Origin of the sequence: Mycobacterium zoologicum (assembly GCF_020181635.2) — a bacterium.
GTDB lineage: Bacteria > Actinomycetota > Actinomycetes > Mycobacteriales > Mycobacteriaceae > Mycobacterium > Mycobacterium zoologicum.
On sequence record NZ_JAYJJS010000021.1, the window covers coordinates 1 to 56,207 of the forward strand.

Annotated in this window: 57 protein-coding genes and 1 tRNA gene (1 of these 58 running past the window's edge); 25 read left to right on the forward strand and 33 right to left on the reverse strand. The window is 67.4% G+C overall.

From position 1 onward, the window contains the following. Positions 1–759 precede the first annotated feature (759 nt). Entirely contained in the window at positions 760–1,521 is a 762-nt protein-coding gene (locus K6T84_RS16490) for a crotonase/enoyl-CoA hydratase family protein (RefSeq protein WP_225401468.1), read from the reverse strand. A gap of 700 nt (positions 1,522–2,221) precedes the next feature. Here K6T84_RS16490 and K6T84_RS16495 point away from each other — a divergent pair. Beyond that, positions 2,222–2,422 carry an NAD(P)H-binding protein gene (locus K6T84_RS16495; protein WP_408066129.1) on the forward strand — a complete coding sequence of 67 codons (201 nt, stop codon included), beginning with the start codon at positions 2,222–2,224 and terminating at the stop codon, positions 2,420–2,422. A 137-nt stretch (positions 2,423–2,559) separates the two neighbouring features. Beyond that, on the forward strand, positions 2,560–3,072 hold the full coding sequence (locus K6T84_RS16500; RefSeq protein ID WP_225401467.1) for a DinB family protein: 513 nt from the start codon (positions 2,560–2,562) through the stop codon (positions 3,070–3,072). A 96-nt stretch (positions 3,073–3,168) separates the two neighbouring features. Here K6T84_RS16500 and K6T84_RS16505 read toward each other — a convergent pair whose 3' ends face one another. Then, the gene (locus K6T84_RS16505) at positions 3,169–3,432 is read right to left on the reverse strand and encodes a hypothetical protein (protein WP_225401466.1); all 264 of its coding nucleotides are present in this window, start codon (positions 3,430–3,432) and stop codon (positions 3,169–3,171) included. A 105-nt stretch (positions 3,433–3,537) separates the two neighbouring features. Between K6T84_RS16505 and K6T84_RS16510 the strand changes: the two genes are divergently transcribed. Then, positions 3,538–4,587, forward strand: a complete 1,050-nt coding sequence (locus tag K6T84_RS16510; protein ID WP_225401465.1) for a hypothetical protein — start codon at positions 3,538–3,540, stop codon at positions 4,585–4,587. 45 nt (positions 4,588–4,632) lie between these two features. On the opposite strand, the gene K6T84_RS16515 is transcribed toward K6T84_RS16510, so the two are convergent. The 4 genes from K6T84_RS16515 to K6T84_RS16530 all read right to left on the reverse strand — a co-directional run bounded on the left by K6T84_RS16515 (position 4,633) and on the right by K6T84_RS16530 (position 7,268). Beyond that, complete coding sequence (locus tag K6T84_RS16515) at positions 4,633–5,619, reverse strand: hypothetical protein (protein ID WP_225401464.1); 987 nt, start codon at positions 5,617–5,619, stop codon at positions 4,633–4,635. After that, entirely contained in the window at positions 5,606–6,151 is a 546-nt protein-coding gene (locus K6T84_RS16520) for a DUF6932 family protein (RefSeq protein ID WP_225401463.1), read from the reverse strand. Before K6T84_RS16520 ends, K6T84_RS16515 begins: the two co-directional genes overlap by 14 nt. Positions 6,152–6,203: 52 nt before the next feature. Beyond that, positions 6,204–6,797: a hypothetical protein gene (locus tag K6T84_RS16525; RefSeq protein WP_225401462.1), complete on the reverse strand. Its 594-nt coding sequence runs from the start codon at positions 6,795–6,797 to the stop codon at positions 6,204–6,206. 138 nt (positions 6,798–6,935) lie between these two features. Then, positions 6,936–7,268: a helix-turn-helix domain-containing protein gene (locus K6T84_RS16530; RefSeq protein ID WP_225401461.1), complete on the reverse strand. Its 333-nt coding sequence runs from the start codon at positions 7,266–7,268 to the stop codon at positions 6,936–6,938. A gap of 191 nt (positions 7,269–7,459) precedes the next feature. On the opposite strand from K6T84_RS16530, the gene K6T84_RS16535 reads away from it, so the two are divergent. The 5 genes from K6T84_RS16535 (at position 7,460) to K6T84_RS16555 (ending at position 10,919) form a co-directional block, all read left to right on the forward strand. Further along, entirely contained in the window at positions 7,460–8,329 is an 870-nt protein-coding gene (locus K6T84_RS16535; protein ID WP_225401460.1) for a site-specific integrase, read from the forward strand. Positions 8,330–8,336: 7 nt separating this feature from the next. Continuing rightward, positions 8,337–9,770 (forward strand): hypothetical protein, encoded by a 1,434-nt coding sequence (locus K6T84_RS16540; protein ID WP_225401459.1) that lies wholly within the window; start codon positions 8,337–8,339, stop codon positions 9,768–9,770. A 178-nt stretch (positions 9,771–9,948) separates the two neighbouring features. Continuing rightward, a tRNA-Arg gene (locus tag K6T84_RS16545) sits at positions 9,949–10,021 on the forward strand. A 77-nt stretch (positions 10,022–10,098) separates the two neighbouring features. Next, a complete protein-coding gene (relB, locus tag K6T84_RS16550) occupies positions 10,099–10,419 on the forward strand; it encodes a type II toxin-antitoxin system RelB family anti-toxin (RefSeq protein WP_225401458.1) in 321 nt (106 codons plus the stop codon). A gap of 29 nt (positions 10,420–10,448) precedes the next feature. Beyond that, positions 10,449–10,919 (forward strand): hypothetical protein, encoded by a 471-nt coding sequence (locus tag K6T84_RS16555; protein WP_225401457.1) that lies wholly within the window; start codon positions 10,449–10,451, stop codon positions 10,917–10,919. Between the two features lie 26 nt (positions 10,920–10,945). On the opposite strand, the gene K6T84_RS16560 is transcribed toward K6T84_RS16555, so the two are convergent. Next, positions 10,946–12,697: an alkaline phosphatase family protein gene (locus K6T84_RS16560; RefSeq protein WP_225401456.1), complete on the reverse strand. Its 1,752-nt coding sequence runs from the start codon at positions 12,695–12,697 to the stop codon at positions 10,946–10,948. A 123-nt stretch (positions 12,698–12,820) separates the two neighbouring features. Further along, positions 12,821–14,758 carry a hypothetical protein gene (locus K6T84_RS16565; RefSeq protein WP_225401455.1) on the reverse strand — a complete coding sequence of 646 codons (1,938 nt, stop codon included), beginning with the start codon at positions 14,756–14,758 and terminating at the stop codon, positions 12,821–12,823. 271 nt (positions 14,759–15,029) lie between these two features. Between K6T84_RS16565 and K6T84_RS16570 the strand changes: the two genes are divergently transcribed. From K6T84_RS16570 to K6T84_RS16580, 3 genes are read left to right on the forward strand one after another with little or no spacing between them, the layout of a single operon-like run. Further along, positions 15,030–16,118, forward strand: coding sequence for a DUF1214 domain-containing protein (locus K6T84_RS16570; protein ID WP_225399701.1), 1,089 nt, complete (start codon positions 15,030–15,032; stop codon positions 16,116–16,118). Then, the gene (locus tag K6T84_RS16575) at positions 16,119–17,183 is read left to right on the forward strand and encodes a poly-gamma-glutamate hydrolase family protein (protein WP_225398606.1); all 1,065 of its coding nucleotides are present in this window, start codon (positions 16,119–16,121) and stop codon (positions 17,181–17,183) included. Between the two features lie 10 nt (positions 17,184–17,193). Continuing rightward, positions 17,194–18,021, forward strand: a complete 828-nt coding sequence (locus tag K6T84_RS16580; protein ID WP_225401454.1) for a TIGR03621 family F420-dependent LLM class oxidoreductase — start codon at positions 17,194–17,196, stop codon at positions 18,019–18,021. Here K6T84_RS16580 and K6T84_RS16585 read toward each other — a convergent pair. The 5 genes from K6T84_RS16585 to K6T84_RS16605 are packed head-to-tail and all read right to left on the reverse strand — an operon-like array spanning position 18,002 to position 23,172. After that, positions 18,002–18,418, reverse strand: coding sequence for a hypothetical protein (locus K6T84_RS16585; RefSeq protein WP_224864589.1), 417 nt, complete (start codon positions 18,416–18,418; stop codon positions 18,002–18,004). The two genes, K6T84_RS16580 and K6T84_RS16585, sit on opposite strands and share 20 nt — an antisense overlap. An 18-nt stretch (positions 18,419–18,436) precedes the next feature. After that, positions 18,437–18,874, reverse strand: a complete 438-nt coding sequence (locus tag K6T84_RS16590) for a type II toxin-antitoxin system Rv0910 family toxin (protein WP_224864588.1) — start codon at positions 18,872–18,874, stop codon at positions 18,437–18,439. Positions 18,875–18,900: 26 nt separating this feature from the next. Further along, on the reverse strand, positions 18,901–21,330 hold the full coding sequence (locus K6T84_RS16595; RefSeq protein ID WP_225401453.1) for an HAD-IC family P-type ATPase: 2,430 nt from the start codon (positions 21,328–21,330) through the stop codon (positions 18,901–18,903). Next, the gene (locus tag K6T84_RS16600) at positions 21,315–22,427 is read right to left on the reverse strand and encodes an MBL fold metallo-hydrolase (RefSeq protein WP_224864586.1); all 1,113 of its coding nucleotides are present in this window, start codon (positions 22,425–22,427) and stop codon (positions 21,315–21,317) included. The genes K6T84_RS16595 and K6T84_RS16600 overlap by 16 nt, the downstream gene beginning before the upstream one ends. Positions 22,428–22,440: 13 nt before the next feature. After that, on the reverse strand, positions 22,441–23,172 hold the full coding sequence (locus K6T84_RS16605; RefSeq protein WP_224864585.1) for an enoyl-CoA hydratase: 732 nt from the start codon (positions 23,170–23,172) through the stop codon (positions 22,441–22,443). 28 nt (positions 23,173–23,200) lie between these two features. Between K6T84_RS16605 and K6T84_RS16610 the strand changes: the two genes are divergently transcribed. Next, entirely contained in the window at positions 23,201–24,730 is a 1,530-nt protein-coding gene (locus K6T84_RS16610; RefSeq protein ID WP_225401452.1) for an acetyl-coenzyme A carboxylase carboxyl transferase subunits beta/alpha, read from the forward strand. Positions 24,731–24,768: 38 nt separating this feature from the next. Here the strand turns inward: K6T84_RS16610 and K6T84_RS16615 are convergent, their stop codons facing one another. Beyond that, complete coding sequence (locus K6T84_RS16615) at positions 24,769–26,529, reverse strand: ABC transporter ATP-binding protein (protein ID WP_225401451.1); 1,761 nt, start codon at positions 26,527–26,529, stop codon at positions 24,769–24,771. Next, on the reverse strand, positions 26,526–28,220 hold the full coding sequence (locus K6T84_RS16620; RefSeq protein ID WP_225401965.1) for an ABC transporter ATP-binding protein: 1,695 nt from the start codon (positions 28,218–28,220) through the stop codon (positions 26,526–26,528). The genes K6T84_RS16615 and K6T84_RS16620 overlap by 4 nt, the downstream gene beginning before the upstream one ends. A gap of 155 nt (positions 28,221–28,375) precedes the next feature. On the opposite strand from K6T84_RS16620, the gene K6T84_RS16625 reads away from it, so the two are divergent. Both K6T84_RS16625 and K6T84_RS16630 read left to right on the forward strand, forming a co-directional pair. Next, entirely contained in the window at positions 28,376–29,074 is a 699-nt protein-coding gene (locus tag K6T84_RS16625; RefSeq protein ID WP_224864582.1) for a response regulator transcription factor, read from the forward strand. A gap of 17 nt (positions 29,075–29,091) precedes the next feature. Further along, the gene (locus K6T84_RS16630; protein WP_225401450.1) at positions 29,092–30,426 is read left to right on the forward strand and encodes a sensor histidine kinase; all 1,335 of its coding nucleotides are present in this window, start codon (positions 29,092–29,094) and stop codon (positions 30,424–30,426) included. A gap of 21 nt (positions 30,427–30,447) precedes the next feature. Here the strand turns inward: K6T84_RS16630 and arfC are convergent, their stop codons facing one another. From arfC to pdxH, 9 genes are all read right to left on the reverse strand, one after another. Beyond that, positions 30,448–30,831 (reverse strand): channel accessory protein ArfC, sunset domain variant, encoded by a 384-nt coding sequence (gene arfC / locus K6T84_RS23905; RefSeq protein ID WP_225401449.1) that lies wholly within the window; start codon positions 30,829–30,831, stop codon positions 30,448–30,450. After that, positions 30,831–30,983 (reverse strand): channel accessory protein ArfB, encoded by a 153-nt coding sequence (gene arfB, locus K6T84_RS16640; protein WP_224864579.1) that lies wholly within the window; start codon positions 30,981–30,983, stop codon positions 30,831–30,833. Before arfB ends, arfC begins: the two co-directional genes overlap by 1 nt. A 12-nt stretch (positions 30,984–30,995) precedes the next feature. After that, entirely contained in the window at positions 30,996–31,994 is a 999-nt protein-coding gene (arfA, locus tag K6T84_RS16645) for a channel-forming protein ArfA/OmpATb (RefSeq protein ID WP_225398601.1), read from the reverse strand. Positions 31,995–32,097: 103 nt separating this feature from the next. Beyond that, a complete protein-coding gene (arfA, locus tag K6T84_RS16650) occupies positions 32,098–32,556 on the reverse strand; it encodes a channel-forming protein ArfA/OmpATb (RefSeq protein WP_329786708.1) in 459 nt (152 codons plus the stop codon). Between the two features lies 1 nt (position 32,557). Further along, on the reverse strand, positions 32,558–32,926 hold the full coding sequence (locus tag K6T84_RS16655) for an FKBP-type peptidyl-prolyl cis-trans isomerase (protein ID WP_224864576.1): 369 nt from the start codon (positions 32,924–32,926) through the stop codon (positions 32,558–32,560). Between the two features lie 5 nt (positions 32,927–32,931). Next, complete coding sequence (locus tag K6T84_RS16660; RefSeq protein WP_224864575.1) at positions 32,932–34,227, reverse strand: citrate synthase; 1,296 nt, start codon at positions 34,225–34,227, stop codon at positions 32,932–32,934. Positions 34,228–34,328: 101 nt separating this feature from the next. After that, positions 34,329–35,696 (reverse strand): MFS transporter, encoded by a 1,368-nt coding sequence (locus K6T84_RS16665; protein ID WP_225401447.1) that lies wholly within the window; start codon positions 35,694–35,696, stop codon positions 34,329–34,331. A gap of 37 nt (positions 35,697–35,733) precedes the next feature. After that, a complete protein-coding gene (locus K6T84_RS16670; protein ID WP_304621322.1) occupies positions 35,734–37,857 on the reverse strand; it encodes a cellulase family glycosylhydrolase in 2,124 nt (707 codons plus the stop codon). Between the two features lie 205 nt (positions 37,858–38,062). Continuing rightward, positions 38,063–38,722, reverse strand: coding sequence for a pyridoxamine 5'-phosphate oxidase (gene pdxH, locus K6T84_RS16675; RefSeq protein ID WP_255613077.1), 660 nt, complete (start codon positions 38,720–38,722; stop codon positions 38,063–38,065). Between the two features lie 85 nt (positions 38,723–38,807). Here pdxH and K6T84_RS16680 point away from each other — a divergent pair, with 85 nt between their 5' ends. Then, positions 38,808–39,929 carry a citrate synthase 2 gene (locus K6T84_RS16680; protein ID WP_225398596.1) on the forward strand — a complete coding sequence of 374 codons (1,122 nt, stop codon included), beginning with the start codon at positions 38,808–38,810 and terminating at the stop codon, positions 39,927–39,929. Positions 39,930–40,044: 115 nt separating this feature from the next. Here K6T84_RS16680 and K6T84_RS16685 read toward each other — a convergent pair whose 3' ends face one another. Genes K6T84_RS16685 through K6T84_RS16695 form a run of 3 tightly spaced genes read right to left on the reverse strand, consistent with a single transcriptional unit; the run spans position 40,045 to position 43,746 of the window. After that, positions 40,045–40,947, reverse strand: a complete 903-nt coding sequence (locus K6T84_RS16685) for a class I SAM-dependent methyltransferase (RefSeq protein ID WP_225401446.1) — start codon at positions 40,945–40,947, stop codon at positions 40,045–40,047. 44 nt (positions 40,948–40,991) lie between these two features. Beyond that, on the reverse strand, positions 40,992–42,683 hold the full coding sequence (locus K6T84_RS16690; protein WP_225401445.1) for an FAD-dependent oxidoreductase: 1,692 nt from the start codon (positions 42,681–42,683) through the stop codon (positions 40,992–40,994). Positions 42,684–42,705: 22 nt separating this feature from the next. Beyond that, positions 42,706–43,746, reverse strand: coding sequence for an AurF N-oxygenase family protein (locus K6T84_RS16695; protein ID WP_224864571.1), 1,041 nt, complete (start codon positions 43,744–43,746; stop codon positions 42,706–42,708). A gap of 187 nt (positions 43,747–43,933) precedes the next feature. On the opposite strand from K6T84_RS16695, the gene serC reads away from it, so the two are divergent. Beyond that, positions 43,934–45,061, forward strand: coding sequence for a phosphoserine transaminase (gene serC, locus K6T84_RS16700; protein ID WP_225401444.1), 1,128 nt, complete (start codon positions 43,934–43,936; stop codon positions 45,059–45,061). A gap of 106 nt (positions 45,062–45,167) precedes the next feature. Further along, positions 45,168–45,953, forward strand: coding sequence for a septation protein SepH (sepH, locus tag K6T84_RS16705; protein ID WP_225398591.1), 786 nt, complete (start codon positions 45,168–45,170; stop codon positions 45,951–45,953). Positions 45,954–45,955: 2 nt separating this feature from the next. Here sepH and K6T84_RS16710 read toward each other — a convergent pair whose 3' ends face one another. Both K6T84_RS16710 and K6T84_RS16715 read right to left on the reverse strand, forming a co-directional pair. Next, complete coding sequence (locus K6T84_RS16710; RefSeq protein WP_225398590.1) at positions 45,956–46,222, reverse strand: DUF2537 domain-containing protein; 267 nt, start codon at positions 46,220–46,222, stop codon at positions 45,956–45,958. Next, entirely contained in the window at positions 46,222–47,046 is an 825-nt protein-coding gene (locus K6T84_RS16715; RefSeq protein WP_225401443.1) for a TrmH family RNA methyltransferase, read from the reverse strand. Before K6T84_RS16715 ends, K6T84_RS16710 begins: the two co-directional genes overlap by 1 nt. A 39-nt stretch (positions 47,047–47,085) precedes the next feature. Here K6T84_RS16715 and K6T84_RS16720 point away from each other — a divergent pair, with 39 nt between their 5' ends. Genes K6T84_RS16720 through K6T84_RS16730 form a run of 3 tightly spaced genes read left to right on the forward strand, consistent with a single transcriptional unit; the run spans position 47,086 to position 48,387 of the window. Then, positions 47,086–47,346 carry a DUF2530 domain-containing protein gene (locus tag K6T84_RS16720; RefSeq protein ID WP_224864566.1) on the forward strand — a complete coding sequence of 87 codons (261 nt, stop codon included), beginning with the start codon at positions 47,086–47,088 and terminating at the stop codon, positions 47,344–47,346. Between the two features lie 34 nt (positions 47,347–47,380). Further along, on the forward strand, positions 47,381–47,839 hold the full coding sequence (locus K6T84_RS16725; protein WP_225398588.1) for an SRPBCC family protein: 459 nt from the start codon (positions 47,381–47,383) through the stop codon (positions 47,837–47,839). A 56-nt stretch (positions 47,840–47,895) separates the two neighbouring features. Continuing rightward, positions 47,896–48,387, forward strand: coding sequence for a hypothetical protein (locus K6T84_RS16730; RefSeq protein WP_225398587.1), 492 nt, complete (start codon positions 47,896–47,898; stop codon positions 48,385–48,387). Between the two features lie 17 nt (positions 48,388–48,404). On the opposite strand, the gene K6T84_RS16735 is transcribed toward K6T84_RS16730, so the two are convergent. Beyond that, entirely contained in the window at positions 48,405–49,055 is a 651-nt protein-coding gene (locus K6T84_RS16735; RefSeq protein WP_225398586.1) for a TetR/AcrR family transcriptional regulator, read from the reverse strand. 120 nt (positions 49,056–49,175) lie between these two features. Here K6T84_RS16735 and K6T84_RS16740 point away from each other — a divergent pair, with 120 nt between their 5' ends. After that, on the forward strand, positions 49,176–50,378 hold the full coding sequence (locus tag K6T84_RS16740; RefSeq protein ID WP_225401442.1) for a hemerythrin domain-containing protein: 1,203 nt from the start codon (positions 49,176–49,178) through the stop codon (positions 50,376–50,378). Then, the gene (locus tag K6T84_RS16745) at positions 50,368–50,814 is read left to right on the forward strand and encodes a hypothetical protein (protein ID WP_225401441.1); all 447 of its coding nucleotides are present in this window, start codon (positions 50,368–50,370) and stop codon (positions 50,812–50,814) included. The genes K6T84_RS16740 and K6T84_RS16745 overlap by 11 nt, the downstream gene beginning before the upstream one ends. An 8-nt stretch (positions 50,815–50,822) precedes the next feature. Here the strand turns inward: K6T84_RS16745 and K6T84_RS16750 are convergent, their stop codons facing one another. Continuing rightward, positions 50,823–51,746, reverse strand: a complete 924-nt coding sequence (locus K6T84_RS16750; RefSeq protein WP_225401440.1) for a DUF3027 domain-containing protein — start codon at positions 51,744–51,746, stop codon at positions 50,823–50,825. A 158-nt stretch (positions 51,747–51,904) separates the two neighbouring features. Between K6T84_RS16750 and K6T84_RS16755 the strand changes: the two genes are divergently transcribed. Further along, positions 51,905–53,491, forward strand: a complete 1,587-nt coding sequence (locus tag K6T84_RS16755) for an MFS transporter (protein WP_225401963.1) — start codon at positions 51,905–51,907, stop codon at positions 53,489–53,491. Continuing rightward, positions 53,488–54,000, forward strand: coding sequence for a DUF2771 domain-containing protein (locus K6T84_RS16760; RefSeq protein ID WP_225398583.1), 513 nt, complete (start codon positions 53,488–53,490; stop codon positions 53,998–54,000). Before K6T84_RS16755 ends, K6T84_RS16760 begins: the two co-directional genes overlap by 4 nt. Here the strand turns inward: K6T84_RS16760 and K6T84_RS16765 are convergent. After that, complete coding sequence (locus K6T84_RS16765) at positions 53,982–54,998, reverse strand: glutathione S-transferase family protein (RefSeq protein WP_225401439.1); 1,017 nt, start codon at positions 54,996–54,998, stop codon at positions 53,982–53,984. The two genes, K6T84_RS16760 and K6T84_RS16765, sit on opposite strands and share 19 nt — an antisense overlap. Before the next feature lie 33 nt (positions 54,999–55,031). Then, positions 55,032–55,442, reverse strand: a complete 411-nt coding sequence (locus K6T84_RS16770; RefSeq protein ID WP_224864562.1) for a cold-shock protein — start codon at positions 55,440–55,442, stop codon at positions 55,032–55,034. Positions 55,443–55,632: 190 nt separating this feature from the next. Between K6T84_RS16770 and moaA the strand changes: the two genes are divergently transcribed. Continuing rightward, a protein-coding gene (gene moaA / locus K6T84_RS16775; protein WP_225401438.1) for a GTP 3',8-cyclase MoaA crosses the window boundary here: on the forward strand, positions 55,633–56,207 show its 5' portion. The gene runs 505 nt beyond the window's last position; the window shows 575 of its 1,080 coding nt (coding positions 1–575); the start codon lies at positions 55,633–55,635; its stop codon lies off the right edge, out of view.

Sequence of the window (56,207 nt, forward strand, 5' to 3'; positions counted from 1 at the left end):
GGAACAGTGGCTCACCGAACAGCGGAACAGTGGCTCTCACCCAGCGCAATATCCACCCCCATGAGAGCGTCAGCTCGGCCGGTGGCTCGATTGCCTTCGGCTGCGTGCTGGGTCAACCCTTGACCACGACCATGTCGACAAACGCATTCGGATTCAGCGTTCTGTTGCGGAAGTTCTTCGCCGCGGCCTTGGCCAGTTTCTGCTGGGAGATGCGCGGTCATGCGGGTAGCGGTTGGATTTCGTGCCTAAGAACGTCGGTCGTCGGATACGGGCCTTCCCGGCGCACCACCGCGGCATCCCGACCAGCACGGTGCCGTCGGCGAACGCTCGGCGCTCGATGGCTCGATGGCTCGATGGCTCGATGGCTCGAAAAGAGGAGCACACCGATAAACAGTGAGGAGGCTGGGCGTTCCGGCTCAAGCCGATCTCCGAAGAAAAGTTCCTCAGTTCGAGGATGCTCGGCTATGCACGGCGAACAGCGACCCGCCGGAACGATTCGCCGAGTTCCCGCTACTCGAGGGCGAGTGCCACAGTCGCGAATGCATTTCCGTTCAAGGAAATTCCGTAGACGCGGCCGTATCCCCTAACAGCCACACCCAGGTCGGCAGCCTTCGAAGGAGCCATCTTCGCGCCAAGTCTTCAACGGCGCAGTCCAGATCAGCGGACGAAGGTGCGTGACCGCGACCAGTGCGCCGTCGGCGCCGAGGCAGCGGCCAATCCTATTTCACGACCGCATTCGCCAGGCCAGATGCTCCCCGATCAGGAGCCCGTCCACTGGGGCTCGCGCTTCTCCGCGAACGCGATCGCGCCTTCCTTGGCGTCGTGGGAGGAAAACACCGGCGCGATCAGCTCGCCCTGCTTCTGCCACATCTCGTCCTGCGACCAGTCAGCAGACTTGACCATGATGTCCTTGGTCACCGCCACCGCGAGCGGCCCGTTGGCCGTGATCTGTTCGGCCAGCTCGATGGCTCCGGCCAGCGCTTCGCCCGGTTCGGTCAGCACGTTGACAAAACCCCACGCCTCGCCCTGCTCGGCGGTGAAACTCGCACCGGTGAGCGCCAATTCGAGTGCCTTCTGGTACGGGATGCGGTGCCGCAACCGCAACAGCCCCCCACCGGCGGCCACCAGGCCGCGTTTGACCTCGGGGATACCGAACTTCGCCGTCTTCGACGCGACCACTAGATCGGTGGCGAGCACCAGTTCGGTGCCGCCGGCCACCGCGAAACCCTCGACGGCGGCGATGATGGGCTTGCGCGGCGGGCGTTCGGTGAAGCCCAGGCCCCGTCCCGGGACATACGCCAGCTCGCCGGCCGCGAACGCCTTCAGGTCCATGCCCGAGCAGAAATTACCGCCGGCGCCAGTGAGCACCGCCACCGACAGTTCGGGGGTGTCATCGAGTTCATCGCAGGCGGCGGCCAGGCCTTCGGCAACCGCCCTGTTGGCCGCATTCCGGGCATCGGGCCGATTGATCGTGATGACGAGGATCCGACCACGACGCTCACGCAGTACTGCTTCTGACACCACTCCACCCTTCGCTCACTGGCACGATACTTACCAGAATGTCTACCATCGGCATCATTGTCGAGGAACGACGCCATACGCCTGCGGCGCATACCCTGAACCGCCTGGGGCCACGCGCGGGTCCGAATCGACGATCTTGGTATTGCCAACGGCGATAACAAGCGATGGTTGCGCACCACCCAACTACCGCAGCGAGGTCTTCGATTACCTTGTCGCCTATGAGGTCGATGGATGGACACTCGACCGGAAACGCCATAGTCAGAACGGTGCCGTCCACCTGATCCATTCAGACGGAGATCTGGCCCTGCGGCTCCTGCGTGAGGCGCCTGCTCTGGGACGAGCAGGAGGAGGGAATCTCGCTACGGGTAGTGCGCCCGATCGGACCTGGTAGTTCTCACCGGGGGGTGCCGATCGATTTCTCGGCTGACCTCCCGCGGACGCGAACCGACTTCGAGTCAATGCGTTTCGAAGTTCTCGACGAGGGTCTCGACGAAGGTCTCGATCAGCTACGACGAGGAGGACGGCAGTGGCGGGAGCGCCTAGCCTGGCGCCACGTTGAACGACCTTCGTGAACTGCTGGAGCTAACACAGACCGAGCCGGAGTACCTCAGTCGACCATCTCAGCGGTCGAAAGAGGAGATAGAGAACTGTCGTCGGCCCGAACCAGTTCCCGATACCCAGAACACCGGGGCTGACGGTCATCGGCGCCGACGCAACGTCTCAAGGGGCTGTGAGGAACGCCCTGCGCGGCGTGGACACAGTCGCGTCCACCCTCGGCACCGCCTACAGTCGCCAGCCGATCAGTCTCTACTCCCAATCGGCGACGGTGATCATCGCAGCCATGGCTGAACACGATATTGAACGGCTGATCGTGACCAGCTCCGCGGTGATTCGGCTCTGATCCGCCTCCTCCACGTCTCTTTCACTTTGCTCGGCCAATTCATGGCGTTTACATCGCCCGTAAGCAACCGGACCGGCAGGCGCCCCGCCGAGCCACGACCGAATATCCGAAACATCACCTACACGAAGAGATTCGCCATGACCGCCGTACTTGACCCGGGCCGCCCGTTCACCGGCAGTGAGCGAGAGCTGCTGGAGAGCATCCTCGGACTGTACCGGCGTGAACTCGTGCGCGCCATTGAACACCTCTCCGACACGCAGGCCCGCGAGAAGCTGGTTCCCTCGCTGACCACGCCGATCTCGCTGATCAAGCACTGCGCGGCGGCCGAACGCATCTGGTTCCAACGAACCCTGGCGGGCATCACCGTCGACGAATGCGACGGCCACGCCACCGGCGGCGACGGCAGCTTCCACGTCACCGACCACGAAACCCTCGCCGACGTGATTGCCGAATACGTTGCGGCGTGTCGACGGTCGGACGAACTGGTTGCCGACCGCGACCTGGACGACACCGTCGAACACCACCTTGTCGGCGCCGTGAGCCTGCGATTCATCTACTTGGGGATGATCGGCGAAGTCGCCCGGCACACCGGTCATTCCGACATCCTCGCCGAACAGATTGAGGCTGGGCTGGCGATGCGGCACAAGTGAGATGAGGCGCCATCGGCGATGTCGCAACCAACGAGTACTGTCCCCGCCGGAGGGACGTCAGCCGGCGGCCTCACCAGGGACGCTGCGGTGGTTCAGTCAGACGACGAGCCATCGCCCTTTAGCGGTCGAAAGCACCTGTAGATCATCTGGGACGGCGAGGTTGTCTGAGAACACCACGAACTCCGACCCGATGTGATTGACCTGCGCAGTGTGCTTGATGTCAAATTCCGCGCAACGAAAGTTGACGTACAGCTCGTCGGTTACGCGGTCATCGGCGTCATAGGTCAAGAACCAAATCAACGGTGAATCTTTCAGCTGCGCAGCGAGATTGCGGTGATCTTCGGCGCTGAGCTTATCCATGTAGAGGTCATCGCCCTGCCCGAGGTAGGGAGGGTCAACATAGGTCAGGAGTTCGTCGCTATACGACGTGAGGGTTGCCGGAATTCACGGTCGCCAACCGATCGAGTGTTCGATGCGGTGCGTCGACACGGTGACGGCGAACCGCCGATCGCTTCCGACGGCTCCAAGGGCATGGAGTTGGCGGCGTTGATGGCGGTCGACGCTGGCGAGCTGTCCACGCTCTCATTCGCAGAAGCCGCCACAAATCATCGGATGGAGATGCAGCCGTGGGTGCGTTTCGCCGACAGTTTCCTACCTTGCCCACCATGGCAGGTGCTGTACGCGTTGGAACGGTCACTGCTGGCAGCCGCAGATGCGCGGCTCATCGTTGGCAGGAAGGAAAAGGTCGACAAGGGGGAGCTGTTCGAACGAGCCGCGCAGGCGTGCATCGTGGACGCAATCGGTCACGGTTGCCGAAAAATAACACGTGGATACGGCATTAAGATCGACGGAACACGCGACCCAGGGGATGTCGACGTCGCGCTGGTCGGCGACAGGGTGCAGATACTGGGCGAGGTCAAGGCAATGGAGGTTCCTGATCCGCGCAGCGCTGCCGCCAGCACCTTCGAAAAGCAGGTCGGCGAAGTCTATGGGCAGCTGCATCTTCGGCTGTGTACCTTGGACTCCGGCATCCCGTTGATCGATGCGGATGGCGTCCAGCACTACGGCGCCGACGCGATCGGACTTGGTGTGGTCCTGCACCCATACAGCAGTTCGCTGGGTGATCCACGGATGCTCACGTATGTGACTGGGGCAGCGGACACCACGCGGATCGCCGTCGCCGACCTACAGTCATGGGTTCTGCTCTTGCACGGACTGAACGGGATCGAGGACCTACGACGCTATCTACGATTCCGCGACGATATGCGAAGGATCGAAGCGCTGAGCATCGAGGAGTGCGACATGGCGCTGGCCTACTTCAGTCCTTTCCGCGACCGTGAGCTGGCCCGCCTTCAGGAGTGGTACGCGCGGCATGACCCGTCCCTGACGGTTTTCGCGCCGATGCAGGCGTGGGTAGTGGACACCGAAAAAGCGCTGGAGACCAAACCTCCGAAGGCCCCTCGCGATTGGCGACGCAAGTTCTTTCGTGACTGCTATCCCCGCCAGTGGGTGTAAGTACCCCCGAGACAGCACCACTGACCGCAACCGTGCCACCAGTGGTCACACAGGCCGTTCGAGTCTTTCGAAAGCCTGTGCTGTGTAGGAGGTTTTGACGCTTCCGCCGGTGGTGGTTTCGGTTTTCATGATGGCCTCTATCCGGATGCGATCCCCGACTGCGAGGCCCTTCGTCTGAGCCGGGTCGACGCAGCCGAGTTTTACGGTGATGGTGTCGCCGTCGTCTTGCTGGATGAGCCAGGATGTGACGGCGCTGACTGTGAGGTATTCGCCGATGATGGTTACGGGTTGTTCGTCGAGGTTCGCGTGTTCGACGACGTCGGCGATGTAGGCGGCGCTGCGGGCGGTGACATGGACTCGGCGGGTGGTCCGGGCTGGTTGTTGCCAGGCGATGTCGATGTCGAATCGGGCGCGGTCCAGTGTTTTTGCCAAATCCCGTACTGCGGCGGCCGCGCGTGGGCCCAGGGTGCTGAGTAGGTCGACGAACGCCGATTCGACCGAACTCGGGCCGATGTCGTTGCCGGCGGCGAGCACCTCGATCGCTGCGCCGACGGCGGTGTCGAGCATCTGCTGATCGGATTCGAGTTCCTCGACCATCCCGGGGTTGCCGACTTCATCGATCGGCGTGACGGCCGGGGTGAAGGTGAGGATGATCGAACCGGGCGATGTGGCGGTGCTCAGCAGTAGGTCGGTGCGGCGCTGCACATCGGCGTTGGGTTGTTTTCCTAGCGCTTTGTCACCGGTTTGGGAGGCCCCGACGGCTGTGGTGAGTCGTTGAAATCCGGTCATGACGCGGGCGACGTCGTTGACTCTGGCTGATGAGTCACTGAGCCCGTCGCCGGTGATGTGGATGTTGCCCCGTGAGGCTAAGACACGTCCAAATTTTTGGGTGTCGAGCATGGCGTCGATGCCGATCCGGGTGAGATCCTCGGCGGTGGTCCAGTCCGGGATCTGCTCGGCGATCACCGGGTCATTCATGGCTGCCAGGATCGCCGACTCCAACTGGTCGAGTTCTTCTTCAGGTGTAGTCACCGACGATCACCTCCATGTAGCCGCGCTGTGGCCATGCATTCGCCCGGCCCAAGCCTGCGCCGACTGGGCCGGACGCGATGCGCTGCAGCAGGTCGTCCATTGTGCCGCGGTCTTTCGCGTACTGGGTATAGCGATCATCGCGGGCACTCAGGTCAGGTTGGCAGTGCCAGGCTGCCAGCTGAGTGTCTACCTTCAGTCCGACGATTCGACGTACCTCGCCGGGTAAGGCGAAGGCACGCAGGAGGTTTCGCGCGGTGTCATCGAGACGGGCTTTGTCCAGTTCGAGATCTTCGGCCCAGTACACGCAGTGCACCGCCTCGGGTGTCGTAGCTGCAGATAGGAACGGCCCGTAGAGCCAGGCGGCGTTGATGTGGACGTGGCGTCCGAGCAGGTTGGTGGCCGTTCGCCAGTCGCGCCATAAGTCCGCTCGTGCCTGGCCCCGGCCTTCGACGAATGTGGCGTGCAGTTGGTTTCCCGTTGCCCGGTATCGTCCGGGCGGCAGCGCACCACCCGATGCAAGCTCTGGTATCACTGTCTACTCCCCGTTTGCCCGCCAGTTCAGACCGCGCCGGCCACCACTGGCTTCAGCCGACTGCACACGCCATTGGTGCTGTATCGCCTGCTGGCGGCCGGGTCGGATCGTCGGGTAATTCGCCTGGGTTGTCGGTCCCCCTGCTGAACAGCGCGGCTGTGGCGTCGTCGATCGCGGCGATCGCCGCGTGCGCGGCCGCTGCCAGGGGGCTTGTCTCAACCCCGGCGGTGTCCAGCGCGGCCGCCAATTCATCGCGTGCTGCCAGCAACGGCGCCAGTCCAGGGGCTGTCGGCGACGTCTGTTCGACGACGAACGCTCTCAGCAGTTCATCGAGGGCCCTGCGCTGGCGGGTGCTCATCCGCTGCGCCTCGATCGGCACTTGATATTGGTCAGCCGCAGGAGGGCGCACTCCCACGGCGGCGAACGCCACGGTTTCGGGCACTTCGGCCAGGTAGGCGATCGCCCTGATCGAGGCATCCGTCGGCCGTGATGCATAGGTACCTTGCCGCAGCCGGTTGAGTGTCGCGTGAGAGATGTCGTGGCCGGCCCGCTGGGCGAGGTCAGCGAGCCGACGACCTGACGCCCCATCCTGGCGTTTCGCAGCGATCTCGATCAGGTCCATGAGCGACTTGCCGGTCTTCGCCATCACCACACCCGCCGTACCTCTCGCCCAGCCATGCCTACGTGTTCGTCATTGTTCTGCCGCACGTAACACGAGTCAAGTACGACACGCCGCCAGTAATGCCACACAATGGTTTCCATTGTTTGTATCGTGCCTCATGTGTCAGACGTCATCACGAATTTCAGGCCGTCGCTTGCCTGTCGCCAGTCGTGGCCACAGCGGGCGACCCAAGGCATTTTCGAGATTGGCCAGGGTTCCGATGTCGCACAGCACGGCACCGGCCAGGATCCTGCCGATGGTGGTGTGGGCGACTCCGGTGGCAGCGGCCAGCGCGCGTTGGCCGGTCCCGGTCTCGCTCATCGCCACCTGCAGGGCACGGGCCAGCTGCTGAGCCGCGGACGCCGATGGTGGAGCCCCAGGAATCAACTGCCCGCCGGGCCATGCGCCACTGTCCAGGTACGCAACCGGCGGTTGATCACCGCGACTGCGTGGCATCAGCTGACGATATCGCGGACAGGCCGCGCCAACATCTCCGCCGAACGTCACCCATACCATTTTGGTGCATATACGCACCGGACTGGAGGGTCCAGCAATGTCGCATCACACCGTGACGTGGGAATGTCATGATCGCAGCACAGCTCACACTGATGTTGCCGTGGACGCCTGCCATGACTGAAGGCAGTCTCGTGACCGCCGTGGACACCGTGGTGGCAGCCTGGACCGTCGATGGGGCGATGTCGCCGCAGACATTGGACAAGTTCGCACTGTTGGCCCGCCGATTCACCCGGTTCGCCACCGCCTACAACGTCACCACCCTCGCCGGTGTCGATGCCGATCTTGTCACCAAATTCGTTGCCGCCAAAGGCCGCTCCCGACACGGCGCCGTAGCCCCCGCTGCAGTAGCCACCATGCATAACCGACGCTCCGCCCTGCGGGCCTTCTTCCGTACCGCCCGCCGCCTGGGACTGACGCTCGACGATCCGACCGCTGACATCGACCTGCCAGACCGGGAGGCCACCACGGTGCGTCCCCTGCACGACGAAGAGGCCGCAATCGTGCGACTGTTCGCCGAGCACGCCACACCGACCCGGCACGCGGCCACCGCAGCACTACTGCTGGCCGGGGCACACACCAGCGAGCTCGGCCACATCCGCATCGCCGACATCGACACCGCCGCACACATCGCCTGGGCACACGGATCAACCAAACATCGACCGCGCCAGCTGCATCTAGACACCTGGGCTCAGCGCGTTGTCAGCCAGCGCATCAGATACCTCACGGAGCGCGGGGCGACACCGGACACCGTCGTCTGCACCGGCGCCGAGGGGTCCGACGCCCAGCGCCAAGCCCGCGTCTGCGTCACCGTCCGCGACGTACTCACTCGTGCCGGGCTGAGCACAACCCCGGGTATCAAACCCTCGTCGCTGACCGCACATGCCGCACGGTGTGCCTTCGACGAGACCGGCCGTGTCGAAGACGCCGCCCGAGTCACCGGATCGCGCTCGCTCGACGGCACCGCCGCACTCATCGGCTACCAGTGGCGCCCGAACGACTGACCCACCTGTGACCACCAAGCACCCGACGCCGCGCCGGCACCACAGTGCCGCCAGCGCGTTCGGTGCTGTCCGCATCAAACAACGTGCCGTACAGGCGCTCACCACCCCCGGCGATAACAACACGCTTCTCGAACTCGAGAAGGTGCGGGCCGTGGCCTCGTATCCGGCCCTGTACGCGATCAGCGACATGGTTCCCGACCGCCCTGAAGGTTCCCCTGGCAGGCCCGCGCACTACCCGGCCTGGGTGTCGGTCATCCACAAAGTCCTCCACGGTGCATTCGGCAGCGCCAACCACGCCAGCCGGATCATGGCCAACCCCGAGTACTGGCAGATCATTCGCCACCAGGCCGCCGCCAATGGCAAGGCCGCCCGCCCACGGCCACCACAGCGCCACCATCACTGCTATGCCCAGGAGCGGATCGACCATCATATCGATGCCCTGCACCGGGGCCTTCTCGACACCGCCGCTGCACTGGCCCGCCAACTCGACTGCCTAGACCCCAACACCCCGGTATCGCGGACCAGCCCCTCCCGGGGGCAATTCGTCGTCGGCGACGGTACCGTCGTGGCCTCACCTCAACGCAAATCCACCGTCGAACGCCGAGCAGCCAACGGCGGCCCAACCATCAACGCCTACACCGAAGTCCAAAACGGTGACGGCGCACCCGAATACCGCTACGGCGCCAAATTCGCCATCCTCAGCGCCCGCCCCGACAACACCCGCAACCTCCGCGTCGTCCTCGACACGATGCCCGTCCCGCACGGCAAAGGCTACAAGGGCGAAGCGGGAACAACTCTGAAAATGCTCGACCGCCTAACCATGCGCACCGATATACGCGTCGACGGCATCTGCTACGACGGCGCTTTCCGCGGCACCCACATCGACCACGTCATGAAGCAAGGACTCATCGCACTCGTCCCACCCCACGCCGGCACCGCCGTACCTACCCCGTTCACCACAATCGACTGCCGCTGCGGCGATACCCACAACATCTGGACCAGCAACGGGCGCCTAAACGAACACGCCATCCTCGACACCGGCGAAACCCACCTCCAACATCTACCCGTCGCCAAGGTCTACGACCGCCGCAACCGCGACGGCACCCACCGCTGGTACATCGACTTCGCCACCACCTGCGGCACCGTCCAACGTGAGCGACTCGACATCACCGACGAAGACACCACCAAGGGCTACAACCGCACCGAGCACCTACGCCAACACACCAAAACCGACACCGGCGACAGCCTCTACGACCGCTGCTACGGCTGGCGCGAAGACGCCGAATCCCTCAACAACACCCTCGACCGCACCCTCTACGGCGGCCGAATGACCGCACACACCGCGACCCGACAACACGGCGTCATGATCGGATTCGCCCTCGGCCGCAACGCCATCGCCAACTACCTGCATCAACGAAAACAGCAACCCACCGCAGCCTGAACACCGCCCAGGGCACACCCATGCCCTCAGGCCAGTCACACACGTTCCAGGCAACCCATTCCGCCCTCGCTCACCGCCAGCACCACCGAAATAAGCCTCCGCCGCCACTGTCCGACCGGGCACCAAGCAGCCGGAACGATCCACTAGAGTTTTCAACAACTATTTCTTCACGTCCCCCGCCCCCGTAGCTCAGGGGATAGAGCACGGCTCTCCTAAAGCCGGTGTCGCAGGTTCGAATCCTGCCGGGGGCACTCTCTACCACTGTCTACCAGCAAGAACCCGGCACCGCTCGCGCGTATCGACATAACAGAACTGTTATATTCGCTGTATGGGGTCATACGGAGGAGACCTGATCCGCGAAGCTCGACGCCGCGCCAACCTTACCCAGCGGCAACTCGCCGAACGCGCCGACACCGCTCAGCCCGCCATCGCTCGATGGGAATCTGGCCGTACCGCCGTCAGCCTCGAAGATGTCATCCGTCTAATCCGCTTGTGCGGCTTGGACCTTGAACTCTCGATCGTCGAACGTGACGACAGTGACATGGCCCAGGCCGCGCGCCTGGCCGGGCTCACAGGTCAACAACGACTCGATCGCCACGCACGACTGGCCAGGCAGTTGCACCATCTGAGGCAGGCCGGCACCAAGTAATGGAACTCGACCTCCCCCGCTTGCTTGACGTGCTGAACCGCCATCACGTGATCTATGTCCTCATCGGCGGCCTGGCCGCGGTCTATCACGGCTCCCCGTTCCCCACCGAAGACGCCGACATCACACCGGCCACCGACCGCGCCAACCTGAGCCGCCTCGCCGATGCACTTCGCGAGGTCAATGCAAAATTCCGGACTGAAGACGTCCTCGAAGGCCTGCCGTTCGCCTACGACGCCGACCGCCTGGCATCGGTCCAGACATGGAACCTACAAACCGACGCCGGCGACCTGGACCTGGCATTGCAACCGTCGGGAACCCACGGATACACCGACCTCCGCCGCGACGCGACCGCTGCCCAGCTCTACGGCATCACCGTGCACATCGCCTCACTGGCCGACATCATCCGATCCAAGACCGCAGCCGACCGACCCAAAGATCGCCGTGTCCTGCCCACGTTGCGTGAACTGCTCGTCAAACACACTGGCCCCAAATCGAATTGACCACGGACGTAGGCAACGATCTACCACTACTTCCAGAACGCGTTCATGGGTGTGGCGTAGGCGTCGTTATCGGTGAGCGGAGCCAGACCCAAGGCCTGTTCGATGGTGGCCATAACGCTGTACTCGTTGTAGTAGTCGTCGGTGGTGAAGTGACCGGATTCCATGCCGCCCGCCGAGACCGCGCCCGCGTTCGGGATGACGATCATCGGAACGTTATTGCCCTGGTTGCCGAAGCCAAGTGACAGGTTGTTGTTGTCCTCGTCAGTGGTCAGGATGATGACGTCCCGCTCGTTCGGGTCCGTCCACGTCTTCGAGCTCTCGATGGTGGAGACCTCCTGCTGGACGAACTGGTCGGCGGCCGCGACGTTGTACTGGTGGTCTCCAAGCTGGGTGGCGATGAACTGCAGGACGCCACTGAGCGAGTCGACCGGGCCCTCCCCGTTGTTGTCCTCGTTGGCGGCGATCCAGGTGAATCCGGGGAACTTGCTCGGGTCAGCGAGGTCGGTGGACAACTGCGTCAGCGGAAGCAGGTGGTCCTGCAGGTAGTCAGGGGTGTTGCCGTAGACGTAGCTGAAGTCGGCAAAGGGCAGCTGGTCGGGCGAGTAGTCACCCGATGCCGTCAGGTCACCCGCCGTCGGCATGCTCTGCGCGTAACCGGCCCACGAGACGCCCGCCTGGTCCATTTCCTGCATGAGGTTCGGCGCGTCGATGGTGTTCAAGCCGGCGTTGTAGTCCATGCCGAAGTCCGAGCCGCCCAGGATCCGGAAGTAGTTGGGGTCGCTGGGGTGGCCCAGTGCGTAGTAGTTGTCGCCATAGCCATAGGTGTTGATCAGGCTGTTCATGTACGGCGCGTTGGGACTGCCGACGATGTCGGCGGCACCCTTGTTCTCCATGTAGATGACGAACACGTGGTCCAGTTGTCCGACATCGGACGTCGGCGCGACCAGCGTCGCGGCGGTCAGGCTGGGATCGCCCACGGTGAACGACTCGTTGTCGGCGTAGGCGCCGTTGTAGTTGCCCAGGGCCGCGTTCCGGTCGGTGAAGGTCGTGGTCACCTGTGCGGAGACGGCGCCCTCGGGAACCGTCCCGGTGGTGGAGCGGTCCTCAAACCCGGTGAAGCCCCAGCGATCCCATACCGAGACCGGCGCGAGCGACCCGGTACCGACCACGGCGCCGTTGGCGTCGTAGAAGGTGACCTGAACCCCGGCCGAGGACGGGTCCCAGCCCTGGCCGCCAAGATCCGCACTCAGCGCATACGGCGTTCCGGCCGCGCCGGCGACGTCGACGGTCTGGCTGATGCTCGACGTGGCGACCGGTCCCCCGCCGGCGAAGTTGTCACCGGCGCCCGGGGGCGCGGTCAGCGGAAAGCTCGTCCACGCCGGAATGGGAGTCGACACCGGCGACGGGTAGCCCATCGGGGTGCCGTAGGCGATCACGGTCGGGGTGCCCGTCTCGGTCCAGCCCGGGATGGTCACCCCGCTGTAACCCGACCCGGACGGATCGGCCGTCTCAAAACTGGGGTTCACCAACAGGTTCTGGCTCATCGCCTGCGCGTCGACGCTGGCGGCGCCAACCGGGTCAAGGCTGTTGAGCCAGCTGATGAGCTCGGTGTCCGTCTGCGAACCCAACACCGCGCTGACCGAGTCGAGCTCCAGGAAACTCGTCATCGAATTGAGGACCTGGTCGATGAGCATGTCGAAGTCGTCAGCATGGGCGTCGGGCGCTGACGACAGCTGTCCCAGTCCCAGCGCCACAAAGGCACTGACCGCGCCCGTCATTCCTATCCTGAGACGCCCAAGAGTCATGATTCGACAATCCTCAGGTGCCACTAGGACGTCAAGAAGCTCCAGCTAATGCGATTCAAAGCCACAGCAAGTCAACAGACTCGCCCACCCGTGGGCTCAGCCGAACAGGTCGGCCAGGCTGAAGCTCGGCGTCGAGGCGATCAGATCCGACATGTTCGCCCACTGCTGAGCGGCCTGCGCACTGAGCTCGGTCGGCCAGTCGTTGTTGCCGCTCAAGATCACCGTCGCGAAGTCGTCACGAGCGTTGAGCAGCCCGGCCAGGATGCTGGTGTTCGGGTTGAACAGTGCGTCGTCGATGGCGGTCAGTGCCATCTGAGGCAGCAGCAGCGACATGGCGCCCTGGGCCAGCGCCAGGCTGATCGGCATGGTGATGTCGGCGCTCAGCACCGGCAGGGCATTCCACACCGAGGTCAGGCTCTCCATCGGATGATCCATGACGCTGCGCATCACGGCATCCCAGTCCGGGCTCAACGCGTCGGTGAACCGCAGCTCGATCGGGGTGGACGGCTGAGTGCCGAACACCGACTCGAAGTTCTCGCTGCCCATCACGGCCGACAGCGCGTTGAGCTCCAGCTGCTGCAGCACCCAGGCGGGCTGGGCATGGATCCGGGAGATGTCCATCGCGTAGTCGTAGGAGAACACCCGCCGGGCCATGTCAGCGGCGAACTCCTCCGGGCTGACGGTGGGGGTGTCATCCGGCAGCCAGTTGGCCAAGTCGTCCATCGACACCACGTGCGCCTCCACGCCCAGCCCGATCGCGTCGGCACGGTCGGTGACGTTCTCGTAGCGGGCGAAGATCTCACCTGTGGTGAGCCCGCCGGTGTCGAGCCAGTTGGCCACGCCCGGATTCGTCGCGCTCACAACGTAATAGGTGTAGCCGTCGTCGGAGTGGAACGCCTGCGTGTCGTTGAGGGTGGTCTGCGCCATGACATAGGGCAGCGCGCCGCCGTAGACGTTCATCAACTCGATGCCGCTGTAGGCCGCATCCACGGTCGGTAGCTTCAAGACCAGTGCCTCACCGGGATCCAGATCGAAGTTGCCGCCGGTGACCACCGCGGACTCCAGACCGACTCCGAAGCTGGTCTCCGGCGCCAGGTTCATCATCGTGTTGGCGGGCACCTCCATGCCCACCGATGCCCCACCTTCGATACTGCGCTGGTTGAACGGGACGACGATCTGAGCGAACGCGCTGAACAGCATGTTCAGCACGTCGTCGACGGAGCCGATCTTGGCCGGCTCGGCCGGCACGTCGGTTCCACCGCCATCGGTAGGGAAGAATCCGCCGGCGGGGATGGAGAAGAACGGCGGGCAGTCGGCCACGCATTGCAGGCTGATGTTGGCCGGGCCCTTGGCCCAGTCGCCGGTCATGTCGCGGATCAGCAGGGAGGCCGCACCGCCGACGGTGGCGTCGCTGGAATCCAGGAAATTGACCGCACCCGCCGGTGGTTCCGGCCCGACGTAGATGGTGAAGTTGCCGTTGGCGTCCACCACCAGGCCGTGGTTGAGCTCGAGATCCTCGATGGTGTGGGCCGTGGCACCGGTGACGGCCATGGTGCTGATCGACATGTGCTCGGTCGCCCCACCGAGGGTTCCCTTCAGCACGTAGGTCGCACCGGGAGCCAGGCCCGCGGTGACGTGGTAGTTGATGTCGGGCGTGAAGTAGTCGAAGTACTGGCGCGAGTCGGCGACATTGCCGGCAACCACTTCCGGCGACTGGAAGAACACCCCGTTGAACAGCTCGGTCACCCGCGACAACCCGGTGGTGATCAACTGGTAGTTGGTGTTCTGGATCATCGTCATCAGCGTGTCCGCGTCGCCGGGTGAGGCATAGGGCAGCGCCAGATCGTTGGCCTGCGCCTGCTTCATCGCGGCGAGCAGGTCATCGAGGGCATCTTGATATCCGGCCGTCAACCGCACCGCGGGCGCCAAGCCACCGGCGGTGGCCAGCGGGGTGCCCACCATCATCGACAGCGCACCGCCCAGAACTGCCGCCGCGGTCAACAGCCGCCGGGCCCGTTTCGATTCGACGCGCACGGTCACGCACTCCCCGATCTCGTTAACCAATTTCTCTCATTGCTCACGGCAGATTCTTATTTGGGACCATACGGGCGTACCCGAAGAGGCGCAACAGGCCCGCCAATGCCGACATGAGCCCACACCGCCAGGTAGGTTGCGCTGCATGTCCAAGCGATGGCTTTGTGCGTTCGGCGCGTCGGCAGCGGCCCTGGTACTCGCGGGATGCGGCCTGACGGTGACCAAGGCCGGGCCGAACCCGCTGACCAGCCCGCGCAGTACCCCGAACGGCATGGTGCTGGTCTCGCCGGACAACTACGTGCGCGCGGTGACCGACCAGGAGTTCACCAACGTCGTCAACGAGAACGGCTTCGGCAGGTTCTTCCACCTGCGCGAGGTCACCCCGATCGACCGGCAACTGGTGGTGCGGTCCAACCGGGACACCCTGTATTCGGCGGGCGTGTTCGACTTGCAGGCCGGTCCGGTGACCATCACGCTGCCCGATCCGGGCGAGCGCTACATGGCCGCGCAGGTGATCAACCAGGACGAGTACGTCACCGACGTCTTCTACGGCGCCGGCGAGCACACCCTGGACCAGAAGCACATCGGCACCCGCTACGTCATGGTCGCGATCCGAATCCTGGTCAACCCCAAGGACACCGCCGACATGGCCGCCGCGCACGAGCTGCAGGACGCGATCACGGTGGCCCAGGACGACGCCGGCAGTTTCGACGTCCCCCGCTGGGATCCGGTCACCCAGAAGAAGGTCACCGATGCGTTGCTGAGTCTGGCCGAGACCGTCCCCGACACCCGCGGCATGTTCGGCACCCTGGCCGACACCGACCCGGTGCGTCACCTGATCGGGGCCGCTGCGGCGTGGGGGGGCAACCCGGAGAACGACGCGCTCTACCTCAACGTCGTCCCGTCCCGCAACGACGGCGACACGGTGTACCGCGTGACGGTCAAAGACGTTCCGGTGAAGGCGTTCTGGTCGATCAGCGTCTACAACCGCAACGGCTACTTCACCGAGAATCCGCAGGATGCCTACTCCATCAACGACATCACCGCGACAAAGGCGGCCGACGGGTCGGTAACCGTGCAGTTCGGTGACTGCTCGTCGGAGGTGGCGAACTGCCTGCCGATCACCCCGGGGTGGAACTACCTGGTGCGGCTCTACCAGCCGAAACCGGAGATCCTTTCCGGGAAGTGGATGTTCCCCACCGCGCGGGCGGATGAGGCCGACACCAAGACGGGCACGACACCCGCCCCGACCACCCCGGCGCCTTCTCCGACGACCATGCCGGCACCTTCAACCACACCGGCACCTTCGACTACGACCACTCCGGCTCCGTCTACGACCCAGGCGCGCCCGCCACGCTGAATGGCCACACCACGGCACGCCTACTTCGCGTACGGGTCCAACCTGTGCACGCAGCAGATGATGCGCCGCTGCCCACACGCATCCGACCCGATCCCCGCGACGCTGGCCGACTACGACTGGCTGATCAACGAACGGGGCGTCGCCACCGTCGAGCCGTTTCCCGGATCACGCGTGCACGGCGTGCTGTGGCAGGTGTCCGATGACGATCTGGCGGCACTGGACCGCGCCGAAGGTGTGCCAGAGCGCTATCGCCGCGACCGGCTGACCGTGCACACCGCCGCTGGACCGGCACCGGCGTGGGTGTACGTCGACCACCGGGTGCAGCCCGGCCCACCGCGCGACGGCTATCTGGAACGCATCATCGGCGCCGCGGCCGACCACGCACTGCCGTCGAGCTGGATCGAGTTCCTGCGTCGCTGGGATCCGGCCTGTTGGCCGCTGTCCCCGCCCACCACGAACGGCTCGGGGCCACAGTCACTTTCAGAGCTGTTGGCCGACCCCGACGTCGACGAGGTCAGTCGGCTGCGGTCCCGATTCGGGTTCCTGGCCATTCACGGCGGAGGTCTGGAGCGGATGACCGACGTCATCGCCGAACGAGCCGCCGAGGCCGGCGGCGCGTCGGTCTACTTGCTGCGCCACCCCGACGGGTATCCCCACCACCTGCCCTCGGCCCGCTTCCTGCCTGAGGAGTCGGTATGCCTCGCCGAATTCCTGGACCACGTCGACGTGGTGGTGTCGGTGCATGGCTACGGCCGGATGGGGCGCAGCACCGAGCTGCTGGCCGGTGGCGGGAACCGCACCCTGGCAATGCATCTCGCCCGATGCGTCGAGGTGCCGGGTTATCAGATCGTCACCGATCTGGGCGCCATCCCGGTAGGTTTGCGGGGGCTGCACCCGGACAATCCGGTCAATCGGGCGCGCGGCGGAGGCACCCAATTGGAGTTGTCGCCACGGATCAGGGGCCTCAGCCCGCGCAGCCAGCCGCCCGGCGACGACGGATTGTCTCCGGCCACGGCGGCATTGGTGCGTGGTCTGGCGATCGCGGCAAGAACCTGGGACGTTTAGGAGGCGGATGGTGGACAACGAGTTTCGCTTCGGCGTGGGTGTGCAAGCGATCCGGTCTGCGGCTGCGCTGGCCGAGACCGCGCGGCGCCTCGAGGGGTCCGGTTTCGATGTGTTCCACGTGCCCGATCACCTCGGCGCCCCGGCACCCTTCCCCGCGCTGGTCGCCGCCGCGGCGGCCACCTCGACGATCCGACTGGGGACCTATGTGCTCAACGCGTGCTTCTACAAGCCGGCGTTGCTGACCCGCGACATCGCCGACACCGACCTGCTGTCCGGCGGACGACTGGAGGTCGGGTTGGGTGCGGGCTATGTCCGTGCGGAGTTCGAGGCCGCCGAGCTGCCGTTCCCGACCGCGGCCCGCCGCATCGACTACCTCGAACACGTGACGACGTATGTGACCAGGCGCCGGCCCGACGTGCCCATCCTGATCGCCGGCAGCGGCGATCGACTGCTCACCGTGGCGGCCCGCCACGCCGACATCATCGGATTGACCGGGGCGCGGGTGGCCGGCCAGGAAGACCGCGTCGACCCGTTGGCCGAGCGGATCGCGTTCGTCCGCGCAGCCGCCGGTGACCGATTCGACGCCCTTGAACTGAACCTGGCCATCACCGCGGTGCCGACCGACGGCTCCGGAATACCAGACCTGTCGCTGACCCGCCGGTTCGCCCCGACACTGTCGGATGAACAGTTGCTGGCCTCGCCTGCCGTGCTCTCCGGATCAGCTCACGACATAGCCGACACGCTGCGGGAATATCGCCGTCGCTACGGGGTGAGCTACTTCACCGTTCAGCAGGATCACGCCGAAGCCTTCGCCGAAGTCATTGCCGCACTGCGGTGATCACGGCCCACACCGAGGCGCCCAACGCGCCCGCCACAGCCACCCCGCCGAGATACAGCCCGTAGGCCGCGGTGATCGGCTCGACGATGTTCAGCCGGTAGTACCAGACACCCAGCGCCAGCAACCCCAGCGAAACCACCAGCGCGGCAACCGATGCCAACCGACTGAACAGGCCACCGCCGATCATCGCACCGGCCACCAGCAGCACGGCGGCCAACAGCACGATCAGCTGGCCGACCCCGAAGCGCGGCGGCAGCGCGATACTTCCGACGCTCCCCCCGATGGCGCTGGCCCGCCCGCCGCCGTTGGCCGATGTGGTCAGCCACGGCAGCCACGCGCTGACCGACAGGATCGCGGCGAACAGTGCGACGAGCCAGCCCGGGTGTACGCGAGTCATGTTGTGACACTAACCGGCTCAAGCGGGAGCGAAGACCGTGACGAACTTGTGCAGCGACTCGTTGATGTCGCTCTTGAGGGCGGCGGCCACCAGCATGCCGATCGGTCCGAACAGCGCCGGACCGCCCAGGTGCACGTCGAAGCTGACCTTGGAGCCGTCGCCTTCGGGGGCAACCTTGGCCAGCAGCTTGATCTTCACCCCGCCCTTGCCGTCGCCGTTGAGCGTCATCCCCGTCGGCGGTTTGTAGTTCACGATCGTCCACCGGATGCTGTTGGGCATGCCCTTGACCTCGACGATCGACTGGAGCTTTGTGCCCTTCTCAAGCGTGTCCGGCAACGTGCTGCGCCACACCCGGTGGATGGTCAGCCACTCCTTGTAGCGCGACAGATCCGAGGCGTGCGCCCAGGCCTCTTCGGGCGACAGTGGGACGTCGATGGATCCGGAGAGTTTCGCCATGTCGTGCTTTCCCCTTGTGTCGCGGTTTATCGCTGGGTCATTGTGGTCGTTGCCGGCTCCCGCCACAACTTGGGGCGTTCACCGAGCATGAGGCCGCGCACCCACCACATCGCCTCGATGACGGCGGCACCCAGCACACCGATGCCGAGCGCCATCGCCGTCAGCGCGACGTTGGAGGGATCCAACAGGAACTTCTCCCGGGCCAGCGGGATCGCGAAGATCCCCACATACGCCAGGCCGCAGCAGATCACCAGCATCAGCCGCCACCACTGATAGGGCCGCGCCACCACGGCCAGCACCCAGCCGGCGGTGGCCAGCAGCGTGATCAGGGCGGTGGTCGACGCCTGGATCTGTTGCACCGGGGTGGCTTCGCTGCCGCGGTAGGCGATCAGATAAGAGGAGAAGGTGGCGACGCCCACCACCAGTCCGGCCGGCAGCGCCCCGGTCATCACCCGCCGGACGAAACCGGGGTGCGCCCGCTCGTTGTTCGGCGCCAGCGACAGGATGAACGACGGGATGCCGATGGTGAACCAGGCGGCGATCGTGACGTGGATCGGCTGGAAGGGGTACAGCAGCGGCTTGGTGCCGAACAGCGCCGAAGCCAGCCCGACCAGACCGACCAGCAGGGCGAGCAGCACCGAGTACACCGTCTTGGTCAAAAACAGGTTCGCCACCCGCTCGATGTTGCCGATCACCCGGCGTCCCTCGCCTACCACGTAGGGCAGGGTGGCGAACTTGTCGTCCAGCAACACGATCTGGGCCACCGAACGCGCTGCCGGGCTGCCGGCGCCCATCGCGACGCCGATGTCGGCGTCCTTGAGCGCCAGCACGTCGTTGACGCCGTCGCCGGTCATCGCCACCGTGTGGTCGCGTGCCTGCAGGGCCGCCACCATGGCACGCTTCTGGTCCGGGCGCACCCGGCCGAACACGGTGTGCTCCTCCAGCGCGGCCGCCAGCGGCTCCGGCTCAGCGGGCAACTGGCGGGCGTCCATCGCCCCGCCCGTCAGCCCCAGCTCGTCGGCCACCGCACCCACCGACACTGCATTGTCACCGGAGATCACCTTCACCGACACGTCTTGGGCGGCAAAATAATCCAGCGTCTTCCGGGCGTCGGGCCGGATCTTCTGTTCCAGCACGACCAGCGCCGCCGGGGTGACCTTCCCGGGTGCGTCCGGGCGGTCGACGGGGGCGTCGCAGGCGGCCAGCAGCAGTACCCGCAGTCCGCGCGCCCCGATCCGCTCGGCCTGCTCGGCAGCCGCCGAGGACGGTTCGAGGAGCACGTCGGGCGCGCCGATCACCCAGTTGCCGTGTTCGGCGAAGGAGACGCCGCTCCACTTGGTGGCCGATTTGAACGGCGCCGTGGCACTCGGGGCCCAGCCCGGCGCGGTCGGGAACGCCTCACCGATGGCCTGGATGCTGGCATTGGGCCGGGCGTCGGCGTCGGCCAGCGCGGCCAGCGCTGCGCGCACCGGAAGTCCTTCGGCCGCGGCCAGTTCGACGACATCGGACACCCGCATGCCGTTCTCGGTGAGGGTGCCCGTCTTGTCCGCGCAGACCACGTCGACGCGGGCCAGGCCCTCGATCGCCGGCAGCTCCTGCACCAGGCACTGGCGCCGGCCGAGCCGCACCACTCCGACCGCGAACGCCAGCGACGTCATCAGCACCAGGCCCTCGGGAACCATCGGCACCAGGGCCCCGACCATCGCCAGCACCGATGCCTGCCATCCCACGTCGGTGGTGAACAGCTGGGTGTAGATGATCAGCAGTCCGGCCGGGATCAACAGGTAGGTGATGAACTTCAGGATCTGGTTGATGCCGTTGCGCAGTTCGGATTTCACCAGGGTGAACTTGCTGGCCTCCTCGGCCAACTTGGCCGCGTACGCGTCGCGCCCCACCTTGGTCGCCCGGTAGGCACCGCTGCCGGAGATCACGAAACTGCCCGACATCACCTGGTCGCCGACGCTCTTTCCGACCGGATCGGCCTCACCGGTCAGCAGCGACTCGTCGATCTCGAGGTCGGACACCTCAATGACATCGCCGTCGACGACGACCTGGTCACCCGGGCCGAGCTCGATGACGTCGCCGAGCACCACCTCGCCCGGCGGCAGCTGTTGCGTTCCGGACTGCCTGCGCACCAACGGTTTCGCCTGCCCGACGATGGCGAGTTTGTCCAGCGTCTGTTTGGCCCGGATCTCCTGCACCATGCCGATGACGCTGTTGAACACGATCAGCAGACCGAACAGGCCGTTGATCATTGAGCCGGTGGTCACCACGATGGCCAGCAGCACCCCCAGGATCGCGTTGATCCGGGTGAAGACGTTGGCCCGCACGATCTCGGGCACGCTGCGCGCGGCCCGGACCGGGATGTCGTTGGTCTGGCCCTCGGCCACCCGCTGGGCGACTTCGGCTTCGGTCAGGCCGGCGGCGGTCCGCGACACGCTCACCCACGCCACCATTTTTCGGCGTCGCGCGTGGCGCCCCGGACCTGCTCGCCGGGACGCGGAACCGCCACTTCGACTCGCGCTGCGTGGGCGGCGTCCAGCAGCCGTTCCACCGGCTCCACCCACGGGTGCGGGGCCAGCCGGAAGGTGCACCAGTGAATCGGCACCAGCAGGCCTGCGGACGCACCGTTGAGGTCCCGATGCGTGCGGACGGCCTCCTCGGGGTTCATGTGCACATCCGGCCAGGCGGTGTTGTAGGCGCCGATCGGCAGCAGGGTCGCGTCGAACGGGCCGTGCTCGGCACCGATCTGGCGAAAACTGGTGGTGTAGCCGCTGTCTCCGCCGAAGAAGACGCGGTGGCGGGGGCCGGCGATCACCCAGGACGCCCACAGCGTGACGTTGCGGCTCAGGAACCGCCCGGAGAAGTGCCGGGCCGGGGTGCAGGTCAGCCGGAGCTCGCCGAGTGTGGTGTGTTCGTCCCAGTCCAGTTCGACGACCCGCTCGGAGGGGACACCCCAGGACCGCAGGTGCGCTCCCACCCCCAGCGGGACGACGAACGGCGCCCGCTGGCTGCGGGCCAGCGCGGTCACCGAGTCGATGTCGAGGTGGTCGTAGTGGTCGTGGCTGATCACGATCGCATCCACTGCGGGCAGCGCCGACAGTTCCACCGGCGGCGGATGCAGCCGCCTCGGGCCGACCGCGTCCGACGGCGAGCACCGGTCACTGAACAGCGGGTCGGTCAGGACGCGATACCCGTCGACCTCGACCAGTGCGGTGGCATGGCCCAGCCAGGTGACCGCCAGCGGTTCGGCGGCGCCGCCGAAGTCGGGCGTCACCAGCGGAACCGGGGCAGGCGGCCGTCCGGCGCCGCGGTCGGCGATCAGTTCCCGCAGCACCGCACTCTGCTGCTCGCGATCCGCGCTGAACATCGAGACCCGCTCTAGATTGTGGAAGACGCCGTCGTGGTAGTTCGCCGAACGCACCGCCACCGCGTGGATCGCACCCGGCGCCGCACCCAGGGCGGCCGGCGTGCCGCGCAGGGCGCGCAGCATCCAGCTACCGGCGGCCAGGGTGGCCGTTCCGACCCCCAGCCGTAGGGCCCCCCGCAGCATGTCCACCCCCCTGCTAGGCGCCCTGGAAGTTCGGCGGGCGCTTCTCGATGCGCGCCACCTGGGCCTCGACCACGTCCTGGCTGCCCCAGGCCCGGTCGAACAGTTCCTTGTGCTCGGGCTGCTGGTCCTCGTAGGCGCCGTCGTCGTTGAGCACCCGCTTGGCGTGCTGGAGCGCCAACGGCGCCAGCCCGGCGATCTCCTGCGCCCAGGCCTGGGCGTCGGCGACGGTACCGAGCCGGTTGGCCATACCCGTCAGCAGGGCATCATCGGCGGTCAGCTTCTCCGCGGTCAGCATCATCGCCCTGGCCCGCCCGTAGCCGACCAGCGAAGTCAGCCGGCGGATGCTCCAGTTGTCCAACGCCAGCCCGTACTTGGCCACCGGGAACTGGAAGAACGCCTCGGGAGACACCACCCGCAGGTCGCAGACCATCGCCAGCTGCAGGCCGGCACCGATCGCGGCCCCGTTGATCGCACCGATCACCGGCACCGACACGTCGGCGATGCTCTGGTGCAGGGCGATCAGTTTGTCGGGGTAGTCGGCGGCGAACGCGTCGCCGGACAGGTCGGCACCGGCGCAGAACACGCTGCCCTGCCCGGTCAGCACGATCGCCCGGACGTCGTGGGTGGCTGCGTCCAAAACCGCCTCGCGCAGTTCGGTGACGAGCTGGGAGTTCAGTGCGTTGCGCCGCTCCGGGCGCTGCATCTCGATGGTCGTGACGGCTTCGTTGCGAGTAACACCGATCATGAGATCCCAGGGTAATTAGGCTTGCGGGGTGAGCCGGACCGGGGCCGACGAACTGCGCGATGCGGTACTGGACCGCGGCTCGTTCACCAGCTGGGACCACGAGCCGCTGGCCGTGCCGACCGGCGATGCCTACACCGCTGACCTGGCCGCGGCCCGGGCCGCCACCGGCCGCGACGAGGCCGTCAGCACCGGTGCGGGCCGGATCAACGGCCGCCGGGTGGCGGTGATCGCCAGCGACTTCGACTTCCTGGCCGGCTCGATCGGGGTGGCCGCCGCCGAGCGGATCACCGCCGCGGTGCGCCGCGCGACCGCCGAACGGCTGCCGCTGCTGGCCTCGCCGAGCTCCGGTGGCACCCGGATGCAGGAGGGCACCGTCGCGTTTCTGCAGATGGTGAAGATCGCCGCCGCGGTGCAGCTGCACAAACGCGCCCACCTGCCCTACCTGGTCTACCTGCGTCATCCCACCACCGGCGGGGTGTTCGCCTCCTGGGGGTCGCTGGGCCACATCACGCTGGCCGAGCCCGGTGCGCTGATCGGGTTCCTGGGTCCCCGGGTTTACGAACAGCTCTATGGGGAACCTTTCCCGCCGGGTGTGCAGACCGCCGAGAACCTGCAGGCGCACGGCGTGATCGACGGCGTGATCCCGGTGAAGTGGTTGCGGCGCACCTGCGCGCGGGCGCTGAAGGTGATGCTCGACGAGCCGGGCGCGGCTCCCCCGGCGGTTCAGCGAGGCTCGACGGAGGAGAGGCGAAGCTGGGACCGGCGCATGAACCCGGCACCGCCGGTCGAACCGATCCCCGATGTCCCGGCGTGGGACTCGGTGTGTGCGTCGCGGCGCCCGGACCGGCCGGGGGCGGGATTTCTGCTGCGGCACGGCGCCACCGAGCGGGTGCTGCTCTCGGGCACCGGCCACGGTGAGGCGGCGACCACCCTGCTGGCGCTGGCCCGGTTCCGCGGTCAGCCGGCGGTGGTGGTGGGCCAGCAGCGCCGGGCCGGCGGAATAGTCGGGCCCGCGGCGCTGCGGGAGGCCCGGCGCGGGATGGCGCTGGCCGCGGGTCTGCGGCTGCCGCTGGTGCTGGTGATCGACACCGCCGGGCCGGCGCTGTCCGCCGAGGCCGAGCAGGACGGCCTGGCGGGCCAGATCGCGGCGTGCCTGGCCGAACTGGTCACCTGCGAGGTCCCGACGGTGTCGGTGCTGCTCGGGCAGGGCAGCGGAGGGCCGGCGTTGGCGATGGTGCCGGCGGATCGGGTGGTGGCGGCGCTGCACGGCTGGCTGGCGCCGCTGCCGCCGGAGGGCGCCAGCGCCATCGTGTTCCGCGATACCGACCACGCCCCGCAACTGTCGGCCGCCCAGGGCATCCGGTCGGCGGAGCTGTTGGCCAACGGGATCGTCGACGTGATCGTGGCCGAGCGCCCGGATGCCGCCGACGAGCCGATCGACTTCACCAAGCGGATGTCGCGGGTGATCGCCGCCGAGCTGGCCGCGCTGCGCGCGATCCCCGACGAGCAGCGCCTGGCCGCCCGGCTGGAACGCTACCGCCGGATCGGGCTGCCCTGACCCGCGATTTCGGCGCGATAGTGTGCGCTGAGCGACGATTATCGCGCCGAAATCGCCCGTAACCACGCCTCGTGCAGGGCAGCGTAATGACCCTCGGCGCGGATCAACTCCGCGGGCGCCCCGTCCTCGACGATGCGCCCGCCCTCGATGACCAGCACCCGGTCGGCGATCTCCACCGTGGACAGCCGGTGGGCGATCACCAACGCGGTGCGCCCGGCCAGCACGTCGCGCAGGGCACGCTGCACCATCCGCTCCCCGGGGATGTCCAGTGACGAGGTGGCCTCATCCAGGATCAGCACCGCCGGGTCGGCCAGAAACGCCCGGGCGAACGCGACCAGCTGACGCTGGCCGGCGGAGAGCCGGCCGCCGCGCTTGGCGACGTCGGTGTGATACCCGTCGGGCAGCGCGGTGATGAACGCCGCGGCCCCCACGCTCGCCGCGGCCGCGGCCACCTCGGCGTCGGTCGCGTCGGGACGCCCGAAGCGGATGTTGTCGGCGACCGTCCCGGAGAACAGGTAGTTCTCCTGGGTGACCATCACCACGTGCCGACGCAGCTGCGCCTGGCTGAGCCGGCGCAGGTCGACGCCGTCGAGGGCGACCGTGCCCGACCCGGGGTCGTAGAACCTGGCGATCAGCTTGGCGATGGTGGTCTTGCCGGCGCCGGTGCTGCCGACCAGCGCCACGGTCTGGCCGGCCGGAATGGTCAGCGACAGCCCGTCGAGCACCGGGGTGTCGGACCGGTAGCCGAAATGCACGTCGCGCAAGGCGATCTCGCCGTGCACCTGCCCCGGGCTGACCGGGTCGCTCGGGTCGGTGACGGCGGGGGTTTCGCCGAGCACTCCGGCCAGCTTCTCCAGCGCGGAGGTCGCCGACTGGAAGGTGTTGAGGAATTGGGTGATGTCCTGCATCGGCTCGAAGAACATCCGAAGGTACAGCAGGAAGGCGGTGAACGTCCCGATTGTCATGTGCCCGTGCAGGACTCGCCAGCCCCCGTAGAGCAGTACCACGCCGGTGGTGAGGTTGCCGATCAGTTTGACCCCGGGGCTGAAGACGGCGATCAGCTTGAAGGACTTCTCGTTGACGGCGCGGTAGCCGTCGGCGACGCGGTCGAAGGTTTCTTGGCTGCGGGCTTCGCTGCGATAGGCCTGCACCGCCTTGATCCCGGTCATGGTCTCGACGAACTGCACGATCACCCGGGCAGCCTGCTCCCGGACCGCGGTGTAGGTCTTCGCCGATTCACCCCGAAACCAGCGCAGCAGCACCACCAGCACCGGAAAAGCGGCCAGGCACATCAGGCCGAGCCGCCAGTCCAGCACCACCAACAGCACCGCCGTGCCGGCCAGCGTGAGCGCCGCACTGACCAGGCCGTCGAACCCGGACAGCAACATCTCCTGGATCGCGTCGACGTCGTTGGTCAGCCGGCTCACCACCCGGCCCGAGGTGTAGCGGTCGTGGAATCCGACATCGAGGCGCTGGAAGTGACGGAACACCCGGCGGCGCAGCTCCAACAGCACCCGCTGACCGATCCGCCCCGACCACTGGGTGAACAGGATCCGGCTGGCGGCCGCGATCAGCACCGCCACACACAGCACCGCGATGACTGTGCCCAACGTCCGCATCGATCCGTCGGCAGTGATGGGCGGGATTCCGCGGTCGATACCGCGCTGGGCCAACATCGGAACCGCCAGGCGGGCAAGGTTTTCCACCACCACAACCAGCGCCAGCAGTGCCACCGACGCCCGGTACGGGCGCAGCAGCGACCACAACAGCCCGCGTGCCTGCACCCGGCCCGCGGTCACCGGCGCACCCACTCGACCAGGTGTTCGGCGCCGTCGTCGATTTCGTCGTCGGCGGCCAGCAGATCGCGGTAGCGCGGTGCGTCGGCCAGCAGCTCGGCATGCGTACCCACCGCCGTGATCCGCCCGTCCTCCAACAGCATCACCCGGTCGGCCAACGCCACCGTCGACGCCCGGTTGGCCACCACGATCGCGGTGATCGCACGATCGCGCAGCACCCGGCGCAGGGCGTCGGTGACCGCAGCCTCGGTGTGCACGTCCAGCGCCGAGAGCGTGTCGTCGAGCACCAGGATGGTCGGGGCGGCCAACAGCGCCCGGGCCAGCGACAGCCGCTGACGCTGACCGCCGGACAGGCTCATGCCCTGCTCACCGATCCGGGTGTCCAGGCCGGCCGGCAGGGCATAGACGAAATCCGCCGACACCGTCGCCAGGGCGTCGGCCAGGTCGGCGTCGCCGGCACCCGGCCGGCCCAGCCGCAGGTTCTCGGCCACCGACAACGAGAACAGGGTCGGGTCGTCGAACGCGGTGACCACGGCCGAACGCAACGCGGCCAGCGTCAGCCCGCGAATGTCCCGGCCGCCGATCAGGATCTGGCCCTGCGTCACGTCGTAGAGCCGTGAAAGCAGCATCGCCAGAACCGATTTGCCGGATCCGGTGGCACCCACCAGGGCGACGGTCTCGCCCGGCTCGACGGTGATGTCCAGCCCGCGCAGCACCCAGGGACCGCCGGCGAAGCGGAACCCTACGTCGCGCAGCTCCAGGGCGCCGCGCGGCGGGACGGGATCGTCGCCGTCGGCGATGTCGACGGGCGCATCGAATATCTCGGCGATCCGGTCGGCGGCGGTCATCGCCTCCTGGGTGGCCGACAGCAGGAAACCCAGCGACGACACCGGCCAGGCCAGCGACATCATCAAGGTGATGAAGGCGACCAGGGTGCCCATCGTGACCAGGTGGTGGCCCGCCGCATACGCGCCGAAGGCGAGCACCACGATCAGGGTGAGGTCGGGGATCACCGCGAGCAGGGTCCAGAACCGGGACGACACCTCCACTTTGGCGATACCGATGTCGCGCAACGCGGTGGCCTGGGCGTCAAACCTTTCGAAGACGTGGTCCTCACGGCCGAACGCCTTGATGGTGCGCAGACCCAGCGCGGACTCTTCGACCACGGTGGCCACCTGCCCGGCCTGGTCCTGCGCCCGTCGCGACAACAAGGTGTACTGCCGGCGGAAGTACTGCACGACCAGCACCACCGGCACGATCGAGATGCAGACCACCACGCCCAGCGGCCAGTACAGCACCAGCAGAATCGTCGTCACCGCAACGATCTGACATGTGTTCAGCACCAGGAACACCAGCACGAAAGAGAGGAAGCGGCGGATGGTGGACAGGTCGTTCATCACCCGCGACAGCAGCTGCCCGGACTGCCAGCGTCCGTGAAACGTCATCGGCAGCACCAGCAGTCGGGCGTAGAGATCCTTGCGGATGTCGGCTTCGACACCCATCGTGGTGCGCGCGACCAGCCAGCGCCGCACCAGCCACAGAGTCGCCTCACCGACGCCCAGCGCGACGGCTGCGGCGCCCAGCACCCACAAGCCCTGCTGATCGCGGTGGGCCACCGGCCCGTCGATGACGGCCTTGGTCATCAGCGGGATGACGACGGTGACACCCAGACCGGCCACCGCCACCGTCACCATCGTGATCCACCGCGCCCGGTACGGACGCAGATAGGGCAGCAGGCGCCGCAGCGACGACGATGCGGCGGCCGGCTTCACGACTTCGACCCTAGATTGACGGCGGCGACCCGCGGCGCATCCCGCGTGGACCGACCACAGTCAGGCAAAATGGCGCCATGGACAACGCTGCCTCGCCCCGGGTACTGGTCGTAGACGACGACGCCGACGTGCTGGCGTCGCTGGAACGCGGACTGCGGCTCTCCGGCTTCGAGGTGTCGACGGCCGCCGACGGCGCCGAGGCGCTGCGCAACGCCAAGGAGACCCGGCCCGACGCGATCGTGCTCGACATCAACATGCCGGTGCTCGACGGGGTGAGCGTGGTGACGGCACTGCGGGCGATGGGCGACGACGTTCCGGTCTGTGTCCTGTCGGCGCGCAGCTCGGTCGACGACCGGGTGGCCGGGCTGGAGGCCGGCGCCGACGACTACCTGGTCAAGCCGTTCGTGCTCGCCGAGCTGGTGGCCCGGGTGCGCGCGATGCTGCGGCGACGCGGCTCGGCGGCCAGCTCGTCCTCGGAGACCATCACCGTCGGTCCGCTGGAGGTCGACATCCCGGGCCGGCGCGCCCGGGTCAAGGGTGTCGACGTGGATCTGACCAAGCGGGAGTTCGACCTGTTGGCCGTGCTCGCCGAACACAAGACCGCTGTACTGTCCCGGGCACAGCTGCTTGAGTTGGTCTGGGGCTACGACTTCGCCGCCGACACCAACGTCGTCGACGTGTTCATCGGCTATCTGCGACGCAAGCTGGAGGCCGGCGGCGCACCCCGGCTGCTGCACACCGTCCGCGGAGTCGGTTTCGTCCTGCGAACGCAATGAGGGCCACCATGAACGTGATGAGCATGCTCCGGCGGATCTTCGCCCGGACACCCTCGCTGCGAACCCGGGTGGTGTTCGCGACCGCGATCGGTACCGCGATCGTGACGGTGATCATCGGCGCCATCGTGTGGGTGGGTATCACCAACGACCGCAAGTACTGGCTGGACCGCCGCCTGGATGAGGCCGCCGGTCTGACCGTCCCGCTGATCGGCCTGGGCGAGCTGCCCCGGTCGGCGGGCGCCGGCGATGCGGTGATCACCCTGCGCCGGGCCAACGAGGTGACGTCGAACTCCTCGGTGGTGCTGCCGGAGTTGGAGCCGGGTTACGCCGACACCGAGATCAACGGCGAGCTCTACCGGGTGCGCACCGTCGACATCCCCGGGCCGGGTCCGCGGTCGCTGGCCGTCGGCGCCACCTACGAGGCCACCCTGGCCGACACCAGCAACCTGCACCGCCGGGTGATCCTGCTGTGCACGCTCGCGATCGGCGCGGCTGCCGTGCTGGGGTGGCTGTTGGCGGCGTTCGCGGTGCGGCCGCTGCGCCGGCTCGCCGAGCAGGCCCGCTCGATCGATGCCGGCGACGAACGCCCGGATATCGAGGTGCGCGGCGCCACCGAGGCGGTGGAGATCGCCGAGGCGATGCGCGGCATGCTGCAGCGGATCTGGACAGAGCGTGACCGCACCCAGGAGGCGTTGGCCTCCGCGCGCGACTTCGCCGCGGTGTCCTCGCATGAGTTGCGGACCCCGCTGACCGCGATGCGCACCAATCTGGAGGTGCTGACCACCCTGGACCTGCCCGACGATCAGCGCAAAGAGGTGCTCAACGACGTCGTGCGCACCCAGACCCGGATCGAGGCGACGCTGTCCGCGCTGGAACGCCTTGCACAGGGGGAACTGTCCACGGCCGACGATCACGTCCCGGTGGACATCACCGAGCTGCTCGACCGGGCCGCCCACGACGCGATGCGGGTGTACCCGGAACTGAACGTGTCACTGGTGCCGTCGCCGACCTGCATCATCGTCGGGTTGCCGGCCGGGTTGCGGCTGGCGGTCGACAACGCGATCGCCAATGCGGTCAAGCACGGCGGGGCGACGCAGGTTCAGCTGTCGGCGGTCACCTCGCGCGCCGGTGTCGAGATCGCCATCGACGACAACGGCAGCGGGGTGCCCGAGGAGGAACGCCGGATCGTCTTCGAGCGGTTCTCCCGGGGGTCGACGGCGTCGCACTCGGGGTCGGGCCTGGGGCTGGCCCTGGTGGCGCAGCAGGCCGAGTTGCACGGCGGCACGGCGTCGCTGCACGACAGCCCGATCGGCGGGGTGCGACTGCTGCTGCAGCTACCGCCGCCGCGCTGAACTGCCTCCGCCCCGGGGCGGCTACTTCTCCTTGTCGGTGCGCCAGCTGTCCCAGCGTTTGAAGCCGGCTGCGCCGGCCGTCTCCTCGTCCTTGAACCACACCTCGGCGATGGTCGCATCGTAGGAGGGGCTCTCCGGGCCGTGGTAGAGCATCGAGTCCTCGTTGCCCTTGATCGTCCATCCCGACGGGCCGCTGCCGCCGGCACCCGCTCGTGCCGAACCGTCTCCGTACGGTGCCCCGCTGACGGCAAGTTTGGCCGTCGCGGCCTCCGAAGCGGCGGTGCCGCCGGCCAGCTTCGCCGCCGCCGGTGCCTCGCGGGTGACCCGTCGGATGGTGAAGGCGAAAGTCAGCAGCAGTCCCAGGACGAACGACAGAACCATCAGGCAGCAGTTGGTGCCGTGCATCAGTTGGCTCCGATCTCAGCTGAGCCGGGCAGGTCGGCGATGGCGGCCTGTCTGCTCGTGCGGCGAACGAACGCGACGGTGAGCAACCAGGCGACTGCCGAGCCCACCGAGAATGCCAGCAGGTACCACAGCCAGTGCATGACGAAATCCATGGACGATTCTCCTTAGCTAACCGTGATGGCGACGCGACGGTTCTGGGCGCGACCGTCGGGAGTCGCATTGCTGGCGACGGGGTCGGCCGAACCGTGCCCGTTGGACGTGACGCTGCTCGCGGGCACGCCGTTGGCCACAAGGAAGTCGGCGACCGACTTGGCCCGGCTCGCACTCAGCGAGACGTTGATGCCGTCGTTGCCGGTGTTGTCGGTGTAGCCGCTGACCGTCAGGTGAGCCTTCTGGCACCCTTTGACCTTCTCGGCGACCCGGCTCAGCTGCTGCTGGGTTTCGGCGGACAGGGTGTAGCCGTTGGTCACGAACGTCACCGGCGCGCTCATCAGGTTGGTGATGTCGGTCTGCAGGTTGCCGCAGTCACCGGATGCCGCAGCAGCTGTGCTGGGTGTCGCGGGCTCCGCCGTCGCAGTGGAGTTCCCTGCGTTCTTCGACTCTTCGGGCTTGATCTGGATGTCGTTGGCCAGCGTCAGGTTCGGCCAGGCCAGCTTCGCTGCCGCCTCGACCGCGGAGCGAACCGCGTCGGACGCGGCCGTGCCCCGCAGGGTGATGGTGTTGTCTTCGATCTTGAACTTGAAGTCCGGCATCGACAGCGCAGCCTTGAACACCGAGCCCAGGCTGCCCAGGTCCGGCGCGGACACACCGGGCTTGATGTTGATGTTGTCGACCAGCTTCACCCCGCTGCCGAACATGCCTTTGAGCATGTCGATCAGGCCGGTCCGGGCGCTGATGTCGGGCACGTTGCCATTGAGGGTGATGACATTGCCGTTGCGCATGATCGACAGCGGCGCGATGGACAGAGCCGGCGGGCTCACGCTCGGCACCGACAGGGACGGCGCGGACAGGGACGGCGCCCCGAGTTTGGAATCGTTGATGTCCAGTTTCGAGCGATCCGCCGTTCCGAGACCGATCAGGGCGAGCAACAGCGGTACCGCGGCCGCCGCCAGCAACCAGCCGAAGCCGGGTGGCCGACGGTAGAAGCGCGAAGCCTTTCGCATGAACACTCCTCGTGGTTCGAGACACCCGCGTCCGGGACAACGCGAGTGTAGTGGGTTCATGGTTAGCTGGCGGGAGACTTCGGAGGATTCCGGCCGAGCCCTGTCAACGTGCCCCAGCGACCACCAGTTCGTTGACGATATGGCGCCGTGGCCAGGCATGTTCGGCGGCATCCGTCACGGCGGCAGCCTCGGCCGCAGTGGCCGCGGTACCTGCCAATGTCACAGTGTCATTGTTAGCTCGCAAGCTGAAATCTCGGATCACTTCGGCTGTTTCGAACACCGGGGCCGATGCACTCAGATCAGGTGTGGTGGCATTCGGTGTGACCGTGAGGCGATCGACGACGGTCACGTCGTCGGCCGAGCTGACCACGGCGTCCACCAGCTCACGCTTGGCCGCCGGGTCCGTCACGTCACCGGTGAGCGTGAATTCGTTACCGTGGCGGACAACCGACAGCGGTACCGGATCGGTTGCGGCGGCATCGGATTCGGTATGGCGCGGCCCACAGCCGACCATTGTCAGCAGCACCGCGACCAGCGCCGCCCCGATCAGCCGGACGCGCAACTCAGCGAGTGCCGAGGAGATCGATCACAAAGACCAGGGTCTTGCCGGCCAGCTGGTGCCCGGTACCCGCCGGACCGTAGGCCAGCTCCGGCGGGATCACCAGCTGACGCCGACCGCCGACCTTCATCCCCGGGATGCCGTCCTGCCAGCCCGCGATGAGCCCGTCCAGCGGAAACTCCAGGGACTCACCACGGTTCCACGAACTGTCGAACTCCGCGCCGGTGTCGTAGTCCACGCCGAGGTAGTGCACGTTGACCAGCGCACCGGGCGCGGCCGAAGCACCGTCGCCGACGACGATGTCTTCGATGACCAGTTCGGTCGGGGCCGGGCCGGTCGGAACGGTGATCTGCGGCTTGGCCGAGTTCGCCATGTCGGTTACCGCCCATCGATTCCGGCGTAGTCGCGCTCGGTGTAGCCGGTGTAGATCTGACGCGGCCGGCCGATCTTGGAATCGCCCTCATCGTGCATCTCACGCCAGTGCGCGATCCAGCCCGGCAACCGGCCCAGCGCGAACAGCACGGTGAACATCTGGGCGGGGAAGCCGATGGCCCGGTAGATCAGGCCGGTGTAGAAGTCGACGTTCGGGTACAGCTTGCGCTCGATGAAGTAGTCGTCGGTGAGTGCGGCCTCTTCGAGGGCCTTGGCGATGTTGAGCAGTTCGTCGTCGCCGCCGAGCTTGCTCAGGATCTTGTCGGCCTGCTCCTTGACGATGCGCGCCCGCGGGTCGTAGTTCTTGTAGACCCGGTGGCCGAAGCCCATCAGCTTCACGCCGTCCTCGCGGTTCTTGACCTTGCGGACGAAGTCGGTGACGTTGCCGTGGTTGTCGCGGATGTCCTCGAGCATCTCCAGCACCGCCTGGTTGGCGCCACCGTGCAGCGGGCCCCACAGCGCGTTGATGCCGCCGGAGATCGAGGTGAACAGGTTGGCCCGCGACGAGCCCACCAGCCGCACGGTGGACGTCGAACAGTTCTGCTCGTGGTCGGCGTGCAGGATGAACAGCAGGTCGAGGGCCCGAACCACCTCGGGGTCGGCCTCGTACGGCTCGGCGGGCAGCCCGAAGGTCATCCGCAGGAAGTTCTCCACCAGGCTCTGCGAGTTGTCCGGGTACAGGAACGGCTGGCCGGCCGACTTCTTGTAGGCGTAGGCGGCGATGGTGGGCAGCTTGCCCAGCAGCCGGATGGTCGACAGCTCGACCTGGTCGTTGTCGCTCGGGTCCAGCGAGTCTTGGTAGTAAGCGCTCAGCGCGTTGACGACGCTGGACAGCACCGGCATCGGGTGGGCGTTGCGCGGGAAGCCGTCGAAGAACCGCTTGAGGTCCTCGTGCAGCATGGTGTGCCGCTGGATCCGGCCGGTGAACTCGGCCAGCTGCTCGGTGGTGGGCAGCTCGCCGTAGATCAGCAGGTAGCTGACCTCGATGAACGTCGACTTCTCGGCCAGCTGCTCGATCGGGTAGCCCCGGTAGCGCAGGATGCCGGCGTCGCCGTCGATGTAGGTGATGGCGCTCTTGACCGGCGAGGTGTTGGCGTAGCCGTTGTCGAACGTGGTGTACCCGGTCTTGGACAGCAGCGAGCCGATGGCCAGAGCGTCGGAGCCTTCGGTGGCTTTGACGATCGGCAGTTCAAGCTCGCCGCCCGGATACTTCAGAGTGGCGGACTCGTCGGTTGCGGCCACAAGGAACCCCTTTGCACTATTCGGCTAACCAGCCGATTGGGTGTGTATTAGGAAAGGTAGTCGGTTCCGGGCCGACGCGCCCCCCCGGGTCACGGTATCCCTCATCGGTCATAGCGGGACGGCGGTCGTTGAACCGCGCCGGGCCTGCGGTAGCCCAGGAACGCGGGCACCGCGAGCGCTGCGAGAACCGTGCCCATCACCACCAGCACCCCACCGCCGGCGGCCGCAACCGAGGTGCCCACCACGGCTCCGGCCGCGCCGTGGACAGTGTCCGCGAGCCGTGGGCCACCTGCGACGACGACGATGAAGACCCCCTGCAACCGGCCGCGAATCTCGTCGGAGGCGGCCTCCTGGAGCATCGTCGAACGAAACGCCGCCGACACCATGTCCGCGGCTCCGCCGACCGCCAGGAACGCCAACGCCACCCACAACACCGCGCCGGGATGGCCGTCGGCCCTCCCGACCGCCAGCCCGAAGCCGGCCATGGCCGCTCCCCAGACCACGATGGCGACCACGATCGCCAGGCCCTGCCGGTCGACCCGCGGCAACCAGCCGGAGAACACCCCACCGGCCACCGCCCCGGCCGACATGGCCGCGGCCAGCAGCGCCATCGTCGTGCCGCCCTCGACCGGCCCGCCGAAGTCCACCGCGGCGATCTGCGGGAACAGCGCACGCGGCATGCCCAGCACCATCGCGATCAGGTCCACCACGAACGACATCAGCACCACGGTGTTGGTGGCCAGATACCGGAAGCCGTCCAGCACCGCCGCGAACCCGAACCGCGACTCCCCCACCGGGTTCATGCGGCGGTCCCGGCTTCCCCTCGCCTTCGCCGGCCCGGGGGCCGACTCCCGCGAGCATCGCCGAACCGCCGCCCCCACCGGCGGCATCGGCGAGAGCCGCCACGTCGCCCAGACCGGGATCAGGCACGTGACCGAGTCGATCAGGTACAGGGTGGGCAGGTCGACCCATTTCAGCAGCAGGCCCGCCAGCAGCGGCCCGACGATCGCCCCGAACTGCGCAACGGTCATGTTCAGCGAGTTGGCGGCGGGCAGGTCGCCGGCGGCGACCATCCGCGGGATCGCCGCGGAGCGCGTGGGTGCGTTGATGGCGTAGAACGCCTGCTGCACCGCCAGCAGGCACAGCACCACCCAGACCCCGGCCCCGACCAGGGCCTGCACCCACAGCAGCACCGACGCGACGGCCAGTCCGCACGAGGCGATGATCAGCAGGGTGCGGCGGTCCATCGCGTCGGCCCAGGCGCCGCCCAGCAGCCCGAATACCACCAGCGGAACCAGCGCGAACAGCCCGGCCAGCCCGACGTAGGCGGAACTTCCGGTGAGCGCGTAGATCTGCACCGGTACCGCGAAGATGGTCAGGTTCGCCCCGATGACGGTCGGGATCCCCGCCACCCACAGCCGCCGGAAATCCGGGCTGCGCAGCGGGGTGGTGTCGGCGAACAGCCTCACCCGGTCAGTTTCCCCCGCAGCCCGGCCGGGGCAGGACTCAGGCCGGACGCACGACGACGTTGACCGTGCTTGCGCCGCCGTGAGATTCGATGAACAGCACCGGAGCGTTGGGATCTGAGACGACCGTGCCGCCGGTGACCTCCACGTGGTAGCCGTTCGGGTATTCGACGGTCGGCACCGAGATGACCGTTTGCGTGCCGGCCGTGAAGCTGCCCAGCCCGTCGGCGCGCTCGGTGGAGTAGCTCAGCTGGAATATGCCGTCCTGATACGACCAGGATTCCGGCGTGCCGCCGATCGCCTGTGGGTAGGGCGCGGCGATGATCGCCAGCTTGTCCCAGTCGACGTTGTCGCCGACCGGCGGCTTGCTGGGGTCGAAGACCAGCGCCTGACCGATCGGGTCCGAGCTGGTCACCTCACTGGTGGCGTAGGCGAACTCGGTCCAGTTGAGCCCGAATCGGTCGGCGACCGGAATCATGGCGTCGATGGCCTTGAGCCGGGAGGTGGATCCGAATTCGGTCAGGTAGGCCGGGATACCGTGCGAATCCGCGTAGTGCTCGGCGCGGGTCAGCGCCAGGTCGTAGTAGTCCCCGCAGCCGAAGTCGATTCCGAACACGGCCGATTGCAGGCAGTAGGTGTGGAAGGAGAAGACCGTGTTCGGGTCGTCCACCTTGCCCAGATGGGTGTCCACCGGCAGATTGCCGAACATGGTGTTCGGTTGGAAGAACACCGGGGTGTGCGGGTCTACGGACCGGATCGCCGCGTCCACCTGGTTGTAGAAGGGCGTCAGCGCCTGGCTGTCGAAGTGCGGATCACCGAACAGACCTCCCAGCCATTGGGTGCCCGGCCACGGCTCGTTGATCAGCTCGTAGCCCAGCACGTCGGGGTTGCCCCGGAAGTAGTTGGCGACGTACTGCCACATCTGCGCGTAGTGGTTCTGCAGTCCGACCCCATCGGGGGCTTTGGCGTTGCCCCAGAAGGCATCCCAGGCGTGGTTCTCCGCGGGATTGAAGATGTAGTTGGCCGGGAAGCCCAGCTGGGGGTTGGGTAACCCGCCGGTCTGCACCATCCAGTCCGGGAAGCCCTGGCCGCCGAACGTGCTGCTGTAGAGACCCTGGGTCGGGTAGAGCAGGCTGACGATGCCGTGGTTGGCCAGAGTCTGTACGGTCTGCGCGACCGAGGCGAGGTAGGCCGCGTCGAAGACACCGGGTTCGGGCGCGACGGCTTCCCACGCGAAACCCAGCCGTACCGCGGTGAAGCCATTGTCGGCCAGGAACTTCGCGTCGTCGTCGCTGAATCCGTCGGCGGACGGCGTATACGGGGGGACCTTGTAGTTGTGGTTGAGTCCGTGCAGGACCACGACCCGACCGTCGCTGTCGGTGAACCAACGTCCGGTGACGCTGAGCCCGCCGTCGTCGGTGATCGGCGGTGCGTCGGTCCGTGTGCCGTAATGGCCGGCCGCGCCGTGGTCGCCGAACAGCACGCCACCGGTGCCGCCGGTGCCGCCGAGAGCTGGCAGTGCGGTGGAGGCTCCGCCGATCCCGCTGTCGCCGGCGTCGCCGCCGTGGCCGCCGTTACCCATCAACCATCCACCGGCGCCGCCGTCCCCGCCGTGGCCGCCGTCGATGCCGTCGGCACCGTGGCCGCCGACGCCGCCGTTGCCGAACATCCCGGCTGCACCACCGGCACCGCCGACGCCACCGGGCGCCGTGTTGTCCCAACCGGCCCCGCCGTCGCCGAACAACCAGCCGGCAGCACCGCCGTCTGGGGTCGTCTCGGTCCCGGCCGTGCCGTCGGCGATCATCGACCCCCACCCCAGCGCGTTGCTGAAGCCGTTGAGCCCGTCGAGGATCGGTGTCGGCCCGGTGCTGTTGATCCAGCCCTCGATGCCGGTGTGCAGCGGGGTGTAGATGAGCTGGTCGAACCACGCGCTCGCGTCCGCGGCGCCGGGCATCGGTACCGCAACCCCGGCGAGGGCGGCATCCCAGCGCGCAGGATCGAAGAACGCCTCCCAGGCCGCCGGGTTCCACAGCGTGTCCCAGTCCACGGTGTTGGTCGCCGCATCGGTGAACGGCGCCAGCATCTGATCGAGCACATCGTCGATGACCTCGGCATCGGCCGGCGGCGACGCAGCCATGCCGAACGCCAGGACCGCCCCCAGCACTGCACCCGACCCGATCGCCCGGACGTGCCGACCTGGGGAATCCGCAGTCGACCGCCGCTTCACCTCAGCGCCACGACGAGACATTTCCCGACGCCTCATTTCCTTTGCCGGAACTCTCAATCTGAAGAATTCCGAATGAAATGAGAAGTTACTACAAAGTGCTGTCTGAGATTCGCAAAAGTGCGATGGTGATTGCGTAGCCGCGTCAGGGCTGCAGGCGCTCGATGTGCCCGCCGGTCACCCGAATCCTGTTGTGCAACCGGCCTTCCCGGCCCTGCCAGAACTCCACCACCTCGGGAGCGATGGTGTATCCGACCCAGTTGGGCGGGACCGGAACCTGCTCGAGGTCGGCGAAGCGCTCGGTCACCTCGGCCAGCTGGCCCAGCAGCGCGGCCCGCGAGGCGACCGGACGCGACTGCTGCGACGCCCAGAACCCCAACTGCGACGCCCGCGGCCGGTGCACCCAGTATTCGGCCGGCTCTGCGGCGTCGGTCCGGCTCACCCGGCCGCGGATGTGGACCTGCCGGCCCAGCTGGTACCAGGGGAAGGTCGCCGACGCGAACGGGGTGGCCGCCAGGTCGGTGGCCTTGGCGGAGCCGGCGTCGGTGAAGAACGTGACGCCGCGGGCGTCGAGATTCTTGCACAGCACCGAGCGCGTGACCGGGCGGCCGTCTTCGAGGGTCGCGACCACCATCGCGTTGGGTTCGGCGATCCCGGCGGCCTCGGCGTCGCCGATCCAGTTGCGCAGCAGAACCTCCCAGCCGTCGGCGAGCCAGTCGGCTTCGAGGTCGCCGCTGTTGTCCTTCTCCCGGTATTCCACTCGCATCGCCGCCAGGTGCTCGTTGTCGGGGCCCGTCCTTCGCACCGCCCAACGCTACGCCCCGGCGCAGCCCAGGCAGTGTTACCGGCCGGTAGCAAGTTTCCCGCGCCCAGGTGGGAGAATCGGGGTCATGACTGCTGCGGTACCGGAGAACTTCGTCGCCGGCCTCGAGGGCACGGTGGCCTTCACCACCGAGATCGCCGAGCCGGACAAGGACGGTGGCGCCCTGCGCTACCGCGGTGTGGACATCGAGGATCTGGCCGGCAAGGTCAGCTTCGGTGACGTGTGGGCCCTGCTGGTCGACGGCTCGTTCGCCCGTCCGCTGGACCCGGCCGAGCCACAGGAACTGTCGGTGCGCACCGGCGACGTCCGGGTGGACGCCCAGGCCGGGGTGGCGATGCTGGCACCGCAGTGGGGCTTTGCGCCGTTGCTGGACACCGACGACGCCACCGCCCGCGACCAGTTGGCCCGCGCCGCGGTGATGGTGCTGTCCTACGTCGCCCAGTCCGCGCGCGGCTCGCAGACGCCGGTGCCGCAGTCGAAGATCGACGGCTGCGCCACCATCACCGAACGGTTCATGACCCGCTGGCTCGGGGAGCCCGACCCGGCCCACGTCGAGGCGATCGACGCCTACTGGGTGTCGGCGGCCGAGCACGGCATGAACGCCTCGACCTTCACCGCACGGGTGATCGCCTCCACCGGCGCCGACGTCGGCGCTGCACTGTCAGGCGCGATCGGCGCCATGAGCGGGCCGCTGCACGGTGGTGCGCCGGCCCGGGTCATCCCGATGATCGCCGAGGTGGAGAAGTCCGGCGACGCCCGCGCCGTGGTCAAGGGCATCCTGGACCGCCGCGAGAAGCTGATGGGCTTCGGGCACCGGGTGTATCGCGCCGAGGACCCGCGCGCCCGGGTGCTGCGCGCCACCGCCAAGCGACTGAACGCGCCCCGCTACGAAGTGGCCGCGGCGCTGGAGCAGGCCGCACTGGCCGAGCTTCGGGAGCGCCGCCCGGACCGGGCCATCGAGACCAACGTCGAGTTCTGGGCCGCGGTCATCCTGGACTTCGCGCAGGTGCCGCCGGCCATGATGCCGGCGATGTTCACCTGCGGACGCACCGCGGGCTGGTGCGCGCACATCATGGAGCAGAAGGGGCTGGGCAAGCTGGTGCGCCCGTCGGCGATCTACGTCGGCCCCGGTCCGCGCAGCGCGGCATCCGTTGCGGGCTGGGACCAGATTTCCAAGGCCCTGATCTGACCGGCCGTCACGCCGAACGTGTAATCAGCGCGATTTTTGGGGCGATTTTTCAATCTGAGTACACGCTCGACGCAAGGGCGGATTCGCTGGCGGGCTGGAATCAGCTGGCCCAGGCCTAACAGCCACCATCCGACCGCACCCGCTCGGCCGTCAACACCCCCAGCCAGTCATCCGTCGAGCACCACGGCCGTCCGTTTGGGGCATATCGCTTGGCGAGGTCGGCGACTCGCGCTTGGTCACGCACGACGAAACCGGGACCATTGAGCGCAGCGGTCAGCTCGGCTATGGACAGGGCGGTAAGCCACGGCTCGCCACGACGGCGTACCAGTCGGGCGGTACGGCGGGCACCGGCGAGATGATGCTTTCCGGTCACCGTCTCGGGGTCGCCGAAGTCAGTGACGAGAAGACTTCCGGGCGCGCAGATATCGGACAGATCTGTCAAGGTCTGGTCGATCGCCGCCCGGGTGAGATAAACGGAGACGCCAATCCAGACGACGACGCATGGTCTTGTCGGGTCGAAGCCGGCCTGATCAAGACGCTCCGCCAGACGATCAGTCTCGAAATCACACGGAACCCACTGGACTCCCGGCCCAACTGCGCGATTGGCGCGCTCCAGCAAGCGCCGCTTCTCCAGCTGGGTGGTTGGGGCGTCAACCTCGAAGATCGCCGGCCCGGAGTCCGTCGCAGGTGTGCGCAAGCTCGTGGTGTCAAATCCCGCCCCCAGAAGGACAACCTGATCGATTCCCGTCGAGATTGCTTGCCGGACCACATCATCCGTGTACCGGACACGAAGGACGATGTAGACATGCAACCCGGGGAGGTAGCCATCGAGAACACGCAAACATGCTCGCGCAATCACTGGCTTCGTCAACAGGAGTTGGTATCCGTCCACGAAAAGCGCTGAATCGGGGTCATCGAGCAACCTGCGATGAGGCGGTTGTAGAGATTCCGCCGCGCGCTGCAGAGCGCACGTCTGCGCCGTCAGGCTGGCATCTCGATCCAATCGACGACGAGGCACCGCTTCAAAGTATTACAGCGCGTCGAGTTGGACCACCGATCCGTTCAGCGTCTCCGCAACGCGCCGAGCAGGTTCTGCAGCAGTGGCACGTCGGAGTGGTCCGCCACCTCGTCGAGCATGTCCGGAACCCGGGTGAACTTCACCCGCGGACGGTCTTGCGCGTCACCTCGGCTGATCTCGGCCTTGTCGATGGCCTTCCAGCCGGCGGCATCGATCACGTCGGGCTGACGGGCGTGCACCATCCGGGTGACCGCGCGCGGCCCGGCGGAGGGTTCGCGCAGCAGCCCGGCGTTGTAGTCGGCGGCCAGGGTCTGGATCGTCATCAGCGAGTCGGACTTGTTGGTACCGATGAACCCGTTGGTACCGCGTTTGATCCAGCCCGACACGTAAGCCCCCGGTACCCGCTGCCCGGTCGCCGGGTCGACGACGCGGCCGCCCTCATTGGGGACCACACCGGCGTCGTCGTCGAACGGCAGGTCGGCGATCGGGGTGCCGTGATAGCCGATCGAGGTGAGCACCAACCCGGCATCGATCGACCGGACCTGTTCGGTGCCGGTGACGGTGAATTCGATTGCGGTAGGCCGGTTCTCGCCGATCACCCGGGCGGGGGTCAGGCCGTAGGCGAACCGGATGCGCGGCTTGGTGATCGGCGCTGAGGAGTCACCGAGCTTGGCCAGGATCTCCAGCTTCCGGCGGGTGAAGTTGTCGGTGACGGTCGCGAGATCGTTGCGCACCCGGGCGTGGTCCTCGGCATCCAGCACCACGTCGACGGCCTGGGTCAGGCCGACCAGCTCGGGCAGGGTGAACGCGGAGTCGATCGGCCCGCGCCGGGCGACGATCACCACTTCCTGCACGTTGGATTCGCGCAACACGGTCAGCGCGTGATCGGCGATGTCGGTGTCGGCCAGCTTGTCCGGGTCGCAGGTGAGGATGCGCGCGACGTCCAGCGCCACGTTGCCGTTGCCGACGATCACCACCCGCTCGTGACTGAGATCCACTGGCAGACCGACGAAGTCGGGGTGCCCGTTGTACCAGCCGACCACTTCGGTGGCGGTGCCGGTGCCGGGCAGATCCATGCCGTCGATCTCCAGCCGGCGGTCATGCAGCGCGCCGGAGGCATAGAGCACCGCGTGGTGATGCTCGAGCAGGTCGGCGTGGCTGATGTGTTTGCCCACTTCGACGTTGAGGAAGAAGTTGAAGCCGCGCCGCCAGGAGATCGAGTCGAAGAGCCGGGTCACCAGCTTGGTGTGCTGATGATCCGGCGCCACCCCGGCGCGCACCAAACCGTAAGGCGTGGGTAGCTTTTCGAACATGTTGACCAGCACGCCGGGCTGGGTGAGCAGCTCGTCGGCGGCGTACATGGCGGCCGGTCCGGAACCCACGATCGCGACCGTCAGCGGGTACTTGCCGCGCTGGTGCAGTTCGGCGGCGGGCAGGATCGGAGCCAGCTTGGACGTCGGCGGAAGCTTCACCCCTTCGGGGCGCTTGGGGTAGTACGACTTGTTGATCTCGACGAACGGCAGCTGGGCGGCCGGTAGCGCGGTGTCCGGATAGATCGCGTCGACCGGGCAGGCCCGAACACAGGCGCCGCAGTCCACGCAGGCGTCCGGATCGATGTAGAGCATCTCCGAGGTGGCGAAGTCCGGTTCGTCCGGGCTCGGGTGAATGCAGTAGACCGGGCAGGCGAAGACGCAGGACGCGTCGTTACAGCATGCCTGGCTGATGACGTGCGGCATGTGGCGGTGAGCTCGGGCGGGCTCAGGCGGCGGGCGCCAGGTGCGCGCGCTGCGGCTGGGCGCGGAACCGCGACGGTGCCCCGCTGATCCGGCACATCTTCCACACCAGCTTGGCGACCGGGTTCATCAGCCCGGTGTCGTGGCAGAGCATGCGCACGTCGGCGAACATGTTGGACAGCATCAGCTTGGCGTCGGCCGACCGGAAGAAGATGTCCTTGCGCACCGAGCGGGGGATGTCGAACTCGTTCCAGAACGCCTTCGGCGGGACGACGATCGCCGAACACAGGATGCGCATGGTCAGCGGTACGAACAGCGACAGCCAGAATCGCTTGCGGCGCGGCAGGTCCGGGATGCGCTTGCTGAGGTACTCGTGGGCGAAGGAGATGTGGCGCGCCTCTTCGGCGACGTGAATCGCCATCACTTTCTCCATGATCGGATGCAGCGTCTTGCCCTCGCGCAGGATGTCCTTCTGGATGTGGTCGATCGGCTCTTCGCCGGCGAGGATGCCGAACCAGAACGGGATGGGCAGGGGCCCGGCGACCAGCGGGATGAACGCGGCGATCCACTTGAGCATCCGCGGCATGCCGGGCACGTCTTCGCCGATGTGGTTCACCATCTCCTGGAACATCAAGGTGTGGTTGCACTCCTCGACCGACTCGTGCAGGCAGTACCGGTACTCCGGTGAGCCGTTGGGCAGCCAGAACGCGTAGTTGAGCAGGCCGCGGATCAGGATGGACTCGAAGTGCAGCCCGACCTTGGCGACGTTGGCCTGACGCCACATGCCGATCTTGATCTGGCGCTCTTCGGACTGCTCGGCGTACCAGGGGTGCTTGCCGATCGGGTCGGTGGCGGGCAGCTTCCAGCGGGGGTCGTTGTCGATGACCTTGAATTCCGGGCTGTCCCAGTCGATGTCGATGTAGGGGTTGAAGTGCCGGCGAACCGACCCCTCCGACAGGGTGTTGAGCATGTCGACGTACTGGGTGTCGTCGGACACCTCCATGTTGGCGCGCCACCGCCGAATGATGCGAGTGCGAGCCGGCTTCTGAGCAACGGTCTGAGCCATCGAAGACACCCCCAGGAGTTCTTTACATTTGGGCTTGTTATGTATAACGGTACCGCAGGTATCGGCTACTCGTCCAGGCTTCTGAGCAGGACTGTGGCCGTGACAGGTGTCGAGCGTCTCATGTGACACAGCTCACGCTCAAACCTGCTGTGGGAGGTGCCGTCGGCCGCTGTCTACGCTAGGGGCCATGGCTGAGCAGCTCACGATCCCGGACTCCCTCAAACCCGCCGACGGACGGTTCGGCTGCGGGCCATCGAAGGTCCGCCCGGAACAGCTGAACGCGCTGGTCACCACCGCGGCGCCGCTGTTCGGCACCTCGCACCGGCAGGCGCCGGTCAAGGATCTGGTCGGCCGGGTCCGCAGCGGACTGCGCGAACTGTTCTCGGTGCCCGACGGCTATGAGGTGGTGCTGGGCAACGGCGGCTCCACCGCGTTCTGGGATGCCGCCGCGTTCGGGCTGGTCGACAAGCGCTCCCTGCACCTGACCTACGGCGAGTTCAGCGCCAAGTTCGCCTCCGCGGTGGCCAAGAACCCCTTCGTCGGCGACCCGATCATCATCAAGGCCGACCCGGGCAGTGCTCCCGAGCCGACGTCGGACCCGTCGGTCGACGTCATCGCCTGGGCGCACAACGAGACCTCCACCGGGGTCGCGGTGCCAGTGCACCGACCTGAAGGCACCGGCGGCGAAGGAGGGGCCCTGGTCGTGATCGACGCGACGTCGGGCGCGGGCGGCCTGCCGGTCGACATCACCGAGGCCGACGCCTACTACTTCGCCCCGCAGAAGAACTTCGCCTCCGACGGCGGGCTGTGGCTGGCGATCATGAGCCCGGCCGCGCTGGCCCGCGTCGAGGCCATCGCCGCGTCGGGCCGGTGGGTGCCCGAGTTCCTGTCGCTGCCGATCGCGGTGGACAACAGCACCAAGAACCAGACCTACAACACCCCGGCGATCGCCACCCTGGCCCTGCTGGCCGAGCAGCTGGACTGGATGCTGGGCAACGGTGGGCTGGACTGGGCGGTCAAGCGCACGGCGGATTCGTCGCAACGGCTGTATTCCTGGGCCGAGGAGCGCGATTTCACCACCCCGTTCGTCGCCGACCCGGCGCTGCGGTCGCAGGTGGTGGGCACCATCGACTTCGTCGACGGGGTGGACGCCGCAGCGGTCGCCAAGGTGCTGCGGGCCAACGGCATCGTCGACACCGAGCCCTACCGCAAACTGGGCCGCAACCAGCTGCGGGTCGCGATGTTCCCGGCAGTGGACCCCGACGACGTCAGCGCCCTGACCCAGTGCGTGGACTGGGTCGTGGGCAAACTCTGAGTTCGTCGCGCCGTGATCATCTCGTTATAAGGCCAGCGTGTCACCGCGGTCGGGGCCGCGCGCTGCACTAGAGTCCGCAGCTAACGGGCCGTCGCGAGGAGAAGTCATGAGGGAACTGACAGTCATCGGTCTCGACGTCGACGGCAAGCACATCATCTGCGAGAGCGTCGGCGGCGAGGACGAGCGCACCGACATGTTCCGGCTGCGCATCGAAGACCAGCTGCGCGGCGCGTTGCGCGACGAGGGCCGCCGAGCGGGCCAGACCACCCCGGGAGGCAAGATGCTCCGGCCCAAAGACATCCAGTCCCGGATCCGCGCCGGAGCGTCGGTGGAGCAGGTGGCCGCGGCCGCAGGCGTCGAGGTCTCCCGGGTGGAGCGGTTCGCGCACCCGGTGCTGCTTGAGCGCTCGCGGGCCGCGGAGCTGGCGACCGCCGCCCACCCGGTGCTGGCCGACGGTCCGGCGGTGCCGACCCTGCTCGAGGTGATCACCGGCGCCCTGATGGCGCGCGGCCTGAGCACCGAGCACACCAGCTGGGACGCCTGGCGCAACGAGGACGGCCGCTGGACGGTGCAGCTGGCCTGGAAGGCGGGCCGCTCGGACAACGTCGCGCACTTCCGCTTCACCCCGGGCGCGCACGGCGGGACGGTCACCGCCGCCGACGACGCGGCGATGGAGCTGATCGACCCGGCCTTCGACCGTCCGCTGCGGCCGGTTGCCCCCGTCGCCGAGCTGGACTTCGAGGAGCCCGCCGCACCGGCGGCGCCCGAGAGTGAGCCGGTCCGCCGGCGCGCGGCACCGCGGGCCCGTCGCAGCAAGCCGGAGGTCCCGGGCTGGGAGGACGTGCTGCTCGGGGTGCGCTCCACCGGAACCGGAACGGCCGGCCAGGGCTGACCTCAACCGGCCGTCGCCAACAGCACCAGCCACGCCCCCGCGACACCGATTCCGATTCCCAGCGCGAACCACCGCAGCACCTGAGTGTGCCGCCAGCCCCACACCGTGGGCGCCAACCCGCCCACCGCGACCACGTTGAGCCCGACCGCCACCGCAGGGTGCACCCGTTCCAGGCCCATGCTCAACACGGTGATCGCAGTGCCGACCACCGCCGCCACGAATCCGGCCACCGTCAAACCCGTTGCCCAAGGGGTCTGCTCGTCGGGCATCACGGCGCCGTCCTGCAGCGTTCGTAGAAGGCCAGCGCGGCCGCCGTCGCGACGTTGAGCGAGTCGGTCCCCCGCGACATCGGGATGCGCACCCGGATGTCGCTGGCGCGCATCGTGGTTTCGGACAGTCCGGGGCCCTCCGCCCCGACCAGCACCGCCAACGGCTCGTCGCGCACCGTGTCCATCGCCGCCGACAGCGTCTGCGCCCGCGGGTCCGGCGTCATCGCCAGCAGTCGGAAGCCGTGCTCGCGCAGCAGGCCCAGGTCGTCGGGCCACCGGGTGGAGCGGACGTAGGGCACCAGCAGGGCGTGCCCCATCGAGACCCGCACCGCCCGCCGGTACAGCGGGTCGGCGCAGCCGGCACCGAACACCACCGCGTCGACGCCCAGCCCGGCGCCGTTGCGGAAGATCGAGCCCAGATTCTCGTGGTCGTTGACGCCCTCGAGCACCGCGATGGTGCGGGCGCCGGCGAGCAGGTCGGCGAGTGTCGGCTCCGGCACCCGGGAGGCGGCGGCCAGCACGCCGCGGTTGAGATGAAACCCCACCACCTGCGCCATCACCTCGGCCGACACCCGGTAGTAGGGGACGTCACGGCCGGCCAGATCGTCGGCGAGCTCGCTGAGCCGGCGATCGGTGCCCAGCAGCGCCCTGGGCGTGAAGCGCGAGGCCAGCATCCGCTGCACCACCAGGACCCCTTCGGCGATCACCAGGCCTTTGCCGGTGGGCAGGTCCGGGCGGCGGTCGATGCTGTTGAGGTCACGGAAGTCATCGAGCCGTAGATCGGCGGGATCCGCGATGTCGACGACGTCGAGGACCCTGGCCACTGACCGAACATTACCGGCGAGGCGCTAACGTCAACGGCGATGACCCCGCCTGAGCCCACCCCCGAGCCGCCGCCGTTGCCGGCCGCACTGCTGCGGGTCTGGCCGGTGATCGGGACCGGCGTCTCCGGGTTCTCCCTTGCCACCATCGCCGCGTTCGCGGTGCCCGGCTTGGAGTCCTGGCGGCCGGTGAGCCTGGCCGGCCTGGGCGTCGGGGTGATCGGAACCACCATATTTCTGGTGCAACGCAGCGCAGCGCGCCGCGGAGCACGCGGTGCCCAGACCGGGCTGGAGAACGAATAGGGCTACCGGCCCAACCGATTCAAGGAGGATCGCAATGGCACAACCACTGCTGCAGACACATATCGACATCGACGCGCCGGTCGCCAAGGTGTGGGAGCTGATCTCCGATTTCCGGCGTATGCCGCAGTGGAGCCCGCAGTGCCGGTGGATGAAGCCGCTCGGCGCGGTCCGCCCGGGAACCCGCACCATCAACTTCAACCGGCGCGGCTGGACGTACTGGCCCACCACCTCGGTCATCACCGAGTACGTCCCGCAGCGCAAGCTGGCCTTCCGGGTCGTCGAGAACCGCAGCGTGTGGAGCTACGAGCTGGAGCCAACCGCGCAGGGCACCCGGGTCACCGAGAGCCGGCACGTCGAGAACGGCGCCACCACCGCGTTCTCGGCGTTTATGGTGGGCAAGTTCATGGGCGGGACGCCCAACTTCGAGCAGGAGCTGGTCGAGGGCATGAACGCCTCGTTGAACAGGATCAAGGCAGCCGCCGAAAACGGCTGAGCCGCTTGCCGGGCGGGGGTAATGTCCGTCGTCAAACGCGGGAGGGAGCCTTGAACATGATCGACACCACCAGACCTCGAATGCTGAGCATCTGCGCCGCAAGCGCATTGGTCATCGGCCTGACCCCGATAGCGGCCACGCCCGCGATCAGCAGCGGCGCACTGGTCGAGGTGTCCACCGCAGTGGCGCTGACCAGCGGCGCGGTGGGCAGCATCCTCCCCGGCCTCGAAAACGCCCTCAGCACAGCGGTGTTGGACACCCCGGGCGCCGCCGACGCCTTCGACATCGTCGGCCTGATCAATGCCGAGATCGCCGCCGCTCAGGGCTTCTTCAACAGCCTGTTCAGCCTGCCCGTCACGTTGTACAACGACGTCACGAGTGTGATCGACAACCTGATCAACCTAGATTTCGGAATGGCCTTCAGTGTCGCGATCACCATCCCGCAGGACATCATCAACTACGTGCTCGGGCTCCCCGGACTGCTGGTCAACACCGCCTTCAACATGGCCTTCGTCCTGCCGGGCGAGTACCTGTTCAACTTCGGCTAGGGCGTCCCCGGCTTCGCCTACGCGTCGGGGAGAAGCGCGCGCGCCACGACATCGATGAGCGCGGTCCGCGCCCGTCGGTCACTCCATCCCCGGTCGACGGTGAGTGAGCGATACGGGCCGGTGCTGTGGCCAAGCGCCCACCAGAGGTCTACCGCGTGGTCGATCGACAGGCGCAGTGGCCCCGCTTCTGCGAGCAGCTGCACGAGCCCCCGAAGGTCGCTGCGCCGTCGGCGTTCGAGTTCGCTCTGAAGTTCGGCAATGTCTGGATCGGATGCGGCCACCGAACGCACGATCTCGTCGATCGGCGCCACGCGACGAAGCACGTCGCGGGTGGCATCGGTGATCAGCTCGAGTCGGCGACGCTGGGTGGGCTCGGCCCTTACTAGGGCAAGCCAGTCGCCGGTTTGCCATGCGTCGGTGCTCGGCGCTCCAGCGGATGCTCCCTCTACCACCGCGCGCAATAGGTCTCGCTTGGTCCCGAAGACCGCGTAGACGGTCTCCGCCGATACCTGGGCGCGCGCGGCGATCTGCGCGATCGTGGTTGCCGGATAGCCGTTCTCGATGAATCCGGCCGTCGCCGCATCCACGATCGCCGCACGTGTCGCTTCCCGCTGCCGGGTGCGCGCAGCCGAACGGTACTGCCGGCGGGGCTTGACTTCTTCGGGCATTTAACTACAGTTCCACTGTATTCATTACATCGATACCATAACCAAATAGTTGCACTCTCTCACTCCATCATGCAGTGGTCGCGCCTGGCCACCTCGGCGCGACACGGGAAGGGAGCCGTCATGCCGACCGACGCGTTCGACATGGCCGTTGCCCACCGGGTGTTCCGCAACGAGTTGCACAACATCCTCGGGCTGGTCCGAGACGTCGAGTTCGCCGATACAGTGCGATCCGCAGCGGTCGGCGCTCACCTCGAACTCATCCTGGCCGCACTCCATCACCACCATGCCGCGGAAGACGAGTTGTTATGGCCGAAACTACGAGCCCGAGCACCTGCCTGCGCCGAAGCCATCGCCCGCATGCAACACGCGCATCGCGACATCTCCGACGCGGACGCCAGGATCAAATCGATCCTGGCGTCGTGGGCCCGCTCTGCCGATGCCCGGCTCGCTCGACAACTCGCCGAAGCCGTCGCGGATCTGTCAGAGCGATTGGACGAGCACCTTGCCGACGAAGAGCGAAACATCGTCCCACTCATCAACCAACACATCACCGCCGAGGAATGGCAGCAGTGCGCCGCTCGTGGGACCGAATTCATTTCGCGGAAGAATCTCCGTCTCGGCCTCGTCTTGGGCGGCTTGACCTTCGACGCCGCGTCAGCTGATGAAGCACGGCGGATCTTGGCGCACGTACCGCTGCCACAACGCGTCCTGATCCGATTACTCGCGCGACGCTCACTGTTGAGATACCGGGCCGATCTCTACGGCCCGCAGCGATCCAGCACGAATGTGCGATGTGGAGTCTCAGTGTGCGATCCCGTCGGCTCGCCGGCAATCGAGATCGTCGAGAAATTTCGAACGTGTGAGCTGACCACGATGTCCCGAGACGGTTCGCCGCAGACCTGGCCCATCTGCCCTCTGCTACTCCCGGATGGGCGTTTCCTGGCCTGTACCAGCATCGGCCTGCCGCAGAAGGCGCTCAACATCCGCCGAAACCCGAAGGTGAGCATGCTGTTCTCCGAGCCGATCGGTTCGGGCGTCAAGAATCCGGGCGCGGTGCTGATTCAAGGCGTGGCCACCGCGGAAGACCGCATCGTTGCCGACATCGGGGACGACGAGGGATTACGCCGGCTACTCGAGAGAGTGTCCGCCCGACAGCCGGCGGGCGCCTTCATGAGCAGCTGGCTTGGTCGACGGCTCTTTCCGTTCTACTACCTGCGAATTCTGATACACGTGACACCGTGTCGTGGATTATATTGGCCTACAAGAGATTTCAGTAGCAATCCAGAAACTCTCGATCTGAAAGAGCTGAGTCATGCGGACTGAAGAGACCTCGGCGCTGGCGGCATTCCCGGAGGGTGTCGTGACCGCGATTGATCCCGACGGATATCCGGTCAGCGTTCGACAGAACCTCCTGAGCTACGACGCGACCACGGGCGAGATGTACGTTTCCTGGCCCGATGGTGTCGCGGTCGCAGCGGGGCCGGCCAACTTGCTCTGTCACTCGCACGACGAGCGGCTCTGGAACATCAGAGCTCTGCAGATCAAAGGCCGCCTTGAGCGCCGCGGTGGCGACTGGGTTTTCATCGGTACCGCCGTCACCCCACCCGCCAACATGGTTGTCGTGTTGTGGAGGGCCGCCAAGAGCAATCGGGCGGCCGGACAGCGCTATCTGGAAAAGCGGGGACTCCAGCGTCCCCACGTGAATTGGGCTGCAATCAAGGAAATGCATCGGCGCGTCCGACTCGAACAGCCGGACTGACGACGGGCTCAGGTGGTCTCCGACTCCCCCGGCTCCGCGGGGGCTTCGGCGACCGCCTCAGGCGATTCGGCAGGCAGTTCGGCCAACTCGATCGGCGCCTCAGTCGATTCGACCGAGGCTTCCACCGGCTCGGTCGGCTCCGCCTCCGGCTCGTCGGCAACGGCCGGAACCGTCGTGACTTCGACGATCTCCAACACGCCGTCATCGAAGGGCTCATAAGCCGGCGAACCGGCACCCGCCGGCGCCGGGGTGTCACTGTGGGCGCCGCAGCCGTAGCGGACGTCGACCACCCGACCGTCGGCCGACATCTCGTTGCCGCAGACCCCGAACTGGATGCCGAGGGCACCCGCCAGAGGCAGATAGAACCCGCAGTCCCGGCAGACCCGCTTGGTGGAACGCGCCATGGCCGAATCCGGCCCGAACTCGCCGTCATGCCAGCGCTGAGCGGCGTCGGCGCGGCCCTCCGGGCTCATCACCGTGCAGCGGCCCAGCCCGATCTCGCCGGCCACCTCGTCGAGGTCCGGGTCCCCGCTGGAGACATAGCCCGGGACCAGTCGCGGATCGTCGGCCGGTGGCGCCAGCAGGTCGCCCGGCCCGAGATCGCCGGGACGCACCCGCTGGTCCCACGGCACCCACTCCGGAGCCAGCAGCGCCGTCGGGCCGGGAACCAGGACGACCTCACTGACGGTGACGTGGTCGACTCCGGGGATGGCCGCCACGACAACAGCCCACTGCCAGCCCTGATAGCCGGGCAGCAGCGCGCCGAACCGGTGGGTGGCAGCGTATGCGTCCTCGTAGTCGACGCCCAGATGCTCACCGACGGTCTCGGCGCCGCTGAACTCGGCGACGGCCGCACGGGCCTGTTCGACGGCCCCGGCCAGCGCCGTGGGCACGGCGACGGTCGCGGTGGCTGATTCCTCGCTGGGGCGCATCACGCGGGTCCCTTCCGTTCTTTTGACGCCACTCATCTTGCCGCAGCCCGGCCCGCGGGGCCACACGCAGGCACGACAACGGCTTGCGCAGCCATCACGCGAGGATAGGGAAGAATTGCACCGTGTCTGCGCGACGGCCCGATCTCCCGCACCCCGGCATGGCCAACTATCCCAGTGACGGCCCCGCTGACCAGGGGTCGCGCAAGCCCATGCCCAGCGCCAACCGCTACCTGCCGCCGCTGCGCGACACCCCGGGCGAACCGCGCCGGCAAGACCCTCCCCCCGCTGATCGCGTCACGGCGGCCCGGACCGCCGCAGCCCGCAGCCGCGAGATGGGTTCCCGGATGTATGACCTGGTGCAGCGCGCGGCCACTGCCGACGGCGCCGACAAGTCCGGGCTGACCGCGCTCACCTGGCCGGTGGTGGCCAACTTCGCCGTCGACGCGGCCATGGCCGTCGCACTGGCCAACACACTGTTCTTCGCCGCCGCCACCGGCGAGAGCAAGGGCCGGGTGGCGCTGTACCTGCTGATCACCATCGCGCCGTTCGCGGTGATCGCCCCGCTGATCGGCCCCGCGCTGGACCGCATCCAGCACGGCCGGCGCGCGGCACTGGCATGCTCGTTCGCGCTGCGCACCGCCCTGGCCCTGGTCCTGATCGCCAATTACGACAGCGTCGCGGGCACCTTCGCCTCCTGGGTGCTCTACCCGTGTGCGCTGGCCATGATGGTGCTGTCGAAGTCGTTCACGGTGCTGCGCAGTGCGGTAACGCCGCGGGTGATGCCGCCGTCGATCGACCTGGTGCGGGTCAACTCTCGGCTGACCATGTTCGGGCTGCTCGGCGGGACCATCGTCGGCGGCGGGATTGCCGCGGGCGCCGAGTACGTCTTCATCCGGCTGCTCGGACTGCCTGGTGCGCTGATAGTGGTGGTCGCGGTCTCAGTCGCCGGGGCGGTGCTGGCGATGCGGATTCCCCGGTGGGTGGAGGTGACCACCGGTGAGATCCCGACCACGCTGAGCTACCGCTTCGACGAGCGTCCCCGCAGTTGGCCGGAGCACGTGAGGCGGGCCGGCGGGGCGCTACGCCAGCCACTGCGGCAACCGTTGGGGCGCAATATCATCGCCGCACTGTGGGGCAACTGCACCATCAAGGCGATGGTCGGCTTCATGTTCTTGTATCCGGCGTTCGTCGCCAAGCAGCACGACGCCAACGGATGGGTGCAGCTGGGCATTCTCGGGCTGATCGGCGTGGCGGCCGGAGTGGGTAACTTCGCGGGGAACCTCACCAGTGCCCGCCTGCAGCTGGGCCGGCCCGCGGTGCTGGTGGTGCGTGCCACGATGGCGGTCACCGGTGTCGCGCTGGCGGCGGCGGTGGCCGGCACCCTGGCGATGGCCGCGGTCGCCGCCCTGGTGACCTCGGCCGCCAGTGCGGTCGCCAAGGCCTCGCTGGACGCCGCGTTGCAGCACGATCTGCCCGAGGAGTCCCGCGCGTCGGCGTTCGGCCGCACCGAGTCCACGCTGCAGCTGGCCTGGGTGTTGGGCGGCGCGCTAGGGGTGCTGGTGTATACGGACCTGTGGGTGGGCTTCACCGCGATCACGGCCATGCTGATCCCGGGGCTGGCCCAGACCATCCTGTCGTTCCACGGCGACTCGTTGATCCCCGGCCTGGGGGGCAACCGCCCGGTGCTGATCGAACAGGACGGCGCCCGCCTCGATCCTCGTCAGACAGGGGTGATGAACAGGTGAGACGTTCGACGGTCGTGCTGGTTGCGGTGCCGGCGGTGGTGGCGTCGCTGCTCGCCGGCTTCGGCACCTGGTACTTCACCCGAGCCGAGGAGCCGACGCCACCGCAGATCAGCGCGTACTCCAACGGGCACCTCACCCACGTCGGGCCGTACCTGTACTGCGACGCGCTCGATCTGGAGGCCTGCCTGCTCTCGGAGTCGCAGGGCACGCTGAGCGTCGATGAACGCCACCCGGTTCAGCTGTCGGTCGACGACCGCATCGGCAGAGCTCCGTGGCGGTTGGTGCGCGTCTACGACGACCCCGGTGACACCACCGGCCAGATATTTCCGCCGGGCAGCACCCTGGCGGTCACCGTGCCCACGATGGATCCGCACCGCGGCCCGTTGCGCGGCCTGGCGGTGCAGCTGCTGACGATGGTGCGCGATCGCGACACCGGCGACACGTTCGCGATACCGCACGCCGAATGGGCGGTGGGCCTGCACTGGAACCGTCAGTCGAGGACCGGCTGAGCTCCGTGACCCACGGGCACCTGCTCGCCGGGCGGAACCGGCCCCGGCGGGGTGCCGTCACCGAACGGCCTGCCGCCCAACGCTTCCCGGCCGTGCGGCGTTAGCCAGTTCGCCAGATCCGGCCCGGCGGGAACGATCCGCGACGGATTGATGTCGGCGTGCACGATGTAGTAGTGCTGTTTGATCTGGACGAAGTCGGTGGTGTCGCCGAATCCGGGCGTCTGGAACAGATCCCGCGCATACGCCCACAGCACCGGCATCTCTGACAGCTTCTGCCGGTTGCATTTGAAATGTCCGTGATAGACCGGATCGAACCGCGCCAGGGTGGTGAACAGCCGGACGTCAGCCTCGGTGATGTTGTCCCCCAACAGGTATCGCTGAGAGGTGAGGCGGTCGCTGACCCAGTCCAGGGCGGTGAACAACCGGTCGTAGGCCGCGTCGTAAGCCTGCTGGGTTCCGGCGAAGCCGCACCGGTACACCCCGTTGTTGATCTCGGTATAGATCCGCCGCGCCACCTCGTCGATTTCGGCGCGCAGCGGTTCCGGATACAGCTGCGGAGCCCCGTCGCGGTGATGGGCCGTCCACTGCGTGGAGAAGTCCAGGGTCATCTGGGCGAAGTCGTTGGTGACGACCGCCCCGGTGGGCACGTCGACCATCGCCGGAACGGTGATGCCCTTGGGGTAGTCGGGAATGCGCTTGAAGTACGCGTCCTGCAGGCGCGGGATTCCCAGCACCGGGTCCACGCCACCGGGGTCCAGGTCGAAGGTCCAGCTGCGCTGATCATGGGTGGGCCCGCAAAACCCGATGGAGATGACCTTTTCCAGGCCCAGCAACCGCCGCACGATGATGGTCCGATTGGCCCACGGGCAGGCTCGCGCGACGATCAGCCGATAGCGGCCCGGTTCGACCGGATACCCGTCCCGGCCGTCGGCGGTGATCCGGGTGTCGATGTAGTCGGTGTCGCGCTTGAAATCGCCGCCGGCGAGATAGCTGGCCATGGCTATCAGCGTGCCACGGCGTGCAGCCCCGATCTATGCGTCGAGCTCGCGAGCCACGGCCTTGACCACCTCGGAGATCTGCCGGGCGGTCTTGCGGTCGGGGTATTTGCCCTTGCGCAGCTCGGGCTGCACCGTGCCTTCCAGCAGGGTGATCATGTCCTCGACCATGCCGTGCAACTCGTCGGGGGTGTGCTTGTGCTCGGCCGGGGCCGCGTCGCGACGGGTCCGGGTCAGGCTCGGCGGCGGGTCGATCAGCTTGACGGTCAGCGCCTGCGGGCCGCGGCGCCCGGCTGCGACGCCGAACTCCACCCGCTGGCCCGCCTTGAGCCCCTCCACGCCGTCCGGCAGGGCCGAAGAGCGGACGTAGACGTCCTCGCCCTCTTCCTGGGACAGGAAGCCGAAGCCCTTCTCGGCGTCGTACCACTTCACCTTGCCGGTCGGCACTGGTCTCACCTGCTTGTCTAGCTGATCACTTGTTCGGGGGACATAAAGGACGCGTCCCGCCTGCGCAGGACGCGTCGGTTGCAGATCTTACTCGGAACACAGGCACGTGAGCACCCCGGTTTACTGGGTAAGGTGGTGGTGCCGCTGGAGAAGCCAATTCGCACTCCCGCCGACCGAATCGGACAGACACATGACACACAGGCAACGGACCCAGGAGGCCTTCCACCAAGCCGTGGAAAAGGCCATCGCGGAACCGATGCCGACGTCGGGGCCGCTGGTCGACACCTTCGGGCGGGTGCACACCGATCTGCGGATCTCGCTGACCGACCGGTGCAACCTGCGCTGCACCTACTGCATGCCTGCCGAGGGCTTGGACTGGATTCCCAGCGAGCATCTGCTGCAAGACGACGAACTGGTCCGGCTGATGCGCATCGGCGTCACCCGCTTGGGCATCACCGACATCCGCTTCACCGGTGGCGAGCCGCTGCTGGCCCGCCACCTCGAGGGTGTGGTGGCCGCCGCGGCCGCCTTACAGCCGCGGCCGGAGATCGCGCTGACCACCAACGGACTGGGCCTGGCGCGCCGGGCCGGTGCTCTGGTGGCGGCCGGGCTGGACCGGATCAACGTCTCCCTGGACACCGTCGACCGCGCCCACTTCGCTGAGATCACCCGGCGTGACCGGCTGCCCGACGTGCTCGCCGGTCTAGACGCTGCCGCGCAGGCCGGGATGACGCCGATCAAGGTGAATGCGGTACTCGACCCGAA

What these genes read in the sequence shown, in the direction of transcription:
- K6T84_RS16750 (WP_225401440.1), bottom strand. Translation starts at nt 51,746, where the DNA reads ATGCGCCCCAGCGAGGAATCAGCCACCGCGACCGTCGCCGTGCCCACG.
- K6T84_RS16620 (WP_225401965.1), bottom strand. Translation starts at nt 28,220, where the DNA reads ATGGTGACGGTGGCGGTGGCCGGTCTGGGTGTCACCGTCGTCATCCCG.
- K6T84_RS16735 (WP_225398586.1), bottom strand. Translation starts at nt 49,055, where the DNA reads ATGCCCGAAGAAGTCAAGCCCCGCCGGCAGTACCGTTCGGCTGCGCGC.
- K6T84_RS16525 (WP_225401462.1), bottom strand. Translation starts at nt 6,797, where the DNA reads ATGGCGAAGACCGGCAAGTCGCTCATGGACCTGATCGAGATCGCTGCG.
- serC (WP_225401444.1), top strand. Translation starts at nt 43,934, where the DNA reads ATGGCTGAGCAGCTCACGATCCCGGACTCCCTCAAACCCGCCGACGGA.
- K6T84_RS16725 (WP_225398588.1), top strand. Translation starts at nt 47,381, where the DNA reads ATGGCACAACCACTGCTGCAGACACATATCGACATCGACGCGCCGGTC.
- K6T84_RS16590 (WP_224864588.1), bottom strand. Translation starts at nt 18,874, where the DNA reads ATGGCGAAACTCTCCGGATCCATCGACGTCCCACTGTCGCCCGAAGAG.
- K6T84_RS16605 (WP_224864585.1), bottom strand. Translation starts at nt 23,172, where the DNA reads ATGATCGGTGTTACTCGCAACGAAGCCGTCACGACCATCGAGATGCAG.
- K6T84_RS16560 (WP_225401456.1), bottom strand. Translation starts at nt 12,697, where the DNA reads ATGACGGGCGCGGTCAGTGCCTTTGTGGCGCTGGGACTGGGACAGCTG.
- K6T84_RS16570 (WP_225399701.1), top strand. Translation starts at nt 15,030, where the DNA reads ATGGTGCTGGTCTCGCCGGACAACTACGTGCGCGCGGTGACCGACCAG.
- arfA (WP_225398601.1), bottom strand. Translation starts at nt 31,994, where the DNA reads ATGCGAAAGGCTTCGCGCTTCTACCGTCGGCCACCCGGCTTCGGCTGG.
- K6T84_RS16625 (WP_224864582.1), top strand. Translation starts at nt 28,376, where the DNA reads ATGGACAACGCTGCCTCGCCCCGGGTACTGGTCGTAGACGACGACGCC.
- arfC (WP_225401449.1), bottom strand. Translation starts at nt 30,831, where the DNA reads ATGCACGGCACCAACTGCTGCCTGATGGTTCTGTCGTTCGTCCTGGGA.
- K6T84_RS16720 (WP_224864566.1), top strand. Translation starts at nt 47,086, where the DNA reads ATGACCCCGCCTGAGCCCACCCCCGAGCCGCCGCCGTTGCCGGCCGCA.
- K6T84_RS16600 (WP_224864586.1), bottom strand. Translation starts at nt 22,427, where the DNA reads ATGCTGCGGGGGGCCCTACGGCTGGGGGTCGGAACGGCCACCCTGGCC.
- K6T84_RS16595 (WP_225401453.1), bottom strand. Translation starts at nt 21,330, where the DNA reads ATGGTGGCGTGGGTGAGCGTGTCGCGGACCGCCGCCGGCCTGACCGAA.
- K6T84_RS16755 (WP_225401963.1), top strand. Translation starts at nt 51,905, where the DNA reads ATGGCCAACTATCCCAGTGACGGCCCCGCTGACCAGGGGTCGCGCAAG.
- arfB (WP_224864579.1), bottom strand. Translation starts at nt 30,983, where the DNA reads ATGGATTTCGTCATGCACTGGCTGTGGTACCTGCTGGCATTCTCGGTG.
- K6T84_RS16730 (WP_225398587.1), top strand. Translation starts at nt 47,896, where the DNA reads ATGATCGACACCACCAGACCTCGAATGCTGAGCATCTGCGCCGCAAGC.
- K6T84_RS16530 (WP_225401461.1), bottom strand. Translation starts at nt 7,268, where the DNA reads ATGCCACGCAGTCGCGGTGATCAACCGCCGGTTGCGTACCTGGACAGT.
- K6T84_RS16630 (WP_225401450.1), top strand. Translation starts at nt 29,092, where the DNA reads ATGAGCATGCTCCGGCGGATCTTCGCCCGGACACCCTCGCTGCGAACC.
- K6T84_RS16575 (WP_225398606.1), top strand. Translation starts at nt 16,119, where the DNA reads ATGGCCACACCACGGCACGCCTACTTCGCGTACGGGTCCAACCTGTGC.
- K6T84_RS16765 (WP_225401439.1), bottom strand. Translation starts at nt 54,998, where the DNA reads ATGGCCAGCTATCTCGCCGGCGGCGATTTCAAGCGCGACACCGACTAC.
- K6T84_RS16695 (WP_224864571.1), bottom strand. Translation starts at nt 43,746, where the DNA reads ATGGCTCAGACCGTTGCTCAGAAGCCGGCTCGCACTCGCATCATTCGG.
- K6T84_RS16500 (WP_225401467.1), top strand. Translation starts at nt 2,560, where the DNA reads ATGACCGCCGTACTTGACCCGGGCCGCCCGTTCACCGGCAGTGAGCGA.
- relB (WP_225401458.1), top strand. Translation starts at nt 10,099, where the DNA reads ATGGGGTCATACGGAGGAGACCTGATCCGCGAAGCTCGACGCCGCGCC.
- K6T84_RS16690 (WP_225401445.1), bottom strand. Translation starts at nt 42,683, where the DNA reads ATGCCGCACGTCATCAGCCAGGCATGCTGTAACGACGCGTCCTGCGTC.
- K6T84_RS16710 (WP_225398590.1), bottom strand. Translation starts at nt 46,222, where the DNA reads ATGCCCGACGAGCAGACCCCTTGGGCAACGGGTTTGACGGTGGCCGGA.
- K6T84_RS16740 (WP_225401442.1), top strand. Translation starts at nt 49,176, where the DNA reads ATGCCGACCGACGCGTTCGACATGGCCGTTGCCCACCGGGTGTTCCGC.
- K6T84_RS16505 (WP_225401466.1), bottom strand. Translation starts at nt 3,432, where the DNA reads ATGGATAAGCTCAGCGCCGAAGATCACCGCAATCTCGCTGCGCAGCTG.
- K6T84_RS16745 (WP_225401441.1), top strand. Translation starts at nt 50,368, where the DNA reads ATGCGGACTGAAGAGACCTCGGCGCTGGCGGCATTCCCGGAGGGTGTC.
- K6T84_RS16680 (WP_225398596.1), top strand. Translation starts at nt 38,808, where the DNA reads ATGACTGCTGCGGTACCGGAGAACTTCGTCGCCGGCCTCGAGGGCACG.
- K6T84_RS16585 (WP_224864589.1), bottom strand. Translation starts at nt 18,418, where the DNA reads ATGACTCGCGTACACCCGGGCTGGCTCGTCGCACTGTTCGCCGCGATC.
- sepH (WP_225398591.1), top strand. Translation starts at nt 45,168, where the DNA reads ATGAGGGAACTGACAGTCATCGGTCTCGACGTCGACGGCAAGCACATC.
- K6T84_RS16655 (WP_224864576.1), bottom strand. Translation starts at nt 32,926, where the DNA reads ATGGCGAACTCGGCCAAGCCGCAGATCACCGTTCCGACCGGCCCGGCC.